64 protein-coding genes and 1 riboswitch (2 of these 65 running past the window's edge) are annotated in these 54,426 nt (G+C 71.2%); of the genes, 25 read left to right on the top strand and 39 right to left on the bottom strand.

What is annotated here, in order from left to right; all coding sequences use genetic code 11:
- The 3 genes from OG598_RS00570 to OG598_RS00560 form a co-directional block, all read right to left on the bottom strand.
- Nucleotides 1–123, bottom strand: partial view of a glycine--tRNA ligase gene (locus OG598_RS00570; protein WP_091409675.1) — the 5' portion only. 1,257 nt of this gene lie to the left of the window's left edge; only the first 123 of its 1,380 coding nucleotides appear in the window; it begins with the start codon at nt 121–123; its stop codon lies beyond the left edge, outside the window.
- A 114-nt stretch (nt 124–237) separates the two neighbouring features.
- The gene (locus OG598_RS00565) at nt 238–717 is read right to left on the bottom strand and encodes a hypothetical protein (protein ID WP_210786999.1); all 480 of its coding nucleotides are present in this window, start codon (nt 715–717) and stop codon (nt 238–240) included.
- A gap of 24 nt (nt 718–741) precedes the next feature.
- Nucleotides 742–1,083, bottom strand: a complete 342-nt coding sequence (locus OG598_RS00560; protein WP_091409682.1) for an antibiotic biosynthesis monooxygenase family protein — start codon at nt 1,081–1,083, stop codon at nt 742–744.
- 29 nt (nt 1,084–1,112) lie between these two features.
- Between OG598_RS00560 and OG598_RS00555 the strand changes: the two genes are divergently transcribed.
- The 8 genes from OG598_RS00555 (at nt 1,113) to OG598_RS00520 (ending at nt 5,744) form a co-directional block, all read left to right on the top strand.
- Nucleotides 1,113–1,370, top strand: coding sequence for a hypothetical protein (locus OG598_RS00555; RefSeq protein WP_328652568.1), 258 nt, complete (start codon nt 1,113–1,115; stop codon nt 1,368–1,370).
- 54 nt (nt 1,371–1,424) lie between these two features.
- The gene (locus OG598_RS00550; protein ID WP_328652567.1) at nt 1,425–2,366 is read left to right on the top strand and encodes a metal ABC transporter substrate-binding protein; all 942 of its coding nucleotides are present in this window, start codon (nt 1,425–1,427) and stop codon (nt 2,364–2,366) included.
- The gene (locus tag OG598_RS00545) at nt 2,363–3,124 is read left to right on the top strand and encodes a metal ABC transporter ATP-binding protein (protein ID WP_091409689.1); all 762 of its coding nucleotides are present in this window, start codon (nt 2,363–2,365) and stop codon (nt 3,122–3,124) included. Before OG598_RS00550 ends, OG598_RS00545 begins: the two co-directional genes overlap by 4 nt.
- Before the next feature lie 3 nt (nt 3,125–3,127).
- On the top strand, nt 3,128–3,994 hold the full coding sequence (locus OG598_RS00540) for a metal ABC transporter permease (protein ID WP_328652566.1): 867 nt from the start codon (nt 3,128–3,130) through the stop codon (nt 3,992–3,994).
- Between the two features lie 43 nt (nt 3,995–4,037).
- Nucleotides 4,038–4,337 carry an ArsR/SmtB family transcription factor gene (locus OG598_RS00535; RefSeq protein WP_030338189.1) on the top strand — a complete coding sequence of 100 codons (300 nt, stop codon included), beginning with the start codon at nt 4,038–4,040 and terminating at the stop codon, nt 4,335–4,337.
- Nucleotides 4,334–4,732, top strand: a complete 399-nt coding sequence (locus OG598_RS00530) for a Fur family transcriptional regulator (protein ID WP_091409697.1) — start codon at nt 4,334–4,336, stop codon at nt 4,730–4,732. The genes OG598_RS00535 and OG598_RS00530 overlap by 4 nt, the downstream gene beginning before the upstream one ends.
- Nucleotides 4,733–4,811: 79 nt before the next feature.
- Nucleotides 4,812–5,420: a hypothetical protein gene (locus OG598_RS00525; protein WP_328652565.1), complete on the top strand. Its 609-nt coding sequence runs from the start codon at nt 4,812–4,814 to the stop codon at nt 5,418–5,420.
- Between the two features lie 156 nt (nt 5,421–5,576).
- Nucleotides 5,577–5,744, top strand: a complete 168-nt coding sequence (locus tag OG598_RS00520) for a hypothetical protein (RefSeq protein ID WP_167493739.1) — start codon at nt 5,577–5,579, stop codon at nt 5,742–5,744.
- Between the two features lie 28 nt (nt 5,745–5,772).
- Here OG598_RS00520 and OG598_RS00515 read toward each other — a convergent pair whose 3' ends face one another.
- From OG598_RS00515 to OG598_RS00495, 5 genes are all read right to left on the bottom strand, one after another.
- A complete protein-coding gene (locus OG598_RS00515) occupies nt 5,773–7,761 on the bottom strand; it encodes an acyl-CoA dehydrogenase family protein (protein ID WP_442931441.1) in 1,989 nt (662 codons plus the stop codon).
- Between the two features lie 104 nt (nt 7,762–7,865).
- Nucleotides 7,866–8,369, bottom strand: a complete 504-nt coding sequence (locus OG598_RS00510; RefSeq protein ID WP_091409708.1) for a DUF6328 family protein — start codon at nt 8,367–8,369, stop codon at nt 7,866–7,868.
- A 140-nt stretch (nt 8,370–8,509) separates the two neighbouring features.
- Nucleotides 8,510–9,259 carry a sugar isomerase domain-containing protein gene (locus OG598_RS00505; RefSeq protein WP_112584644.1) on the bottom strand — a complete coding sequence of 250 codons (750 nt, stop codon included), beginning with the start codon at nt 9,257–9,259 and terminating at the stop codon, nt 8,510–8,512.
- Nucleotides 9,256–10,062 (bottom strand): aminoglycoside N(3)-acetyltransferase, encoded by an 807-nt coding sequence (locus OG598_RS00500; RefSeq protein ID WP_328652564.1) that lies wholly within the window; start codon nt 10,060–10,062, stop codon nt 9,256–9,258. The genes OG598_RS00505 and OG598_RS00500 overlap by 4 nt, the downstream gene beginning before the upstream one ends.
- A 29-nt stretch (nt 10,063–10,091) precedes the next feature.
- Nucleotides 10,092–10,922 carry an alpha/beta fold hydrolase gene (locus OG598_RS00495; RefSeq protein WP_328652563.1) on the bottom strand — a complete coding sequence of 277 codons (831 nt, stop codon included), beginning with the start codon at nt 10,920–10,922 and terminating at the stop codon, nt 10,092–10,094.
- A gap of 107 nt (nt 10,923–11,029) precedes the next feature.
- A riboswitch (TPP riboswitch) is annotated at nt 11,030–11,134 on the top strand.
- A gap of 74 nt (nt 11,135–11,208) precedes the next feature.
- On the opposite strand from OG598_RS00495, the gene OG598_RS00490 reads away from it, so the two are divergent.
- The 3 genes from OG598_RS00490 to OG598_RS00480 all read left to right on the top strand — a co-directional run bounded on the left by OG598_RS00490 (nt 11,209) and on the right by OG598_RS00480 (nt 14,147).
- The gene (locus tag OG598_RS00490) at nt 11,209–11,802 is read left to right on the top strand and encodes an ECF transporter S component (protein ID WP_266304688.1); all 594 of its coding nucleotides are present in this window, start codon (nt 11,209–11,211) and stop codon (nt 11,800–11,802) included.
- 117 nt (nt 11,803–11,919) lie between these two features.
- Nucleotides 11,920–13,350 (top strand): ABC transporter ATP-binding protein, encoded by a 1,431-nt coding sequence (locus OG598_RS00485; RefSeq protein WP_328652562.1) that lies wholly within the window; start codon nt 11,920–11,922, stop codon nt 13,348–13,350.
- The gene (locus OG598_RS00480; RefSeq protein WP_328652561.1) at nt 13,347–14,147 is read left to right on the top strand and encodes an energy-coupling factor transporter transmembrane component T family protein; all 801 of its coding nucleotides are present in this window, start codon (nt 13,347–13,349) and stop codon (nt 14,145–14,147) included. Before OG598_RS00485 ends, OG598_RS00480 begins: the two co-directional genes overlap by 4 nt.
- A gap of 342 nt (nt 14,148–14,489) precedes the next feature.
- Here the strand turns inward: OG598_RS00480 and OG598_RS00475 are convergent, their stop codons facing one another.
- Nucleotides 14,490–15,020 (bottom strand): hypothetical protein, encoded by a 531-nt coding sequence (locus OG598_RS00475; protein WP_328652560.1) that lies wholly within the window; start codon nt 15,018–15,020, stop codon nt 14,490–14,492.
- Nucleotides 15,021–15,310: 290 nt separating this feature from the next.
- On the opposite strand from OG598_RS00475, the gene OG598_RS00470 reads away from it, so the two are divergent.
- A complete protein-coding gene (locus tag OG598_RS00470; protein ID WP_196919265.1) occupies nt 15,311–15,607 on the top strand; it encodes a thiamine-binding protein in 297 nt (98 codons plus the stop codon).
- A gap of 189 nt (nt 15,608–15,796) precedes the next feature.
- On the top strand, nt 15,797–17,239 hold the full coding sequence (gene gndA, locus OG598_RS00465) for an NADP-dependent phosphogluconate dehydrogenase (RefSeq protein WP_328652559.1): 1,443 nt from the start codon (nt 15,797–15,799) through the stop codon (nt 17,237–17,239).
- A gap of 124 nt (nt 17,240–17,363) precedes the next feature.
- Here gndA and OG598_RS00460 read toward each other — a convergent pair whose 3' ends face one another.
- The 5 genes from OG598_RS00460 to recO all read right to left on the bottom strand — a co-directional run bounded on the left by OG598_RS00460 (nt 17,364) and on the right by recO (nt 20,598).
- Nucleotides 17,364–18,125 carry a pirin family protein gene (locus OG598_RS00460; RefSeq protein WP_328652558.1) on the bottom strand — a complete coding sequence of 254 codons (762 nt, stop codon included), beginning with the start codon at nt 18,123–18,125 and terminating at the stop codon, nt 17,364–17,366.
- Nucleotides 18,122–18,322: a thioredoxin reductase gene (locus tag OG598_RS00455; RefSeq protein WP_238670381.1), complete on the bottom strand. Its 201-nt coding sequence runs from the start codon at nt 18,320–18,322 to the stop codon at nt 18,122–18,124. The genes OG598_RS00460 and OG598_RS00455 overlap by 4 nt, the downstream gene beginning before the upstream one ends.
- 335 nt (nt 18,323–18,657) lie before the next feature.
- Entirely contained in the window at nt 18,658–18,843 is a 186-nt protein-coding gene (locus tag OG598_RS00450) for a hypothetical protein (RefSeq protein WP_030336441.1), read from the bottom strand.
- 71 nt (nt 18,844–18,914) lie between these two features.
- Nucleotides 18,915–19,727 carry an isoprenyl transferase gene (locus OG598_RS00445; RefSeq protein ID WP_091409745.1) on the bottom strand — a complete coding sequence of 271 codons (813 nt, stop codon included), beginning with the start codon at nt 19,725–19,727 and terminating at the stop codon, nt 18,915–18,917.
- Nucleotides 19,728–19,731: 4 nt separating this feature from the next.
- Nucleotides 19,732–20,598, bottom strand: coding sequence for a DNA repair protein RecO (gene recO / locus OG598_RS00440; protein ID WP_328652557.1), 867 nt, complete (start codon nt 20,596–20,598; stop codon nt 19,732–19,734).
- A 102-nt stretch (nt 20,599–20,700) separates the two neighbouring features.
- On the opposite strand from recO, the gene OG598_RS00435 reads away from it, so the two are divergent.
- Complete coding sequence (locus OG598_RS00435) at nt 20,701–21,510, top strand: DUF4097 family beta strand repeat-containing protein (RefSeq protein WP_328652556.1); 810 nt, start codon at nt 20,701–20,703, stop codon at nt 21,508–21,510.
- Here OG598_RS00435 and OG598_RS00430 read toward each other — a convergent pair.
- The 8 genes from OG598_RS00430 to OG598_RS00395 all read right to left on the bottom strand — a co-directional run bounded on the left by OG598_RS00430 (nt 21,497) and on the right by OG598_RS00395 (nt 28,918).
- Complete coding sequence (locus OG598_RS00430) at nt 21,497–22,651, bottom strand: acyltransferase family protein (protein ID WP_328652555.1); 1,155 nt, start codon at nt 22,649–22,651, stop codon at nt 21,497–21,499. The two genes, OG598_RS00435 and OG598_RS00430, sit on opposite strands and share 14 nt — an antisense overlap.
- Before the next feature lie 153 nt (nt 22,652–22,804).
- Complete coding sequence (era, locus tag OG598_RS00425) at nt 22,805–23,701, bottom strand: GTPase Era (RefSeq protein WP_442931483.1); 897 nt, start codon at nt 23,699–23,701, stop codon at nt 22,805–22,807.
- 5 nt (nt 23,702–23,706) lie between these two features.
- Complete coding sequence (locus OG598_RS00420; RefSeq protein WP_112588259.1) at nt 23,707–24,093, bottom strand: cytidine deaminase; 387 nt, start codon at nt 24,091–24,093, stop codon at nt 23,707–23,709.
- Complete coding sequence (locus OG598_RS00415) at nt 24,086–25,510, bottom strand: hemolysin family protein (protein WP_328655232.1); 1,425 nt, start codon at nt 25,508–25,510, stop codon at nt 24,086–24,088. Before OG598_RS00415 ends, OG598_RS00420 begins: the two co-directional genes overlap by 8 nt.
- Nucleotides 25,486–25,959, bottom strand: a complete 474-nt coding sequence (gene ybeY / locus OG598_RS00410) for an rRNA maturation RNase YbeY (RefSeq protein WP_030491788.1) — start codon at nt 25,957–25,959, stop codon at nt 25,486–25,488. The genes OG598_RS00415 and ybeY overlap by 25 nt, the downstream gene beginning before the upstream one ends.
- A 15-nt stretch (nt 25,960–25,974) precedes the next feature.
- Nucleotides 25,975–27,033 carry a PhoH family protein gene (locus OG598_RS00405; protein WP_328652553.1) on the bottom strand — a complete coding sequence of 353 codons (1,059 nt, stop codon included), beginning with the start codon at nt 27,031–27,033 and terminating at the stop codon, nt 25,975–25,977.
- A gap of 131 nt (nt 27,034–27,164) precedes the next feature.
- On the bottom strand, nt 27,165–28,532 hold the full coding sequence (locus OG598_RS00400; protein ID WP_328652552.1) for a serine hydrolase domain-containing protein: 1,368 nt from the start codon (nt 28,530–28,532) through the stop codon (nt 27,165–27,167).
- A 26-nt stretch (nt 28,533–28,558) separates the two neighbouring features.
- A complete protein-coding gene (locus OG598_RS00395) occupies nt 28,559–28,918 on the bottom strand; it encodes a histidine triad nucleotide-binding protein (RefSeq protein WP_088949690.1) in 360 nt (119 codons plus the stop codon).
- A gap of 98 nt (nt 28,919–29,016) precedes the next feature.
- Between OG598_RS00395 and OG598_RS00390 the strand changes: the two genes are divergently transcribed.
- On the top strand, nt 29,017–29,778 hold the full coding sequence (locus OG598_RS00390) for an SDR family NAD(P)-dependent oxidoreductase (RefSeq protein ID WP_328652551.1): 762 nt from the start codon (nt 29,017–29,019) through the stop codon (nt 29,776–29,778).
- Between the two features lie 42 nt (nt 29,779–29,820).
- On the opposite strand, the gene OG598_RS00385 is transcribed toward OG598_RS00390, so the two are convergent.
- Complete coding sequence (locus OG598_RS00385) at nt 29,821–30,492, bottom strand: hypothetical protein (protein WP_328652550.1); 672 nt, start codon at nt 30,490–30,492, stop codon at nt 29,821–29,823.
- 167 nt (nt 30,493–30,659) lie between these two features.
- On the opposite strand from OG598_RS00385, the gene ppk2 reads away from it, so the two are divergent.
- Nucleotides 30,660–31,571 carry a polyphosphate kinase 2 gene (gene ppk2, locus OG598_RS00380; RefSeq protein ID WP_328652549.1) on the top strand — a complete coding sequence of 304 codons (912 nt, stop codon included), beginning with the start codon at nt 30,660–30,662 and terminating at the stop codon, nt 31,569–31,571.
- A gap of 19 nt (nt 31,572–31,590) precedes the next feature.
- Here the strand turns inward: ppk2 and OG598_RS00375 are convergent, their stop codons facing one another.
- The 3 genes from OG598_RS00375 to hrcA all read right to left on the bottom strand — a co-directional run bounded on the left by OG598_RS00375 (nt 31,591) and on the right by hrcA (nt 34,570).
- A complete protein-coding gene (locus OG598_RS00375) occupies nt 31,591–32,325 on the bottom strand; it encodes a 16S rRNA (uracil(1498)-N(3))-methyltransferase (RefSeq protein ID WP_328652548.1) in 735 nt (244 codons plus the stop codon).
- A gap of 1 nt (nt 32,326) precedes the next feature.
- Complete coding sequence (gene dnaJ, locus OG598_RS00370) at nt 32,327–33,472, bottom strand: molecular chaperone DnaJ (RefSeq protein ID WP_181518639.1); 1,146 nt, start codon at nt 33,470–33,472, stop codon at nt 32,327–32,329.
- Between the two features lie 75 nt (nt 33,473–33,547).
- Nucleotides 33,548–34,570 carry a heat-inducible transcriptional repressor HrcA gene (gene hrcA / locus OG598_RS00365; RefSeq protein WP_091409786.1) on the bottom strand — a complete coding sequence of 341 codons (1,023 nt, stop codon included), beginning with the start codon at nt 34,568–34,570 and terminating at the stop codon, nt 33,548–33,550.
- A gap of 225 nt (nt 34,571–34,795) precedes the next feature.
- On the opposite strand from hrcA, the gene OG598_RS00360 reads away from it, so the two are divergent.
- The gene (locus tag OG598_RS00360; protein ID WP_328652547.1) at nt 34,796–35,440 is read left to right on the top strand and encodes a DUF4870 domain-containing protein; all 645 of its coding nucleotides are present in this window, start codon (nt 34,796–34,798) and stop codon (nt 35,438–35,440) included.
- Nucleotides 35,441–35,506: 66 nt separating this feature from the next.
- Here the strand turns inward: OG598_RS00360 and hemW are convergent, their stop codons facing one another.
- The gene (hemW, locus tag OG598_RS00355; protein WP_328655231.1) at nt 35,507–36,730 is read right to left on the bottom strand and encodes a radical SAM family heme chaperone HemW; all 1,224 of its coding nucleotides are present in this window, start codon (nt 36,728–36,730) and stop codon (nt 35,507–35,509) included.
- Between the two features lie 19 nt (nt 36,731–36,749).
- On the opposite strand from hemW, the gene OG598_RS00350 reads away from it, so the two are divergent.
- Nucleotides 36,750–37,538 carry an enoyl-CoA hydratase-related protein gene (locus tag OG598_RS00350; protein ID WP_328652546.1) on the top strand — a complete coding sequence of 263 codons (789 nt, stop codon included), beginning with the start codon at nt 36,750–36,752 and terminating at the stop codon, nt 37,536–37,538.
- Between the two features lie 48 nt (nt 37,539–37,586).
- On the opposite strand, the gene OG598_RS00345 is transcribed toward OG598_RS00350, so the two are convergent.
- The gene (locus tag OG598_RS00345) at nt 37,587–38,351 is read right to left on the bottom strand and encodes an SDR family NAD(P)-dependent oxidoreductase (protein WP_328652545.1); all 765 of its coding nucleotides are present in this window, start codon (nt 38,349–38,351) and stop codon (nt 37,587–37,589) included.
- A 383-nt stretch (nt 38,352–38,734) separates the two neighbouring features.
- Here OG598_RS00345 and OG598_RS00340 point away from each other — a divergent pair, with 383 nt between their 5' ends.
- The 3 genes from OG598_RS00340 (at nt 38,735) to OG598_RS00330 (ending at nt 42,038) form a co-directional block, all read left to right on the top strand.
- Nucleotides 38,735–39,535, top strand: coding sequence for a hypothetical protein (locus tag OG598_RS00340; RefSeq protein ID WP_442931482.1), 801 nt, complete (start codon nt 38,735–38,737; stop codon nt 39,533–39,535).
- Nucleotides 39,536–39,756: 221 nt separating this feature from the next.
- Nucleotides 39,757–40,659, top strand: coding sequence for a phytanoyl-CoA dioxygenase family protein (locus OG598_RS00335; RefSeq protein WP_091409805.1), 903 nt, complete (start codon nt 39,757–39,759; stop codon nt 40,657–40,659).
- Nucleotides 40,660–40,850: 191 nt separating this feature from the next.
- Complete coding sequence (locus tag OG598_RS00330; RefSeq protein ID WP_328652543.1) at nt 40,851–42,038, top strand: low temperature requirement protein A; 1,188 nt, start codon at nt 40,851–40,853, stop codon at nt 42,036–42,038.
- A 27-nt stretch (nt 42,039–42,065) separates the two neighbouring features.
- Here the strand turns inward: OG598_RS00330 and OG598_RS00325 are convergent, their stop codons facing one another.
- Complete coding sequence (locus tag OG598_RS00325) at nt 42,066–43,259, bottom strand: low temperature requirement protein A (RefSeq protein WP_328652542.1); 1,194 nt, start codon at nt 43,257–43,259, stop codon at nt 42,066–42,068.
- 182 nt (nt 43,260–43,441) lie between these two features.
- Complete coding sequence (locus tag OG598_RS00320; RefSeq protein WP_328652541.1) at nt 43,442–44,083, bottom strand: MOSC domain-containing protein; 642 nt, start codon at nt 44,081–44,083, stop codon at nt 43,442–43,444.
- A gap of 135 nt (nt 44,084–44,218) precedes the next feature.
- Between OG598_RS00320 and OG598_RS00315 the strand changes: the two genes are divergently transcribed.
- On the top strand, nt 44,219–44,698 hold the full coding sequence (locus tag OG598_RS00315) for a hypothetical protein (protein WP_328652540.1): 480 nt from the start codon (nt 44,219–44,221) through the stop codon (nt 44,696–44,698).
- On the top strand, nt 44,695–45,009 hold the full coding sequence (locus OG598_RS00310; RefSeq protein ID WP_328652539.1) for a winged helix-turn-helix domain-containing protein: 315 nt from the start codon (nt 44,695–44,697) through the stop codon (nt 45,007–45,009). The genes OG598_RS00315 and OG598_RS00310 overlap by 4 nt, the downstream gene beginning before the upstream one ends.
- Before the next feature lie 26 nt (nt 45,010–45,035).
- On the opposite strand, the gene OG598_RS00305 is transcribed toward OG598_RS00310, so the two are convergent.
- The 7 genes from OG598_RS00305 to OG598_RS00275 form a co-directional block, all read right to left on the bottom strand.
- Nucleotides 45,036–45,866: a carbohydrate ABC transporter permease gene (locus OG598_RS00305; protein ID WP_238678492.1), complete on the bottom strand. Its 831-nt coding sequence runs from the start codon at nt 45,864–45,866 to the stop codon at nt 45,036–45,038.
- Nucleotides 45,863–46,849, bottom strand: coding sequence for a carbohydrate ABC transporter permease (locus OG598_RS00300; RefSeq protein ID WP_328652538.1), 987 nt, complete (start codon nt 46,847–46,849; stop codon nt 45,863–45,865). Before OG598_RS00300 ends, OG598_RS00305 begins: the two co-directional genes overlap by 4 nt.
- Nucleotides 46,846–48,132, bottom strand: a complete 1,287-nt coding sequence (locus OG598_RS00295; protein WP_328652537.1) for a sugar ABC transporter substrate-binding protein — start codon at nt 48,130–48,132, stop codon at nt 46,846–46,848. The genes OG598_RS00300 and OG598_RS00295 overlap by 4 nt, the downstream gene beginning before the upstream one ends.
- A 251-nt stretch (nt 48,133–48,383) precedes the next feature.
- Nucleotides 48,384–48,668 carry a GlsB/YeaQ/YmgE family stress response membrane protein gene (locus tag OG598_RS00290; RefSeq protein WP_091410004.1) on the bottom strand — a complete coding sequence of 95 codons (285 nt, stop codon included), beginning with the start codon at nt 48,666–48,668 and terminating at the stop codon, nt 48,384–48,386.
- A 297-nt stretch (nt 48,669–48,965) separates the two neighbouring features.
- Entirely contained in the window at nt 48,966–49,250 is a 285-nt protein-coding gene (locus OG598_RS00285) for a GlsB/YeaQ/YmgE family stress response membrane protein (RefSeq protein ID WP_091409827.1), read from the bottom strand.
- Between the two features lie 378 nt (nt 49,251–49,628).
- Nucleotides 49,629–51,506 carry a translation elongation factor 4 gene (gene lepA / locus OG598_RS00280; protein ID WP_328652536.1) on the bottom strand — a complete coding sequence of 626 codons (1,878 nt, stop codon included), beginning with the start codon at nt 51,504–51,506 and terminating at the stop codon, nt 49,629–49,631.
- 116 nt (nt 51,507–51,622) lie between these two features.
- Entirely contained in the window at nt 51,623–52,159 is a 537-nt protein-coding gene (locus OG598_RS00275) for a DUF4240 domain-containing protein (protein ID WP_328652535.1), read from the bottom strand.
- A 61-nt stretch (nt 52,160–52,220) separates the two neighbouring features.
- Between OG598_RS00275 and OG598_RS00270 the strand changes: the two genes are divergently transcribed.
- On the top strand, nt 52,221–53,207 hold the full coding sequence (locus tag OG598_RS00270) for a phosphotransferase (protein WP_328652534.1): 987 nt from the start codon (nt 52,221–52,223) through the stop codon (nt 53,205–53,207).
- Between the two features lie 216 nt (nt 53,208–53,423).
- On the top strand, nt 53,424–53,690 hold the full coding sequence (rpsT, locus tag OG598_RS00265; protein WP_030491765.1) for a 30S ribosomal protein S20: 267 nt from the start codon (nt 53,424–53,426) through the stop codon (nt 53,688–53,690).
- 146 nt (nt 53,691–53,836) lie between these two features.
- Here the strand turns inward: rpsT and OG598_RS00260 are convergent, their stop codons facing one another.
- On the bottom strand, nt 53,837–54,259 hold the full coding sequence (locus OG598_RS00260; protein ID WP_328652533.1) for a hypothetical protein: 423 nt from the start codon (nt 54,257–54,259) through the stop codon (nt 53,837–53,839).
- A protein-coding gene (holA, locus tag OG598_RS00255; RefSeq protein ID WP_328655230.1) for a DNA polymerase III subunit delta crosses the window boundary here: on the bottom strand, nt 54,256–54,426 show its 3' portion. Its footprint extends 810 nt past the window's final position; 171 of the gene's 981 nt are visible here — the last part of the coding sequence; its start codon lies off the right edge, out of view — the gene reads right to left on this strand; its stop codon occupies nt 54,256–54,258. Before holA ends, OG598_RS00260 begins: the two co-directional genes overlap by 4 nt.

Genomic DNA, 54,426 nt, shown 5'->3' with positions numbered 1-54,426 from the left:
CTCCACGCCGAGCGGACCGTAGTCCCACGCCGATCGGGTGCCTCCGTAGATCTCACTGGAGGGGAAGACGAAGCCTCGGCGCTTGGCGAGGCTGACGACGGCATCGATACGGTCGGCTGGCATGTTTCCTCCTACGCCGGCTGGCGGTCGGCGGGGGCGAGATGTGGATGGAACGGTCGGTTCGGGACAACGGTACGACCACCGTCGCCCCGAGCCCAGCAGAATACCGGGGACGGGTCAGCTGACCTCGCAGACCTCCACGCCGCCGCTCTGCCCGTCCTGGCCGAGGCTGACCTGTTGCCGCTCCCGGTCGCCACCGTCGAGGGTCACGTCGACCGGCACGGTCAGGTAGGTGGTGTCCACCTCACCCACCCGGAACGCGGTCACCTGCGGTTCGGCGGCGGCGCGCCGCTCGAACTCCGGCCGGGACTCCCGCCGCTGCGCGTCGTCGCAGAGCTGGTCGTACGCCCGCCCGTAGTTCCGCTCGACCAGCGCCTGGTAGTAGTCGCCGGTGACGGTGCGGGCCTGTTCCCGGATCGCCTGGACTCCGCTGACGGCCAGGCCGACGACGGCGGTGCCACCCCCGCCGCAGCAGAGCACCACGGCGAGCGCGCCGACGCCTAGGCCGATCCAGAGCCGAGTCCGGCGGCCCTCGGTGGGTGGCGCGGCGAACGGCGGAGCCACCCCGGGACCGGGTGGCGGGGCGGGTGCGGTCATAGGAGCAGCGTAGTGTCCGGCGGCTCAGCGGTAAGGACCCGCAGCCCGATCACTCTCGGCGACGACCACGGCCCCGCCGGGGGCGGCGGTGGCCAGCGGCTCGTAGGCGGAGGGCTCGTCGACGGACTCGGCGAGCAGCGGCACGGCGCTGACCTTGACCTCGAAGGCGCCCAGCGCCCGCCGGTACGTGCCGACCGACTCCCACTCGGTGACCAGTGACCAGTGCCGGGGGTCGTCCAGCGCCCGGACCAGTTGGCCGCGCAGGTAACCGGGCCGGGCGGCCAGCGCGGTGAGGGCGGCGTGCGCCCGTTCGGTGAAGCCGTCGGCGGCATCGACGTCGACCACGAACCGGTTGGTCACCAGCACCGGGGGTTCCTCCTCGTAGAGTCTGTGGGATGCAGCGTACGCAGCGCCCTCTGCTCGCCCGGTTGGCCGGGGCGAACCCGACGTCGGTGTTCCTGCTCACCCTGGTGGTGGTGCTGGTGGCGTTCTTCACGCCCGGGGTGATCGGCGGGCTGCTCACGCTCGCGCTCGCCGGGGTCCTGGTCGCCCTGTTGGCGACGACCTGGGCGGTTCAGGCGCCGCAGACCCGACTGATCCGACTGGTGATGCTCACCCTGCTGGTGGCGGTGGGCCTCGCGAAGCTCCTCTGACATGCAATCATGCGTTTTTGACAATCATTATCGTTGCCACGGACAGTTGACGACATGACCAACCGCGCCACGTACCGTGTCCTGGCCGCCGCGACCGCCCTCCTCGCCCTGAGCGCCGGGGCCGGCTGCTCCACCGGCGGCGCCGGCGCCGACCCCCAGCGAGTCGACGTGGTTGCCGCGTTCTATCCCCTCCAGTTCCTGGCCGAACGGATCGGCGGCGACGCGGTCCGGGTCACCAACCTGGCCAAGCCCGGCGCCGAGCCGCACGACCTGGAACTCAACCCGAGCCAGGTCGGTGAGGTCAGCGACGCGGAACTGATCGTCTACCTCAAGGGGTTCCAGCCGGCGGTGGACGACGCCGTGGCCCAGAACGGCGGCGACCGGGCGTTCGACGTGACCAGCGTGCAGCCGCTGTTGGACGCGTCCGCCGGTGGGCACGACCACGAGGGCGAGGAGGGGCACGCCGAGGAGAGCGGCGGCAAGGACCCGCACGTCTGGCTCGACCCGACCCGGCTGGCCGGCATCGGCGACCAGCTCGCCCAGCGGCTCGGCAAGGCCGACCCGGACCACGCCGCCGACTACACCGCCCGCGCGGCCGCCCTGCGCGCCGACCTGACGACACTGGACGGCGAGTTCACGCACGGTCTGGCGACCTGCCAGCGGCGGGAGATCGTGACCAGCCACGCCGCGTTCGGCTACCTCGCCGACCGCTACCAGCTGGACCAGGTCGGCATCACCGGGCTGAGCCCGGACGTCGAGCCGTCGCCGCAGCGCCTCGCGCACGTGATCGAGGAGGCCAAGGAGCACCAGGCCACCACGATCTTCTTCGAGACCCTGGTCAGCCCGAAGGTGGCCGAGACCATCGCTGGTCAGGTCGGCGCGAAGACCGCAGTGCTCGACCCGATCGAAGGGCTCGCCGCCGGCAGCAACGGGGACTACCTTTCGGTGATGCGCACCAACCTGCGGACCCTGCAGACGGCCTTGAGCTGCTCGTGACCTCACCTGTCATCACCGTCGAGCACGGGGTGGTCGGCTACGACGGCCGCCCCGTGCTCCGGGACATCTCGCTCACCGTGACCGCCGGCGAGGTGGTCGCGATCCTCGGCGCCAACGGCTCGGGCAAGTCCACACTGATCCGCGCCGTGCTCGGGCTGGTGCCGATCAGCGCCGGCTCGGTCACCCTCTTCGACAGGCCGTTGCGCCGGTTCCGGCAGTGGGCACGCATCGGGTACGTCCCGCAACGCCTGGGCGCCGGCGGCGGCGTACCGGCGACGGTCCGGGAGGTGGTGGCCTCCGGCCGGCTGGCCCGTCGGGGGGTGCTGCGTCCGCCGGGTCGAGCCGACCGGTCCGCCGTCGACGCCGCGCTGGGCGCGGTCGGGCTCGCCGACCGGGCCGGTGACCCGGTGTCCACGCTCTCCGGGGGTCAGCAGCAGCGCACCCTGATCGCCCGCGCCCTGGCCGGCCAGCCGGAGCTGCTGGTCCTCGACGAGCCCACCGCCGGGGTGGACGCGGCCAGCCAGGAGGCGTTCGCCGGCGCGCTGCGCGACTTCGTCGGCGACGGCGGAACTGTGCTTCTCGTCGCCCACGAGCTGGGCCCGCTGCGACCGGTGATCAGCCGGGCCGTCGTCGTCCACGAGGGTCGCATCGCCCACGACGGCGCGGTGCCGGACCCGGCCGGCCACCACGCGGAGCCGGACCACGACCACGTGCACCCGCACTGCTACGACGAGCCCGCCGGGCTGTGGAGCAACTGACCCATGGAACTCTTCCAGTACCCCTACATGCAGCGCGCCCTGATCGGCGCGCTGGTGATCGGCCTGGCCGCGCCGGCGCTCGGCATCTACCTGGTGCAGCGCCGGCTGGCGCTGATCGGCGACGGTGTGGGACACGTGGCGCTGACCGGCGTCGGGGCGGGGCTGCTGCTCAACCGCTCGCCGGTGCTGGTCGCGGTGATCGCCGCCACCATCGGCGCGGTCGCCATCGAGATCGTCCGGGCCCGTGGGCGTACGTCCGGTGACCTGGCCTTGGCCCTGCTCTTCTACGGCGGCATCGCGGGCGGCGTACTCCTTGTTGGTCTCTCCGACGCGACCAGCGCGAACCTCAACGCCTACCTGTTCGGGTCGCTGACCACCATCTCGCCCGCCGACCTGACCACCATCGCGGTGCTCGGCGCGGCGATCCTGGTCACGATGATCGCGTTGCGGCCGGCGCTCTTCGCTGTCAGTCACGACGAGGAGTACGCCCGGGTCTCCGGCCTGCCGGTCCGCACGCTGAACCTGCTGATCGCGGTCGCCACCGCGGTCACCGTGACCATCGCCATGCGGGCCGTGGGCGTGCTGCTGATCAGCGCGTTGATGGTGGTGCCGGTCGCCACCGCCCAGCAGGTCACCAGGGGCTTCCGCAGCACGATGGCCGCCGCGATGGCGCTCGGGCTCTTCGCCGCCGGCACGGGTGTCTGGGTGGCGGCCACGGCGGACACCGCGCCGGGCGCCTCGGTGGTGCTGGTGGCGATCGCCTCGTTCCTGGTGGTGGCCGTGGCCGGCGCTGTCTGGCGGGTGGTGCGCCGCCGGACGACGCCGACCGCCGCACCGACACCGGAACCTCACGAGGTCGTGCTGAGCTGAGCCTGGTCAGCGCGACCTCGGTGGTATTGGTTACCGTTGCAGAATGACCAGCGCGACGGGCTACGACGGGTTCGACGGGGCCAGCGAGCTGCTCCGCGCCCTGTCCGCTCCCATTCGGCTGGCCATCGTCAGTGAGCTGGCCGGCGGTGAGCGGTGCGTGCACGAGTTGGTGGAGAAGCTCGGCGCGGCGCAACCACTGGTCTCCCAGCACCTGCGGGTGTTGCGCGGGGCCGGCGTGGTGCGCGGCTCCCGCCGAGGCCGGGAGATCGCCTACAGCCTGGTCGACGAGCACGTCGCGCACATCGTGGCGGACGCGGTCAGCCACGCCGGGGAGGGATCATGAGCGAGAGCAGCGCCGCGGTGCGCAACACCCGGCAGCGTTCGGCGGTGAGCGCGCTGCTGGGCGAGATGGAGGGCTTCCACAGCGCTCAGGACCTGCACGCGATGCTGCGGCAGCGAGGCGAGCGCGTCGGCCTGACCACCGTCTACCGCACCCTCCAAGGGCTCGCCGACGCCGGTGAGATCGACGTGATGCGTCCGCCGGGCGGCGAGCACCTCTACCGCCGGTGCAGCGAGGGGCACCACCACCACCTGGTCTGCCGGGTGTGCGGGCGTACGGTCGAGGTGGCCGGCCCGGCCGTGGAGAGCTGGGCCGATCGGGTCGCCGCGCAGCACGGCTACGCCGACGTCAGCCACACCCTGGAAATCTTCGGCACCTGCCCGACCTGCCCGCGCTGACCACCGGCACCCGGTCGATCGCGATCCGGGCTCATGTCACGGCTACACCGGGCGAGGTGTTCGTGGCACGCTGGCCGGCGTGAAAATCTATGCCGATCGGTTCCCGACCGCCGCCCGTCAGTTGCTCACCGACCTGCTCGTCGTCGCCTGGGTGTACGTGGCGATCCGCGGCGCGCTGTGGCTGCACGACCTGGTGCAGAAGCTCGCCGTGCCGGGGCAGAAGTTGGAGGGCGCCGGCAGCGGGCTCGCCGACAACCTCGCCGACGCGGGCGGCAAGGTTCGCCGGGTCCCGTTGGTCGGCGACGAGCTGACCGCACCCTTCCAGCGGGCCGCCGACGCGGCCCGGGGGCTCGCCGACGCCGGCCGCGACCAGCAGCACCTTGTCGACCAGCTCGCCCTGGCCCTCGCCATCGCGGTGCTGATCTTCCCGCTCGGCATCGTGCTGCTCGGCTGGCTGCCGCTGCGGGTCCGCTGGATGCGCCGGGCCGGATCGGCGACGAAGCTGGCCGCCGGGCCGGCCGGCCGGGACCTGCTCGCCCTGCGCGCGCTGGCCACCCAGCCACTGGGCAAACTCACCCGGATCGGTCCGGACGTCGCCGAGGCGTGGCGGCGCGGCGACGACGCGACAGTCGACGCCCTGGCCGCCTTGGAGCTGCGCCAACTCGGCCTACGCGGCCGGGGCCGCTGAGGTCGCTCCCCGTGGCGCCGATCTTGCAGTTTCGGTTGCCGACATGGGGGGAATGCCCGTTGTGTCGGGACAGCAAGTGCAAGATCGCGGAGCAGGCAGCGGTGAGCCCGGCCGGGCGCAGGCTCAGCTCGACGAGGGTGTCGTTAAGGTCGTCGGGTGTTCTACTTCCTCGTCGTCATCGCCGTCCTGCTGCTCGGCTACGCCGCAGTCCTGGTTTCCTTCCTCCGCCGGGGCAAGAAGATTCCACCCGCTGCGTACCTGGCCCTGGCCGGGCTCAACGGTCTGATCCTGGCGGGAGTGCTGGCCTGGGCGGTCTCCCGCTGACCGACACCGCCGGCCCGCGTGACGCGGTTTACGGCTTCGGCGGGATGCGGCGACGGACGTCCTCCGCGGTGGACGGGCCGGGCGACCAGCGGGCCACCCAGGGCAGCTCCTCGGACGGGGTGAGCACGCCCTCCTCCAGGCCCGCGTAGCGGCCGGCGAGGATGCGCTTGGCGGCGGCGGTGTCGACCGAGTCGGTGTTGTCCCAGAGTGCGGCGAACAGGGCGTCCACCCGCACCCGCGCCTGCCGGCAGAACAGGTCGGCCAGCTCGACGTTCTCCGGGCGGCTGTCCCGTTCGGCGGAGGCCCGGACGCAGACCGCGGACATCGCGAACAACTCGGCGCCGATGTCCACCACCCGACCGAGGAACGCCTGCTTACGCTCCATCTTTCCCTGCCAGCGCGACATCGCGTAGAACGTCGACCGGGCCAGCTTGCGCGACGAACGCTCGACCTGACGCAGGTGCGCGGCGAGCGGGCCGAACTCGGCGTACGCCGAGGGGCTCTGCCCCCGACCGACGGCGAGAGTGGGCAGCCACTTCGCGTAGAAGGCGCCCGCTCGCGCGCCGGCTCGGGCCTTGCGGCCCAGCCCCGCGTCCGGGTCGATGATGTCGCCGGCCACCGACAGGTGGGCGTCGACCGCCTCCCGCGCGATCAGCAGGTGCATGATCTCGGTGGAGCCCTCGAAGATCCGGTTGATCCGCAGGTCGCGCAGCATCTGCTCGACGGCGGCCGGGCGTTCGCCGCGGGCGGCCAGTGAGTCGGCCGTCTCGTAGCCGCGCCCGCCCCGGATCTGGATCAGCTCGTCGGCGATCTTCCAGGCCATCTCGCTGGCGTACAGCTTGACCAGCGCCGCCTCGATGCGGATGTCGTTGCGGTCGTCGTCGGCGAGCAGGCAGCAGAGGTCGAGCATTGTCTCCATGCCGTACGTGGTGGCGGCGATGAAGGAGAGCTTCTGCGCGACCGCCTCGTGCTCGCCCACCGGCCGTCCCCACTGGACCCGGTCGGCGGCCCACCCTCGGGCCACGTTCAACGCCCACTTGCCGGCGCCCACGCACATGGCCGGCAGTGAGAGCCGGCCGGTGTTCAGAGTGGTCAGGGCGATCTTGAGCCCCTTGCCCTCGCCACCGATGACGTTCTCGGCGGGGACGATCACGTCGTGGAACCGGGTCAGGCTGTTCTCCAGGCCGCGCAGGCCGATGAACTCGTTGCGCCGCTCGACGGTGATGCCGGGGCTGTCGCCGTCCACCACGAACGCGGTGATGCCGCCCCGACGTCCCTCCGTGGCCGGCACCCGGGCCATCACCACCAGCAGGGTGGCCACGATGCCGTTGGTGGCCCAGAGCTTCACCCCGTTGAGCCGGTAACCGGTGCCGTCCTCGGTCGGCTCGGCGATGGTGGCCAGCCGGGCCGGGTCGGAGCCGACGTCCGGCTCGGTGAGCAGGAACGCGGACACCTCGCCGGCGGCGAGCCGGGGCAGGAAGCGTTGCTTCTGCTCGGCGGTGCCGAACATCTTCAGTGGCTGCGGCACCCCGATCGACTGGTGCGCCGAGAGCAGAGCGCCGATGGCCGGGCTGACCGAACCGGCCAGCATGAGCGCCCGGCAGTAGTGCAGGTTGCTCAGCCCGAGCCCGCCGTACTTCCGGTCGATCTTCATGCCGAACGCGCCGAGGTCGGCCAGGCCGTGGAACACCGAGTCGGGTATCGACGCATCCCGCTCGATGGCCTCACCATCCACCTCGGAGGCGAGGAAGGCGCGGAACCGACCAAGGAACTCATCCGCGCGAGCCACGTCGTCCGGATCGGATCGGGGCCACGGGTCGATCAGGTCGAGCCGGAACCTGCCGAGGAACAGCTCCTTGCCGAAGCTGGGCCGGTCCCAGGTGGATTCGCGGGCGGCCTCGGCGACCTGCCGGGCCTCCTTCTCGGTGACCTGCCCGGCTTCCGCGGGCAGCGGCGCGGCGGCACCGGCGGAGTCGGGGCCGTCCGGTGCCGGTCGGCCATCCTGCGTCGTGGTCACGGCTGCCCCCTCGAAGCTCGGTGCGGCTGCGTCGACGTGCGCGACTACCGCCACGCTACCCCCGGTTGTTACCCAGGGGTAGCGCTGCGTGAAGATCGGCGCGGTCAGCGACCGTTGATGGTGTCCGGGTCGTCGTCATCGTCGTCGATGTCGTCCTCACCCCAGTTGCGTCGGGCGAACGGCAGGGCCACCCAGAACGTGAGGAACCAGATTCCGGCCAGGGCGCTGAGCACGAACGCGATCGGCCGGTCCAGCACGAAGTCGGTGATCAGCAGCACCGCGCTGACCATCGCGATCAGCATGAAGGCGAGCCCGCCGGTGGCCATCCGGTGCGCGAAGCGGACCAGCTCCGGTTTGCGCCCCTGCCGGAACAGCGCCCGGTGGAACGCCACCGGCGAGATGATCAGCGCGGTGGCGGCGGCCGCCGCGAGCAACGCCACGATGTAGACGTCGCGCTGGAACTCCGTGGTCTCGGTGAACCCGTTACTGAACGGCAGGGTGAGCAGGAAGGCGAAGAGGATCTGCACGCCGGTCTGGGCGACCCGCAACTCCTGCAGCAGGTCGGCGAAGTTGCGCTGCCAGCGCTGCTTCTCGGTCTCCTTGGACACGCGCTACCTCCGGTGAGACGCTACTGCCGGCGGTCCCGGCCGCCGGCAGCAACGCCAATGCCCCACCCGGCCGAGCGCGAAACTGGTTCACGACATCTGCCGTTCATCTCGGCGACGCACGTCGGCCGCCCAGCACCGGGTCAGGACCCGCGGCGGATCCGGCCCGCGTACCGCGCTTCCAGCTCGTTGTTGTGCGCGTCGCCGTCCGGGATGTTCGCCGACAGGTAGACCGGGGGCCGCTCCCCCGCCGCCAGCAACCGCGCCACCACCTCCACTGTCACCTGCTGCGCCAGCAGCGCTGCGGTGATCGAGGAGACCGCGCCGACCGCGCCACCGCCGGGCAGGGGCAGCGTCGCGTCGCCGTACGGCGCGCCGTTGTCGAGCACCACGTCGGCGAGGTCGCTCAGCTTGCGCCCGGACGGGTGTCGGGAGGTCATCCGGCCGGAGTGCTGCGCCGAGGTGATCGCCACCAGCCCGTGGCCGTGCTCCTTCACCAGCGTGGCGAACTCCACCATCGCGCCGTTGACACCGGAGTTCGAGGCGAGCACGAAGACGTCGGTGGGACGCACCGGGGCCAGCTCGTAGAGGCGGTGCGCGACGGCCGGGTCCCGTTCCAGCAGCGGGCCGAGCCGGTCGGCCGGTTCGCCACCGAGCAGCACCAGGTCGCGTAGCGCGATCCGGTTGGTCGGCACCAGACCGCCCGCCCGTCCGGCGATCTCCATGGCGAGGGCCTCCGAGTGCCCGGTGCCGAACGCGTGCACCACGCCGTCGGCTCGGACGGCCTCGGCGATCAGGTCGGCAGCCCGACCCACCGCCTCCCGCTGACTGGCGGCCACCCGGCCGATCGTCTCGGTCACCACGGCCAGGTAGTCCTCGGCACTCACCGTCATACGTCCTCCGTCGTTCGATTACGGGCCAGCCAGCGAACCGCGAAGTCGACAGCCGCCCGCTGGCGCATCAACCTGCCGGTCCCGGTGCCGACCGGTGCGGTGCGTACCGCCCCGGTCGCCTCCAGGTCCCCGCCCAACGCGGCGAAGTCGTCCGCGTCGAGTCGTACGTCCTGCCACCACACCCACTCCCGACCACCGTCGGCGGTACGCACCGCGGCACCGATCCGCTCCCGGGGCGAGCCGGGGCGGCGGTACTCGGCCAGGTGCAGCGAGGTGCTCACCGAGTGGTCCACGCCGAGCAGCAACACGTCGGCGTCGAGGTCGTAGAGGCGGGCCAGCGGTGAGCCCTCGCCGAGCATGTCCGCCAGGGTGTGCCCGGCCACCACCTGCTCGGCGGCCGGGCCGAGCGCGGCGAACGACACGTGCGGATGGGAGCTGCGCAGCGCGCCGGGCCAGCCGCGGACCGTCTCGGCGAGCGCACCCATGAACCGGCTCGGGGTGACCGCCGGGTCGAAGCCCGGCATCTCCGAGCGGATCAGCGGCCACCAGTCCGCCGGCACGGGCGGGTTGCGCCACTGCGCGGGGTCGCTGTTGTCGGGCGTGTGGGTGGGCACGACGATCGTGCCGTCCGGGCCGAGCGCGTCGCGCAGGGCGAGCACCACCGCGTGCGGGCCGCCGCTGACGAAGCCCAGCGGACGCAGCGAGGCGTGCACCAGCAGCGTCGCGCCGGGGCGTACGCCCAGCACGCGCAGCTGCGCGGCGATCGAGCGACGGCTGCCCGGCCCGCCGGCGTCCGTCGTCACGATGGCTCTCCCTCGCGGACCCGCACGACTCAGGCCGTCCCGCCGGCCCGGGCCAGGATCGCCTCGGCGAGCGGGGCCGGCGCCGCGTCCGGGATCCAGTGACTCACAGCGGGCAACTGCACGAAGCGGTAGTCGCCGGTGACGTTCTGCGCGCATGCCTCGGCGGCGGTCCGGCCGATGGCGACGTCCCGGTCACTCCAGACGTACGTGGTGGGCACCGCGACCGGGCCGACACCGGCCAGGTCGGCGCGGGACATCGCCCGGTACCAGTTCAGCGCGGCCGTGAGCGCCCCCGGCTCACGCATCGGGTCGGCGTACCGGTTCACCCGGGACGCGTCGCCCACCCCGCCGAGCAGCTTGCGCAGCGCTGTGGCGTGCCATGCCAGCAGCACCTTCTCCGCCTTGTCGGGCTTGCGGAACAGCGCGATGTACGACGAGCGGGCCTTCTGTTGGGCGTCGGTGCTCAGGGCGTGCGCCATGGCCGCCGGATGCGGTACGGACACCGCTGTCAGCGTGTGGACCCGGTCGGGGTGCCGGGCGGCAACCGCCCAGGCCACGATCGCGCCCCAGTCGTGGCCGACCAGGTGTACGGCGTGCAGCCCGAGCGCGTCGAGCACCGCCACCACGTCGGTGACGAGTTCGGGGATCCGGTAGTCGGCCACCTCCGTGGGCCGGGCGCCGGGTGAGTAACCGCGCTGGTCCAGCGCGTACGTGCGCAGCCCACCCGCGTGCAGCGCCGGCACCACGTCGTCCCACTCGCCGCTGTGCTGTGGGAAACCGTGCAGCAGCAGGACGGGTACGCCGTCCGTCGGACCGCCGACGGTCACCTCGAACGTGAAGCCTCGCGCGTCAACCCGCATGATCGGAAGCGTACCCAGCCGGCGGTCGGCCGGTCGCTCCCGCAGGTCAGGCGGATGCCCTGCTGGGCCCGCGACGCTGGTCGGTGTTAGCGTCAGCGAGACAACTTCATATCCGACAGGGGAGCGCACAGCGCTGAGAGTGCGGGCACGCCCGCAGACCCTCGAACCTGATCTGGGTAATGCCAGCGCAGGGAGTTCGGTCGACCTCCAGCCGCGCCGCAGTCCGGTGCCACCGGACGCGGCGTGCGTCTTCTCCTGGTTCGCACTCACGAACTGGGAGCAACACATGAATTCCACCACCGACACCCACCGTTGGCGCACCATCGACATCGTGGTCGCCTCGGTGATCGCTGTCGCCTTCGGCGTCATCTTCTGGGCCTGGGGCCTGGTCTGGAGCGCCACCGAGGGCGCGTTCGCCTTCTTCCCGCCGGCGCAGACGCTGCTCTACGGCGTCTGGCTGATGCCGGCGGTGATCGGTGGGCTGGTCATCCGCAAGCCCGGCGCCGCGCTCTACTGCGAGACAGTGGCCGCGGTCCTGTCCGCGCTGCTGGGCAGCCAGTGGGCCGGCACGGTGATCCCGCAGGGCATCGTGCAGGGCATCGGCGCCGAGCTGGCCTTCGCCGCCTTCCGGTACCGGTCGTTCCGGCTGCCGACAGCTGTGTTCGCGGGCGCGCTGACCGGCCTCAGCGCCGCGTTGTTCGACTTCTTCGTCTGGAACGTCGACTACGCGCTGACCGACTACCGCATCCCGTACGCGCTGCTCACCATCGTCAGCGCCACAGTGATCGCCGGCCTGGGCGGCTGGCTGCTGACGAACGCCCTGGCCAACACCGGCGTCCTGGACCGCTTTCCCGCAGGCCGAAACCGAGCACTGATCTAACCCCCTGGTCGATGATGTTGATCAAGAGGTTTGCGTCAGCGGAAGGCGATTTCCTGACGCAAACCTCTTGATCAACCGCGGATGGGCGGGGCGGGCGGCCGGGAGGGGGTGGGTTCGGTGGGCGGGGTACTGCTGCGGGGGTTCGGGTGGCGGCACGCTGGGCGGCGCGCCTGGGCCGTTCGCGGGGTTGATCTGCGGATCGAGGCTGGGGAGCGGGTTTTGCTTCTTGGCCCCTCCGGGGCCGGCAAGAGCACGATGCTCAGCGCATTGGCCGGGCTGCTCCCCGAGGACTCCGGCGAGCAGGAGGGCACCGTCGAGATCGACGGGCTCGACCCACGCAAGGGACGGGAACGGGTCGGCATCGTCTTCCAGGACCCGGAGACCCAACTGGTGATGGCGCGCTGCGGCGACGACGTCGCGTTCGGGCTGGAGAACCGGGGAGTGCCGGCCGACGAGATCTGGCCCCGGGTGGACGAGGCGCTGCACCGGGTCGGCTTCCCGTACTCCCGGGACCGCCACACCGCTGCGCTCTCCGGCGGCGAGCAGCAACGCCTCGCCCTGGCCGGCGCCCTGGCCCTGCGCCCCGCCCTGCTGCTGCTCGACGAGCCGACCGCCAACCTCGACCCGGCCGGGGCCGAGCTGGTCCGACACGCGGTGGCCGGCGCGCTGGACGCCGACACCACGCTGATCCTGGTCGAACACCGGGTCGCCGAGGCACTGCCGCTCGTCGACCGGGTGGTCGTCCTGGAACCGGGTGGCGGCGTCCGCGCGGACGGCACACCAGAGGCGGTCTTTGCCGCCCACGGCGCCGCCCTGGCCGCCGAGGGGGTCTGGGTGCCCGGTCACCCCATCGCGCCCCGGCCGGCCACCGCCGGCCCCGGGGAGCTGTTGCTCACCGCCGACCGGCTCGGCCTGCCGCCCCGGCTGGGCTCCACCGACCTGGCGGTACGCGCCGGTGAAGCACTCGCCGTACGCGGACCGAACGGTGCCGGCAAGTCCACCCTGGCGTTGCTGCTCGGCGGTCTGCTCCGGCCGGGCAGCGGACGAGTCACCGCGTCCACCGAGTTGGCCGGCGCGGACCACCGCACTCCCCCGCACCGGTGGCGGGCGCCTGCGCTGGCCCGACGCATCGGGTCGGTCTTCCAGGATCCGGAGCACCAGTTCGTCACCAGCACCGTCTTCGACGAGCTGGCGCTAGGCCCACGCCGCACCGGTCAACCCGAGGCGGCCGTCAAGGAGACAGTGGCCGGGCTGCTGGACAGGCTGCGACTGGCCCGGCTCGCCGCCGCCAACCCGTACACCCTCTCCGGTGGCGAGGCACGGCGGCTGAGCGTGGCGACCGCCCTGGCCACCGCGCCACGCCTGCTGATCTGCGACGAACCCACCTTCGGCCAGGATCGGCGGACCTGGCGGGAGCTGGTCGACCTCTTCGCCGACCTGCGCGACGCCGGGCACGGCGTGGTCACCGTCACCCACGACGCGGACTTCGTCGCCGCGCTCGCCGACCGCACCGTCACCCTGCACCGTGCACCGGACGATCCCCGATGATCAGCATCGAGCCGGTCGCCGCGCCGGACGCGCCGTTGGCCCGCCGCAACCCGGTGGCGAAGGTCGCCGCCGCACTGGTTTTCTCGTTCACCCTGCTGGCGACCCTGGACCCGGTGGCCCCGGCGATCGCCATCGCCCTCGAACTGGCCGTCCTGCCACTGTTCGGCATCCGCTACCGGGTGCTGGCCCGACGGGCCTGGCCGCTGCTGCTCAGTGCCGCCGGCATCCTGGTCACCCTGGTGCTGTTCGCCGCCGACCGGTCCGGACGGGTCCTGCTGGACGCGGGACCGGTGCTGGTGACCACCGGCGTCCTGCTCACCGCGCTCGGCCTGGTGCTGCGGGTGTTCGCGGTGGCCCTGCCCGGTGTGATCGTCTTCGCGACCACCGACCCCACCGACCTGGCCGACGCGTTGATCCAGAACGCGAAGGCACCGGCCCGGTTCGCCATCGGGGCGCTGGCCGCGTTCCGGCTGGTGCCCCTGCTCGGTCAGGAGTGGCAAATGATCAGCATGGCTCGACGCGCGCGGGGCGTCGACGCGGGACGCAATCCGGTGGCGAAGCTGCGGCTCTTCGCCTCCACCGCGTTCGCGCTGCTGGTGGGGGCGATCCGCCGGGGCACCCGGCTGGCGGTGGCGATGGACGCGCGTGGCTTCGACGCCGGCACACCCCGTACCGTCGCCCGCCAGCAGCACTTCACCCGCGCCGACGTCCTCCTCATCGCCGGGGCAGTCGTACTCGCCGCAGCCGCTCTGACCACGAGCGTCGTCCTGGGCACCTTCCGCCCCCTGATCAGCTGAGTCCGCCCCGCGTCCCGCCCGCCGCCCGCAGCCCGCTGCCCGCTGCTCGCCGCCCACCGCAAGATCCGCACAACATCAGGGATGTAGTGGCCTCGCTGGCGAAGGAGACCACTACATCCCTGATGTTGCTGTCACCACCCAGCGCCCCCACCCCGCCCCGCCCCGCCCCGTCCCGCCGCGCGCTGCCCCGCCGATCTTGCGGTTTCTGTCGTTGATTCATCCCGGTATGCCCGTGATGCGAGGACAATAAGTGCAAGATCGGCGGGGCGAGTGGGGCTGGACCGTGCAGCGCGAGGCCGGGTGGGGCGGGGCGGCATGTTGGTGAGGCGGGGGGTGGCTCGGTCAGCTGCGGCGGAAAGCGTAGCGGCGGGCCTGGCCAGCCTGCTGGCTGCGGCCGCCGCCGGAGCGGTTGCCGCCGCCCTGCGGTGGCCCGGCCGACGGCGCCTTCGGTCGGCCGGTCGGCTTCGGTAGATCGCCCACGGAAGGCGCGTCGACAACTGCCGGCACATCGACCGGCGCCGGCATTGCCACCTCGTCCGGCAGCGCCAACTCGTCCGGGGCGGCCGCAGGCAGCGCCGGCTCCACCAGTGCCGCCGGCAGCGCCGAACCGCCCCGCAGCGCCGGCTCGGCCCGCAGCGCCGGCTCGGCCCGCAGCGCCGGCTCGGCCCGCAGCGCCGGCTCGGCCCGCAGCGCCGGCTCCACAAGTGCCGCCGGGAGCGTCGGCTCGACAAGCAGCGCCGGCAGGCCCGGTTCGACAGCGAGGTCGAGGGCCGGGAGGGTGGTGGGGAGCGGGCCGTGGCCGGCAGCCGGGTCGACGCCGAGCGGCGTCGCTCTCGGGGTACGGGTCTTCTTCGGGTTACGCCTGGCAGGCATCCGGGCCTCCTTCAATGCCGACCGGCACGGCCGGTCCCGCGCTGCGGCGGTCGGTCGGATCGGCTGGTGACCGCCGTTGCGCGACGGTCGAGCGGGGAAGGGACTGCTCACCGGGGCCAGGCAGGGCCATCGCCGCCGAACGGCGGGGAGGGGATGCGGAACGCCCGGGAGCGCACGGACCGCGACGCGGGATGGCGGGCCGGCTCGGAAGTGGGGCGTCAGTTACGCATGTTCGTACCGTAGCCACCGCCGGACCGACACGCATCCGTTTTTACTGGCACGATCGGCACATGCTGATCGCGTTCTCGATCACCCCGCTCGGCGGTGACGACTCCGTGGGTGACCTGGTCGCCGAGGCGGTGCGGGTGGTCCGTGCGTCCGGCCTGCCCAACCGGACCGACGCCATGTTCACCACCGTCGAGGGCGAGTGGGACGAGGTGATGGCGGTGGTGAAGCAGGCGGTCGACGTGGTCGCCGCGCGGGCGCCGCGGGTGAGTGTGGTGCTCAAGGCCGACGTCCGGCCCGGGGTCACCGACGCGCTGACCGGGAAGATCGCCCGAATCGAAGCCCGTCTCGCCGAAGGCTGACGCGCGCGGCGCGGGATGACGACACGTTTCCCTGCGCGGGGCTCACCGACCATCGCGGAGGGCCCGAGCCGCCAGGGGCAACGTCCACATTACGTGCAGTAACGGGACGTCGATCACTGGTCCGTATCGGCTCACATCACGGTAAGTTTCCAAGCGCTGATAGTGGTGTGACGAGAGGTGGCGGCACGAATGGCTGATCAGGCGAGGGCACAAATCGGTGTGACCGGGCTGGCGGTGATGGGTCGCAACGTGGCCCGCAACCTGGCCCGCAACGGCTTCACTGTGGCAGTGCACAACCGCTCGCCGGAGCGCACCCGCAGCCTGGTCGCCGAGCACGGCGACGAGGGCACGTTCCTGCCAGGTGAGACGATGGCCGATTTCGTGGCGTCACTGGAACGACCCCGCGCGGTCATCGTCATGGTGAAGGCCGGTGCGCCCACCGACGCGGTGATCGACGAGTTGGTGCCGCTGCTCGACGAGGGCGACATCATCGTCGACTGTGGCAACGCCCACTTCGCCGACACCCGTCGCCGTGAGGAGGCGCTGCGGGCGCAGGGGTTGCACTTCAGCGGCACCGGCGTCTCCGGCGGCGAGGAGGGCGCGCTGCTCGGGCCAAGCATCATGCCGGGCGGCTCCGCCGAGTCGTACGCGAAGCTCGGGCCGATGTTCGAGAAGATCGCCGCCCAGGTGGACGGCGTGCCGTGCTGCACGCACGTCGGGCCGGACGGCGCCGGGCACTTCGTCAAGATGGTGCACAACGGCATCGAGTACGCCGACATGCAGCTCATCGCCGAGGCGTACGACCTGCTCCGGGCCGGCCTGGACGCGACGCCGGCCGAGATCGCGGAGATCTTCCGAGAGTGGAACAACGGCGAGCTGGAGTCGTTCCTCATCGAGATCACCGCCGACGTGCTCGCGCACACCGACGCGGCGACCGGCCGGTCGTTCGTGGACATCGTGCAGGACCGGGCCGAGCAGAAGGGCACCGGCCGGTGGACCGTGCAGAGTGCCCTGGACCTGGGCATCCCGATCACCGGGATCGCCGAGGCGACCTTCGCCCGTTCGCTCTCCGGGCACGTCGACCAGCGTGAGGCGGCCCGCCGGGCGTTCCCCGACGCGGGTGACAAGTGGCAGGTCACCGACCGGGACACGTTCGTCGAGGACGTCCGCCGGGCGCTGCTCGCTTCCAAGATCGTCGCGTACGCGCAGGGCTTCGACCACATCCGCGCGGGCAGCCAGGAATACAACTGGGACATCGACCTTGGCGGCACCGCGACGATCTGGCGGGGAGGCTGCATCATCCGGGCCCGCTTCCTCAACCGGATCCGTGAGGCGTACGACGAGCAGCCCGACCTGCCGACGCTGCTGGTGGCGCCGTACTTCGCCGAGGCGGTCAGCGCTGGCGTGCCGAGCTGGCGGCGAGTGGTGACCGATGCGACCCGGGCCGGTGTGCCGACGCCCGCGTTCTCGTCGTCGCTGGCGTACTTCGACGCGTTGCGCGCGGAGCGGCTGCCCGCCGCGCTGATCCAGGGTCTGCGGGACAACTTCGGCGCGCACACCTACCAGCGGGTGGACCGCGAGGGCTCGTTCCACACCACCTGGGCCGCCGACCGCACCGAGTCGCCGGCGTAGCCGGGGTGGCGCCCTGCGCGCCACCGTGATCGTGCTCGACCCTTGATGTAGTGGTCTCCCCCGGCGGGGAGGCCACTACATCCATGTTCGGGCGAGATCATGGGGTAGGCCGCGCGGGTGACGGTCAGGCGACCGTGGCGTGCATCTCCCAGACGAGGATCTCGGCCGGTTCGTCGGCGGTCACCCGCCGGCCACCGGTCATGGTGAGCCGGGCGGCGTCGCCACTGCCGAGCGGACCGCTGCCCTCCAGGGTCACCGTGCCGTTGGGCACGTAGACGTGCACGTAGGGCGCGTCCGGGATGGTGACCTCGTCGCCGGGGGCGAGACGGGCGGCGTGCAGTGTCGCGTACCGATTGCGGATCCGGATCGCGGACGCGCCGTCGTAGCGGTCCATCCCGGAGGCGATCGGCACCAGGCCCCCGCGGAGCAGCTCGTCCTCGATTTCCAACTGCTCGTAGCCGGGGTCGACACCCTGCTCGTCGGGGAGCACCCACATCTGCACGAAGTGCACCGGGTCGGTGTGCGGCTCCTGGTTGTTGAGCCGCCAGGCGTCGTTCTTCTCCGAGTGCAGGATCCCGGTGCCGGCGCTCATCCGCTGAGCCAGACCTGGGTAGATCACCCCGGAGTGCCCGGTGGAGTCCTGGTGCACCAGGGAACCACGCAGCACCCAGGTCACGATCTCCATGTCCTGGTGCGGGTGGGTCTCGAAGCCGGCCCCCGGTCGGACCACGTCGTCGTTGTTGACCAGCAACAGGCCGTGGTGGGTGTTGGCCGGGTCGTAGTGCCGGGAGAACGAGAAGGAGTGCTTGGAGTCCAGCCAGGAGATCCGGGTGGCGAAGCGATCATCGGCGCGACGGATGTCGACAGCGGGCGCAGGCGCGGTCACCAGGCACGCTGCCCGGCGTCGGGGGTCGACGGCGCCCAGGTCAGGGCCGGCTCGCCGGTGGCCAGTTCGGCGATCTCACCGGTGCGCAGCTGCGGTGTGTGGCCGAACTCGGCGCAGTGCTGCTCGGCGATCTCGGCACAGATCTCGGCCACCTGCTCGCACATCGGGTCGCCCAGGTCGGCGGCGTTCAACGCCATGATCATCTTAAAGCGGAGATCGCGCATCTGCCCCCCAACCGCCGTCGTCCCACCACCTCCGGACCCTACCCGCCGCCCTTGCGCAGGACCCCGAAACGAGCGCATCACCCCCACCCGCCCACCGGCCGCGCGCCCGCCCCCGGGCTGCGTCGATCATGGAGTTGTGGTGGTGAACATAAGTCACAAAGGAGCCTAACCCGGCCACCACAACTCCATGATCGACGAGCGGGGCGGGGCGGGGCGGGGCGGGCAGGGCAGGGCAGGGCGGGGGCGGGGGTGCAGCGGCGCCCCCCGCACGAGGGGTGCGGGGGGCGCCGGGGACAGTTGAGGGTCGGTCAGAAGAAGCGGCGGCGCTTGGCTTTCTGCGGACGGATCAGGTCCGCACCCTTGGTCAGCAACCGCGTCGCCCCGGAGGGACCACGCCGGGCCTCCAGGGTGTGGCTGAGCCGGCGGGCACCGGCCGCGGCCAGCGGCACCGCGATCGCCATCACCGCCCACTGGGCAATGCGCTTCTGGATCATGTGGGTTCACCTCCGTCAGTGGCTTCTGACGTCTCTGATACCCAGAGTGACGTGCGGGTAAGCGCGTCGGCTCAGATAACCGGGGCGACCGGGTTGGGCAACGCGCCGCCGAAGCGCCGGTCCCGCTGGGCGTACAACTCGCACGCGTACCAGAGGTGGCGGCGGTCGAAGTCGGGCCAGAGCGTGTCCAGGAAGACCAACTCGGCGTACGCGGTCTGCCAGAGCAGGAAGTTGGAGATCCGCTCCTCCCCGGAGGGGCGCAGGAACAGGTCCACCTCCGGGATCTCCGGGTGGTAGAGGTACTTCGCCACGGTCTTCTCGGTGACCTTCGCCGGATCCAGCCGGCCGGCCGCCACGTCCCGCGCGATCGCGGCGGCGGCGTCACCGATCTCGGCCTGCCCGCCGTAGTTGACGCAGAACTGCAGGGTCAGCGTCGAGTTGTCGCGGGACATCTCCTCGGCGGTCTGCAATTCGGAGATGACGCTCTTCCACAGGCGACCGGGCCGGCCCGACCACACCACCCGTACGCCCAGGTCGACCAGCTGGTCACGGCGGCGACGGATCACGTCCCGGTTGAACCCCATCAGGAACCGGACCTCGTCGGGCGAGCGCCGCCAGTTCTCGGTGGAGAACGCGTACGCCGACAGGTACGGGATGCCCATCTCGATGGCGCCCTCGATGGTGTCGAAGAGGCTGTGCTCCCCCGCCTCGTGCCCCTTGGTGCGGGGCAGCCCGCGGTCCTTGGCCCAGCGGCCGTTGCCGTCCATCACCACCGCCACGTGCTTCGGCACCGCCTCGGTGGGCAGCGCCGGGGGGCGGGCCCCGGACGGGTGTGGCACCGGCGGCGTCGGCTCGCGCCGGCCCGCCTTCTTCGATCGGATCACTCGGTCACTCCCTGTTCGCGCCGTCCGCCCCGGCCTCGACGTCACCGCGTGGCCGGAGCACCACGGCCCCGGTGCCCTCCGGCGGCGGGGCCGTGCCGGCCGCCGAGGAACCCCGGTCGACCAGCGGCAGCGAGCGTAGCGCGCGCTCCAGGTGCCACTGCAGGTGAGCCGCGACCAGCCCACTGCACTCCCGACGTACGGCGGTGTCGGTGGCGTCGGCGATCACCCAGTCGCCGGAGGTCAGCGCGGACATCAGATCGATGGTGGCGGGTGCGGGATGAGCCGCCCCGGGTGGCCGACAATCCGGACAGACCGCGCCGCCGGCCGGAACCGAGAACGCCCGGTGCCGCCCGGGCGTGCCGCAGACCGCGCAGGCGATCAGCGCCGGCGCCCACCCGGCCAGGGACATCCCGCGCAGCAGGTACGCGTCGAGCACCAGGGTGGTGGCGTGCTCGCCCCGTGACAACGCCTTCAGCGCGCCGATGGTGAGCTGGAACAGCCGCAGCGACGGCTCCCGTTCCACCGGGGTCAGCCGCTCGGCGGTCTCGGCGATCGCGCTGGCCGCCGTGTAGCGCGGATAGTCGCCCAGGAACCGTTTGCCGTACAACTCGATGCCCTCGACCTGGCTCACGGTGTGCAGAGAACTGCCGTGGTTGCCCTTCGGGTCACCGGCGAGCTGGAGGTCGACGTGGCCGAACGGCTCCAGCCGGGCACCGAACTTGCTGGTGGTGCGGCGGATCCCTCGAGCCACCGCGCGCAGCCGGCCGTGCCGGCGAGTGAGCAGGGTGATGATCCGGTCGGACTCGCCGAGCTTCTGCACACGCAGCACCACCGCGTCGTCGCGGTAGAGCTGTCGGCGATACCCGGCCATCGGGCCATTCTCCCTCGGGGTGTGAAATCAGGGTTGGTTCGGGGTGCAAGCGCGGATGAACCCCGATGCGGCCGCCTCGTGCCCGGCCGTAGCGTGCTGGTCATGGCACTGCACCTGACCACCACCCCCCGCCGTCGTCGCGTCGCCGCTCCCGTCGCGCTAGGGCTCGCCACCACCCTCATCGTGCTCGCCGGGTGCGACAACCTGTCGTTCCGTCGACTCGACTACGACAACACCGAGGCGGTCCGGATCACCACGGTCCGGGTCTCCGGGGGCTCGGGCGACGTGGTGGTCCGCGGCACCGGCCCGGCGTCCGAGGTGCGGATCAAGCGAGTGGTTCGCTACCAGGGCGGTGAACCGGACAACACCCGCTACGAGATCAAGGGCAGCGAGCTGGTGCTGAACACCGACTGTGGCTCGCGGTGCAGCATCTCCTACGAGGTGACGGTGCCGGAGGGTGTGGCGGTGCAGGGCGAGACCAGCTCCGGCAACGTCGAGCTGAGCCGGGTCGGCACCGTGGAGCTACAGGTGAGCTCCGGCGACGTGCGGATCTCCGGTGCGTCGGGCGCGGTCGGGGTGGAGGCCCGTTCCGGCAACATCGAGGTGAGTGAGGCCGCCGCGGCGGTACGGCTGCGCGCCTCGTCCGGAGACATCAGCGCACGTCGGCTGGGCGGCACTGTCGACGCCGAGGCCAGCTCGGGCAATGTCAACGTGGAGCTGGACAAGCCCGCCTCGGCCCGGGTCCACGCCTCCAGTGGTGACGTCACGCTTGTGGTGCCGCAGGGCAGCTACCGGGTCCGGTCCAGCGCCGACTCCGGCGACAAGACCGTCACCGTCACCGACAACCCGGCGGCGTCCCTGGTGCTCGACGGTTCGGCCGACAGCGGCAACCTCACGATCAGCGAGCGTTGATCTCGACGTTGGCCGTCTCCCCTGCCGTCCGCTGCGCCGGCACCACCGCCCGTCCGACTGTCGCCCCGGCACGGCCCGCGGCGTCGGCACCCGGCCGGACCGCCGCGTCGGCACCCGGCCGGACCGCCGCGTCGGCGGACTGAGCCGGGCCGCCGGGGATCAGCTCCGGACGGCGGCGGGCGGCGACGTCCTCGACCCAACCGACGGCCAGGGTGACCAGCCCGACCAGGGCGAAGACCAGCAGCACCCGGACGGCCAGGCCCACCGGGTCCTGGTGGGACCAGCCCACCACGTCGACCAGCGGAGTGAGCGCCACCACGAACGGCATGTGCCAGAGGTAGACGGTGAGCGCCCGCCGGTTGAGCACCGTCACCGCCCGGTCGGCCAGTCGGCTCCGGCTCAGCCAGGCCACCCCGGCCGGCGCCCGGCCCAGCACGATCAGGACGAACGCGGCCGACCAGAGGGCGTTGCCCAGGGGATTGTCGTTGAGGTCGTACCCGCGGGGACCGGGATGCGCGACGATCCAGGCGCCGCCGCCCACGGCGAGGGCGAGCGCCACCGGGTACAGCAGCCGGCCGGAGAGTCGGCGCAGCATCCCGGCGTGGTGGGCGAAGCCGAGCAGCCACGCGCCGAAGTAGAGCCCGAACTCGCGCAGCACCGGCGGCGCCGGGTAGATCCCCACCTCGATCGTCACCAGCAGGAGGTACGGGGCGAGCAGGGTCATCAGCGGGGCACGCCGGAACAGCCAGAACGCGATCGGCGAGGCGAGTACGAACCAGAGGTAGTCGCGCAGGTACCAGATGATGCTCAGCGCCAGCGCGCCCCAGTGATTGGCCGGCGGGTCGGCGATCGGGAACAGCCACAGCAGCACCCGAGGGCTCACCGACAACCCGCTGAACAGCATGGCCGGCACGAAGACCACAGCGAGCACCCACAGCGACGGCAGCAGTCGACGCAGCCGACGCCCGACCGCCGCCGGTCCGACCCGGGTCAGCGACGCGGCCATCAGCGAGCCCGCCAGCGCGAACATCACCGACATGGCGGGGAAGACGAGGGTGAGGGTCGCCCATCCGGTGACGTGGTAGACCACCACTCGAACGATGGCCAGGGCACGGAGGACGTCGAGGTACCTGTTGCGCATCAGCCTGCATCTCGGTCGGGGACGCGGGGCACAACTTTCCTACCCTGCGTGGCGCCCGCACCAAACGACAGCTACCTCAACCGGGCGTGAACATCCCCGGCTGCCCGACCGAAGGCGATAGCGCCGCCGGTCGGGCACCGCCGACGAGGTGGGTCAGAAGCCCAGCTTGCGCAGTTGCCTCGGGTCGCGCTGCCAATCCTTCGCGACCCGCACGTGCAGGTCGAGGTAGACCCGACCGCCGAGCAGCTCCTCGATCTGCTTACGGGCGTTGGTGCCGACCTCCTTGAGCCGGCTCGCCTTGTGCCCCAGCACGATGGCCTTCTGGCTGGGCCGCTCCACGTACAGGTCGGCGTAGATCTTCATGACCTGACCCTCGGGGATCATCTCCTCCACCACCACGGCGATGGAGTGCGGCAGCTCGTCGCGGACCCCCTCCAGGGCGGCCTCCCGGATCAGCTCGGCGACCATCACCTGCTCGGGATCGTCGGTGAGCATGTCGTCCGGGTAGAGCTGCGGCGACGGCGGCAGGTACTTGGTCATCACGTCGACGAGGGTGTCCACCTGGTGCCCGGACACCGCGCTCACCGGCACGATCTCGGCGAACTCCCCCATCTTGCTGACCGCCAGCAGCTGCTCCGCCAGGCGACGCTTGTCCACCAGGTCGGTCTTCGTGACCACGGCCAGCACTGTCGCCTTCAACTCGGCCAGCTCGCCGGTGATGAACCGGTCACCGCGCCCGACCGGCTCGTCGGCGGGGATGCACAGGCCGATCACGTCGACCTCGGTCCAGGTGGACCGGACCAGGTCGTTGAGACGTTCGCCGAGCAGCGTACGGGGGCGGTGCAGGCCCGGCGTGTCGACGAGGACCAGCTGCGACTCCGGTCGGTGCAGCACCGCCCGGATGACGTGCCGGGTGGTCTGCGGCTTGTTCGAGGTGATGGCGATCTTGGTGCCGATGATGGCGTTGGTCAGCGTCGACTTGCCGGCGTTGGGGCGACCGACGAAGCAGCCGAACCCGGCCCGGTACGGACGCGCCTCCGGATCCTGCACCGGGCTCACTGGGTCACCGTGCCGAGGACCGTGCCGTCCGGAGCGGCCACGTGGACCGGTGCGTCCGCCGCGAGGTCCCGTACCGCCGCGTGCCCGGCACCATCCAGCGTCGACGCCTCGGTCACCACCACCGCCGCCTCCAGCCGACTCGCCCCTGCCGCCACTGCCGAAGCCACCGCCAACTGCAACGCGGTGAGCGTCAGCGACGGCAGCGCGACACTGGCCGCCGCGTACGTCCGGCCGTCCTGGTCGCGGACCGCGGCGCCCTCGACGGCGCCGACCCGCGCGCGGGCCCCCCGGGCCAGGACGACGAGCTTGCCGTCCTCGGCGCTCAGCGCGCCCGACGCGGTGGGGGTGGGCCGGGCGACAGGCGCGGCGGGTGTGTCAGGCATCGGCGGGTTGCCTCTCGTCGTCTCGATAGTTGCCAGTGTCGTCCCCGGGGTCGGCGTGCTCGCCGCGCCCCGCGTTGTCCTGCTCATCGCCCGGCTCCACCCGACTGACCAGGACGGTGTCGATCCGGTTGCGCCGGCCGGTGGTGCCCTCGGCGACCAGGCGGAGACCGGCTACCTCGGCCTCGGCACCCGGGATCGGCACCCGCCCCAGCGACTGGGCGAGCAGACCGCCGACCGTCTCCACCTCGTCGGTGGGCAGGTCGGTGTCGAACATCTCGCCGAGGTTCTCCACCGGCAGGCGAGCGGTCACCCGCACCGAGGAGTCCGCCAGACGTTCGACGGGCGGGCGCTCGACATCGTACTCGTCGGTGATCTCGCCGACGATCTCCTCGAGGATGTCCTCGATGGTGACCAGACCGCCGGTGCCGCCGTACTCGTCGACCACGATGACCAGGTGGTTGCGGGCCGCCTGCATCTCGGACAGCAGGTCGTCGACCGGCTTGGACTCCGGTACGAAGGTCGCCGGGCGCATCAGCTCGGCCACCGGCAACTGCTCGGCCCTCGGGTCCCCGCCACGGGAGCGCCGGATCAGGTCCTTGAGGTAGAGCACCCCCAGCACGTCGTCGACGCTCTCGCCGATCACCGGGATGCGGGAGAAACCGGAGCGCAGGAAGAGCGCCAGCGCCTGTTCGAGCGTCTTGCCCTCCTCGATCCACACCATCTCGGTGCGCGGCACCATCACCTCACGGGCGATGGTGTCGCCGAGCGCGAAGACGGAGTGGATCATCTGGCGTTCGCCGTGCTCGACGACGCCGCGCTGCTCGGCCAGGTCGACCAGCTCCCGCAGCTCCACCTGGGTGGCGAACGGACCTTCCCGGAAGCCGCGCCCCGGGGTGACCGCGTTGCCGATCAGGATCAACAGCGACGCGAGCGGGTTGAGCGCCCGGCCCAGCCAACGGACCAGGGGCGCCACCGCACGACCCACGGCGTAGGCGTGCTGCCGGCCGATGGTGCGCGGGGCGACGCCCACCACCACGAAGCTGACCACCGTCATCGCGCCGGCGGTCACCAGCGCGGCCCGCCAGCCGGCGCCGAAGCTGTCCACCGCGACGAGCGCCACCAGTGTGGTGGCGGTCAGCTCGGCGAGCAGCCGCAACAGCAGGAGCAGGTTGAGGTGCCGGACGACGTCGCCGGCCACGACCTGGAGGGTGCGGGCGCCGCGCACGCCGTCGCGGGCCAGCTCGGCGGCTCGGGCCGGTGAGACCGCGGCGAGGGCCGCCTCGGTCATCGCGATCAGGCCGGCCAGCACCACCAGACCGGCCGCGAAGACGATCAGCTGAAAGTCGGGAAGGCCGGCGGTGGCGCCGGCCGCGAGTAACGGAGGAGTGGACATCACTGGGTGCGGGTCGACCGCCAGCTCGCCAGCAGCCGAGCCTGGAGTGCGAACATCTCCCGCTCCTCCTCCGGCTCGGCGTGGTCGTAGCCGAGCAGGTGCAGCACACCGTGCACGGTGAGCAGGTGCAGCTCGTCGGCCGGCGCGTGCCCGGCGGTCGCGGCCTGCTTGGCCGCCACCTCCGGGCAGAGCACGATGTCGCCGAGCAGTGCGGGCTCGCCGCCGGCCGGTGCGGACTCACCCGGGCCGTGGTCGACGCTGCCCTCGTCCATGGGGAAGGCGAGCACGTCGGTCGGGCCGTCGCCACCCATCCAGCGGTGGTTCAGCTCGGTCATGTAGTCGATGTCGACCAGCAGCACTGACAGCTCGGCGAGGGGGTTGACCCCCATCTCGTCGAGGGCGTGCCGGGCGACGGCGAGCACGGCGTCGGTGTCGACGTCGACACCGGACTCGTTGGCGATCTCGATGGACAACTGCTTTCCTCTGCTTTAGCGGCGGCGGGCGGCCCGGCCGCCCTGGGCGGGTCGCCCAGGCACGGCGTGAACGCCCTGCGCCTGCTGGTTCTCCCGCTCGGCGTCCCAGCGGGCGTACGCGTCGACGATCTCCCCGACCAGCTGGTGGCGGACCACGTCGGAGCTGGACAACTGGGAGAAGTGCACGTCATCGACGTTTTCCAGGATCTCCCGAACCACCCGCAGGCCGCTGCTCGTCCCGCCGGGAAGGTCCACCTGGGTGATGTCACCGGTCACGACGATCTTGGAGTTGAAGCCGAGTCGGGTGAGGAACATCTTCATCTGCTCGGGCGTCGTGTTCTGCGCCTCGTCCAGGATGATGAACGCGTCGTTGAGCGTCCGACCCCGCATGTAGGCGAGGGGGGCGACCTCGATCGTGCCGGCGGCCATCAGCTTCGGGATGGTCTCCGGGTCGAGCATGTCGTGCAGCGCGTCGTAGAGCGGGCGCAGGTACGGATCGATCTTCTCGTTGAGCGTGCCGGGCAGGAAGCCCAGTCGCTCGCCCGCCTCGACCGCCGGCCGGGTGAGGATGATCCGGTTGACCTGCTTGGCCTGCAACGCCTGGACGGCCTTCGCCATCGCCAGGTAGGTCTTTCCGGTGCCGGCCGGGCCGATGCCGAAGACGATGGTGTGGGTGTCGATCGCGTCGACGTACTTCTTCTGCCCGAGCGTCTTGGGGCGGATGGTGCGCCCGCGCCGGGAGAGGATGTTGAGTGTCAGGACCTCGGCGGGCCGCTCGGCGCTGCCCTGCTCGAGCATGCCGACGGTACGCCGGACGGCGTCAGTGGTCAGGGTCTCGCCTTTCTCGATGAGTTCGAGGAGCTCGCTGAAGACCCGCTCGGCGAGGGCGTTGTCCGCGGGCTCACCGGTGATGGTGATCTCGTTGCCGCGGACGTGCACGTCACTGGTGACCGAGCGTTCGACGAGTCTGAGGATCTCGTCGCCTGCGCCGAGCAGATTGACCATGATCTTCGGGTCGGGCACTGTGATCCTGGTCTGCACCCGGGGCGGGCCGGGAGGTGGGGTGCCGGTCATAGGTTGGGCCGAAGGGCCCTGCGCCACCTGCTCTCGATCTCGGCGCCGGCCTCCTGGCCTGGCGTGCGGACGTTACACCCATCGTATCGGTTCAACGCGGGCCGCATCGCGCCCATTTCCGCTGGCCGCGATCAACTCCCGGCCCGGAAGTCGTACCGGTCGAAGGTCTCCTGGTGGCGGGTGAACCGGTACGTCGCCCAGTGCATCCGGACCACCGCGCCGGCCTCGTCCCGGGTCAGCCGCAGCAGCTCACCGACCTCCCGACCGGAGACCACCCGGAACACGTCCGGCTGGTCCGGCAGCGGGGTGAAGATCGCCGGCGGACGTCCGGTCGGGTCACCGACCCCGCGCGCCCGCAGGGTCCCGTCGTGCCAGGAGAAGACGTACTCGGAGCCCTCGCCCCACCAGCGACCGAGCGCACCCCGCAGGGCCGCCGGCGCGGGTGCGCCGGGCCGCCAGGGCTCGATCTCGGCCGGATCGTGCTCGACCGCCGCGGCGAGCAGCCGGTGCGACAGGTCGAACAGTTCGCTCGCCGTGCCGGACGAGCCGAGCACCGCGGCGCCCATCGCCCCGGGCGTGCCGTCACCGCCGCGGCGGCCGTACGCCCCGGCGAGGAACCCGGGCATCGCCCCGTCGTGCCCCACGTGCATCACCCGTTCCCCCTGCGGGATCAGGATCAGCCCGAGCCCGAAGCCCGCACCCCAGAGCGTCTCGTCGGTGGTGGTCAGCGGCCAGCGCATCTCGTCCAGGGTGGCCGGGGCGAGGACCGCGCCGGCTGGGTCCAGCGCCGCCGGGTCGGCCAGGAACGCCGCCCAGCGGGCCATGTCGGTGGCGGTGCTCCAGAGCTGGGCGGCCGGGCCGACCGCGCCGAAGTCGGTAGGCGGTTCCGGGTGCGCCTCGTCGGAGTACGCGTCGACCAGGAACCCGGTGGCCGCCGTCGGCCGTGGGGTCACTGTGGTGTCGGTCAGCCCCAGCGGCGTCAGGATCCGCTCGGTGAGCGCCTGCGCCCAGCTGCCGCCCCGGAGCCGGGCGACGAGCTGGCCGAGTACTGCCACGCCGAGGTTGGAGTAGTGGAACCGCCGGCCGGTCGGCAGCACCCGCTCGGCCCGGTCCAGTTCGGCGACCAGCTGGTCGTCGTCCGGTGCGCGCAGGCTGTCCCACACATCGCCGAACGGCTCGCGTTGCAGGCCACCGGTGTGCGACAGCAACCGGCGTACGGTCAGCTCGCCGTGCGCCGGGAGGTCCAGGTGCCGGCCCACCGGGTCGTCCAGGTCCAGCAGCCCGTCGTCGCGGCACTGTAGGACCAGCACCGCGGTGAACGTCTTGGTGATCGAGCCGATCCGGAACTGGGTGCCCGCGCCCAGAGGGCTGTCGGTGCCGGTCTCGCCGACGGTGCAGCTCCAGAGCGGTCGGTCGGCGCGGTGCAGCGCCGCGGACACCGCCGGCACCCGGGCTTCGGCCTGCACCCGCCGGACCAACCGGTCCAGGTGCTCATGCACCCCGGAGCCAGGCGCCGCACCTGGGGTCACGTCAGGTCCCGGGCGAGCATTGGGCCGAGCGGCGCACCACCGAGCAGGTGCGCGTGCACGTGGAAGACCTCCTGCCCGCCGTACGCGCCGGTGTTGAACATCAGCCGGAAGCCGTCGCCGAGCAGCCCCTCGTCCTCGGCCACGGCGGCGGACGTCGCCAGCACGTCGGCGGCCAACGCCGGGTCTCCCTGGGCGAGCGTGGCGACGTCGGCGTAGTGCTCCTTCGGAATGACCAGGACGTGCACCGGCGCCTTCGGGTCGATGTCGCGGAAGGCGAGCGTGGTATCGGTCTCCCGGACCACCGTGGCCGGGATCTCCCCGGCGACGATGCGGCAGAACAGGCAGTCGGATCCCATCGGGGCAGTGTAAGGACTATCGGGTCGGGGGCGCTCCGGCGCAGCATGCGCCGCCGGCCCGTTCGCAGGGAAGACACGGCTGAGGCAGGATGGCCGGCATGACGGATCGGGCGGTACTCGTGACCGGGGCCTCGCGCGGGATCGGCCGCGCCGTGGCGAAGGCGTTCGCGGCCGGCGGCGACCGGGTGGCCATCCACCACCGCGACTCCGCCGACGCGGCCGAGGAACTGCGCGCGCAGCTGCCGGGCACGGGGCACGTGGTGGTCCGCGCCGACCTCACCGATCCGGACTCGGTCCGGGTCATGGTCGACCGGGCCGCCGAACTGCTCGGCGGGCTGGACGTGCTTGTCAACAACGCCGGGACGTACGGCGACCGCGACGACCCGCACCCGATCTTCGGCGCCTCGTACGAGGAGTGGCAGAAGCGCTGGCGGCAGGTGCTGGAGACCAACCTCACCGGCGCCGGTAACGCCACCTGGTGCGCCGCCCAGCACATGCGCGAACGCGGAGGGCGGATCGTCAACGTCTCGTCCCGGGGCGCGTTCCGCGGCGAGCCGGAGCAGCCGGCGTACGGCGCCAGCAAGGCGGGGCTGAACGCGCTGGGCCAGTCCCTCGCCGTGGCGCTCGCGCCGTACGGCATCACCGTCGCCACCGTCGCGCCGGGCTTCGTGGCGACCGACATGACCACCGAGCACCTGCGCGGCGAGCGGGGCGCGGCCATCCGGGCGCAGAGCCCGTTCGACAGGGTGGGCCAACCGGAGGAGATCGCCGCCGCCGTGCACTGGCTGGCCTCGCCGCAGGCCGAGTGGGCCTCCGGCACGATCGTCGACCTCAACGGCGCCTCCTACCTGCGTAGCTGACCCGACAAGGCGAAGCGGGTGACAGTGACGTGGTAGGCGCGCCTACCGGTAGATGAGGAAGGCCAAGAAGACCGCCACAGCAACAACTGCGGCGATCGAGGCTGCAAACCGGAACCTTGATTTGTTTCGACGGGCCATCGCCCGCAGCGTCATCTCCTTTTCCAGCCTCGCTCTCGCCGCTGCACGTTGCTGTTCACGACCAGTAATTTGGCTCCAGCGGTCATCGCTTTGCACCCGAGTCGGTGGCTCACGGTTGAGTTTGCTCCAGCGCAAACCAGAAGCGTCGGTGAAATAGATTCCGATGGCCAGATCGCCGGTCTTGGCGATCCCCGCGACGTCAACCCCTGGCACCGCCAGATAGGAGAAGCTCCCCGCGACCTCTTCCATCAGGACGTGGAGAGCGGACGGATAGGTGCCTATCAACCGCTCCCTCCAGAGGAGTATGACCCGAAGGTCATAGAACGGCACGCCACTGTAATTTGCAATCGTAAAGCTTCGCACCTCATCAAGACCCCGAGGCAGGTCGTTCAACACCGGAACGATCAGCCGCGCCTGAGCGGCCTCGTTGTCGCGTTGTTCCTCTCGCCGCACCTGGATCTCATGGCGGAACAGAAGCCAGGTGGCCATTGCGGCAAGACCCGACAGCAGCAGGCCGACGACACTTCCCCACGCCTGCATCCAGTCGGTGATCTTCGGAGCCTCGGCAGCGAGCACCGCGCCAGGGTACGCGTGACCGTCCACGAGGATCGATCGCTTGTCAGCCACTGGACCGCCCTCGCCGCGGCGTTCGCACGGTCGCGGCGGGCTTTCCTGGTGACCACCGGCGGATCACCCGGCCGGGGAGGTGGTTGGCGGTTCGCGGGAGGGTAAGTCCCACCGACATGGCCGACTCCGCGCTGCTGGACCTCACCGCCGACTACCGGGTGGCCGATGGCCACGACGACGACCCTGTCCTGCTCCGCCCCGACGGCACCCCCGTCGAGACCTGGCGTGAGGACTACCCGTACGACGAGCGGCTGGACCGCGAGGAGTACGACCACGACAAGCGGCTGCTCCAGATCGAGCTGCTGAAACTCCAGGACTGGATCAAGGAGTCCGGCGAACGTTTGGTGATCCTCTTCGAGGGCCGGGACGCGGCCGGCAAGGGTGGCACCATCAAACGCTTCATGGAACACCTCAACCCGCGTGGCGCGTCGGTGGTGGCGCTCGCCAAGCCGGACGAGCGGGAAGCCGCCCAGTGGTACTTCCAGCGGTGGCTGGCGCACCTGCCGGCGGCCGGTGAGATCGTGCTGTTCGACCGTTCCTGGTACAACCGGGCCGGCGTGGAGCGGGTGATGGGCTTCTGTAGCCGCAAGGAGTACCTGGAGTTCCTGCGGCAGGCGCCGGAGCTGGAACGGATGCTGGTGCGCTCGGGCATCCGGCTGGTCAAGTTCTGGTTCTCCGTCTCCCAGAACGAGCAGCGCACCCGGTTCGCGATCCGCCAGGTCGACCCGGTCCGGCAGTGGAAGCTGTCCCCGATGGACATCGCCTCACTCGACCGGTGGGACGAGTACACCGAGGCCAAGGAGGCGATGTTCTTCTGGACCGACACGGCCGACGCGCCGTGGACGGTGGTGAAGAGCAACGACAAGAAGCGGGCCCGCCTGGAGGCGATACGGCACGTGCTGCACCGCTTCGACTACACCGGCAAGGACCCCGAGGTGGTCGGCACACCGGACCCGCAGATCATCGGGCCGGCCGGGCTGGACCTGGGGCCGGAGGAAGAGGTGGTGCCGGTGTTTCCCCGGCCCTGAAACGCGCCAGGGCCCACTGTCACCAGCGGCCGAGGCGGGCGGCGAGCACGCTGAGGGCCGCCACCCCGGCGGTGGAGGTACGCAGGACCGCCGGCCCGAGGCGTACGGGTCGCCCGCCGGCCTCGGCGAAGGCGGTCAGCTCGGCCGGGGCGATGCCACCCTCCGGGCCGATCACCAGCACGATCTCGCCGGTGGAGGGCAGCTCGGCGGTGGTGAGCCGGTCCTCGGCCTCCTCGTGCAGCACGAAACCGGCGGCGGCACCGGCGATCCGACGGGCCACAGTGGCTGTGGACTCGTCCGGCGCGCCCGCCACCACCGGCAGCCACGGCCGGCGGGCCTGCTTGGCCGCCTCCCGGGCGGTAACCACCCACTTCTCCCGGGCGCGTACGCCCCGGTCGCCGCGCCACTGGGTCACCGAGCGCGAGGCCGCCCAGGGCACGATCTCGTCCACCCCTACCTCGGTCATCGCCTGCACGGCCAGCTCACCCCGGTCGCCCTTGGCGATGCCCTGCACTGTCACCAACCGGGGTACGGGCGCGTCCGCGTACCCCCGGGAGGTGATGGTGACCTCCAGGCTGCCCCGGCCGACGGCCGTGACCACGGCGGCGGCCGTGCCACCCCGGCCGTCGGCGAGCAGCAGCTCCTCGCCGACGCGCAACCGCTGCACAGTGGCGGCGTGGTGCCCCTCCGGGCCGTCCAGGGTCAGCGCGTCACCGGTGGGCAGCGCCTCGACCAGGAACAGCGGTGCGGACACCTCAGGCGTGCCCGTTGAACGCGTCGCGCATCCGGGAGAAGAAGCCGCCCTGCTTGGACAGCTCGGCGACCTCCTCACCACGGGTCTTGGCGAAGTCGCGCAGCATCTTCTCCTGGTCCGGGTCGAGCTTGGTCGGCGTCCGCACGTCCAGGTGGACGTAGAGGTCGCCTCGGCCGGTGCCGCGCAGGTGCGGCACGCCCCGGGCGCGCAGTCGCAGCGTGCTGGCCGGCTGGGTGCCGGCCTTGACGTCGACGGTCTCCTCGCTGTCCAGCGTCTTGATGGTCAGCCGGGTGCCCAGCGCCGCCGCCGTCATCGGCACCGTGACCCGGCAGTGCAGGTCGTCGCCCTTGCGGGAGTACACGTCGTGCGGGCGCTCGTGGATCTCCACGTAGAGGTCGCCGGCGGTGCCGCCGCCGGGGCCCACCTCGCCCTGCTGGGCCAGCCGGATCCGCATGCCGTCCTCGACGCCGGCCGGGATCTTGACGGTCAGCGAACGGCGGGTCCGCACCCGGCCGTCGCCGGCGCAGGTGGGGCAGGGGTGCGGGATGGTGGTGCCGTAGCCCTGGCACACGGTGCACGGCCGGGCGGAGACCACCTGGCCGAGGAAGGTGCGCTGCACCGACTGCACCTCGCCCCGACCGCCGCACGCCTCACAGGTCGCCAGGTGCGTGCCGGCGGCCGTGCCGGCGCCGGAGCAGGTGGTGCAGAGCACAGCGGTGTCGACGGTGATCGGGGCCTCGACGCCGAAGGCCGTCTCGTGCAGGTCGAGTTCGAGCCGCAGGATCGCGTCGGCGCCCGGGCGGGTACGCGGCCGTGGGCCACGGGCGCCACCTCCGGCACCGCCGAAGAACGCGTCCATGATGTCCTGGAAACCGACGAACGGGCCGGCGCCTCCGGGGCCACCCGGGCCGCCGGCACCGCCACCACCAGGGGCGAGCGGGTCGCCACCCAGGTCGACGATCTGCCGCTTCCGGTCGTCCGAGAGGACCTCGTACGCGGCGTTGATGTCCTTGAACTTCTCCTGAGCCTCCGGGTCCGGATTGACGTCCGGGTGGAACTGGCGCGCCAACTTGCGGTAGGCACGCTTGATCTCGTCATCGGAGGCTTCCCGGCTCACACCGAGAATGCCGTAGTAGTCCCTGGCCACTGCGTTCCGTGTCCTCATGTTCGTCTCGCGTTGCGCCGGTCGGCGGCCGCAGCCGGCCGCATCGGCCCTGACCAATCAGTTCTGGGCCAGCAACTCGCCCACGTAGCGTGCCACGGCGCGCACCGTGGCGATGTTGCCGGGGTAGTCCATCCGGGTGGGCCCCAGCACCCCCAGGCCGCCCACGATGGTGGTGCCCGGGCCGTACCCGGTGCTGACCACCGAGGCGGCGCGCAGGTTGTCGAACTCGTTCTCGTCGCCGATCAGCACCCGGGTCGTGCTCGGCTCGGTCTCACCGATGAGCTTGAGCAGCACGACCTCCTCCTCCAGGGCTTCGAGGATCGGCCGCAGGGAGCCCTGGAAGTCGAGCAGGCCGCCCCGGGTGAGGTTCGCGGTGCCGGCGAGCGCGATCCGCTCCTCGTGCCGCTCGACGAGCGTCTCCAGCAGGACGGTGGCGAGCGTGGTCATCGTCGGACGCAGGCCGGTCGGCGCTTCCTCGACCAGCGCCTGCACCAGCGGTGGCGTCTCGGACAGCCGGGCGTTGGCGAGCTTCTCGTTGATCAGTCGGCGCAGGTCGGTGACGTCGTCGGCGGGCACCGGCCCGGGCAGCTCCACGAGTCGCTGCTCCACCCGCCCGGTGTCGGCGATCATGACGAGCATCAGCCGGGTGGTGGAGATCGGCACCAGCTCCAGGTGACGCACCGAGGAACGGGCCAGGCTCGGGTACTGCACGACGGCGACCTGCCGGGTCAACTGGGCGAGCAGCCGCACAGTGCGGTGCACCACGTCGTCGAGGTCGACAGCGCCGACCAGGAAGCGCTCGATGGCCCGGCGCTCGGCCGGGCTGAGCGGCTTGACCCGGGACAACCGGTCGACGAAGAGGCGGTAGCCGCGGTCGGTGGGCACCCGGCCGGCACTGGTGTGCGGCTGCCGGATGTAGCCCTCCTCCTCCAGCACGGCCATGTCGTTGCGGACAGTGGCCGGGGAGACCCCGAGCTGGTGCCGCTCGACCAGCGCCTTGCTGCCGACCGGCTCCTGGGTGGAGACGTAGTCTTCGACGATGGCGCGGAGCACTGCGAGTTTCCGGTCGTCGAGACCCATCCTCCGCACCTCCTGTCGCACGTCGGCCGCCGGCGCTCTGGGCCGGCCGGGCCGTCCTGGCACTCGACTGTAACGAGTGCCAGTCTACGTCGGCAGGCCCGCCGACGCGATGATCAACGGCCACCCGTCGGTGCGGCCCACGCCACCCTGCTGGGCCGATCGGCCCACACTGCCGGGCGGTGTCGCTCTGGTGCGGCGTTGCCACCGGCACCTACCGTGACATCCATGACTGAACCTCCTCGCCCTCCCGGGTCGGGCGACCCCGGCAACTACCCGCCGGAGCCCACCTCCCCAGGCCCGTTCCCGTCGGCCGAGCCGCCCACCGCACCACTGTCCGGGGCGCCCGGGCCGGCCGGCTATCCCCCGCCCGGTGGCTATCCGCCGCCCACCGGTGACCAACCGCCGTCAGGCGGCTACCCTCCGGCAGGCGGCTACCCTCCGGCAGGCGGCTACCCCCCGCCAGGGGGCTACCCCTCGCCCGGCGGCTACCCGGCCGGTGGGGCCTACGGCGGCCCCGGTGGCGGCTACGCCAACAACGAGGACAAGACCTGGGCGCTGGTCGCGCACTTCGGCGGGGCCCTCGGCGCGCTGGTCAGCTTCGGTCCGCTGGGCTTCGTCGCCCCGCTGATCGCCTACCTGGCCCGCGGCCAGCAGTCGCCGACCGTCCGGGCGCACGCCCTCGCCGCCCTGAACTTCCAGATCCTCTGGTCGATCATCGCGTTCGTGCTGCTCTTCGTGAGCTGGTGCCTGCTCTTCCTGCCCAGCATCGCCGTCGTGGTGATCCAGATCCTGTTCGGGATCATCGCCGGCATGAAGGCCAACGAGGGCACCCCGTACCGCTACCCGATGACTGCCAACTTCATCAAGTGAACCGGGCCGGCCGCTCCCCCGGCCGGTCCGGATCACCGCTGTCCCGGTCGGGGGGCGGTGGGCCACTCAGGGCAGCAGGTCGCGGACGACAGCGTCGGCGAGCAGCCGCCCGCGCAGTGTGAGCACCGCCCGGCCGGCGGCGTAGTCGTCGGCGGCCAGTAGACCGCCGGCCAGCGCGCGCTCGGCGCCGGCCCGACCGGTGGCGTCGAGCACCGCCAGCGGGAGGCCGCTGGCCAGCCGCAGCCGGAGCATCACGTCCTCCATGTGCGCCTCGTCGACGGTGAGCACCTCCCGGGCCAGGCCCGGAGACGCGCCGGCGGCCAACCGCTGGGCGTACGCCGAGGGGTGCTTCACGTTCCACCAGCGGACCCCGCCGACGTGGCTGTGCGCTCCCGGCCCCAGCCCCCACCAGTCCGCGCCGGTCCAGTAGAGCAGGTTGTGCCGGCAGCGGGCCTCCTCGGTGCGGGCCCAGTTGGAGACCTCGTACCAGGAGAGCCCGGCCGCGTCGAGCGCGGCCTCCGCGGCCAGGTAGCGGTCCGCGGCCACGTCGTCACTGGGGTACGCCAGTTCGCCGCGCCGCATCCGGGCGGCGAGCCGGGTGCCGTCCTCGACGATCAGGGCGTACGCGCTGACGTGGTCCACTCCGGCGGCGACGACCTGCTCCAGCGAGGCGGCGAAGTCCTCGGCCCGCTCCCCCGGGGTGCCGTAGATCAGGTCCAGGTTGACGTGCTCGAACCCGGCGTCGCGCGCCTCCAGGGCGGCGGCGGTGGCCCGTCCGGCGCTGTGTTTGCGGTCCAGGATCGCCAGCACCCCCGGGGAGGCGGACTGCATGCCCAGCGAGATCCGGGTGTAGCCGGCGGCCCGCAGCAGCTTCAACGATTCCGGGGTGACCGACTCGGGGTTGGCCTCGGTGGTCACCTCGGCGTCGGCGGCCAGCCCCCAGGTGCGGTCGATGCCGTCGAGGATGCGGGCCAGGTCGTCGGCGGGGAGCAGGGTGGGAGTGCCGCCGCCGACGAAGACGGTGTCGACCCGGGGCGGCGGGGTGTCGCCGAGCACCCGGGCGGCGAGCGTCAGCTCGGCCAGCACCGTGTCCGCGTACCCCTCGCGGCTGGCGCCGCCGCCCAGTTCGGCGGCGGTGTAGGTGTTGAAGTCGCAGTATCCGCAGCGGCTGGCGCAGAACGGCACGTGCACGTACACGCCGAAGCCGCGCGCGCCGACCGCAGCGGTGGCGGTGGCGGGCAACGATCCGTCGACGGGGACGGTCTCACCATCTGGAAGGACGCCGGGCATGGCCACTAGTGTGCCCGGCATGACCTCTCCCGACGTCCTCGTGCGGGTCGCCACGGCCCGTGGGGTGACCACCCTCACCCTGGACAGCCCGCACAACCGCAACGCGCTCTCCACCGGTCTGATGACCCAACTGCTGGCCGGGCTGGCGGACGCGGTCGCCGACGAGGCGGTCCGAGTGATAGTGCTCGACCACACCGGCCCGGTCTTCTGCTCGGGCGCGGACCTGAAGGAGACCGCCGCGGCGTACGCCAGCGGGACGGTTCCGGCCGGGATGCTGGGTGACGTGCTCGCGGCGCTCTGGGAGTGCCCGAAGCCGGTGCTGGCCCGGGTCGGCGGGCCGGCGCGGGCCGGTGGGCTGGGTCTGATCGCCGCCGCCGACCTGGCGGTCTGCGCCGACGAGGCGACGTTCGCGTTCACCGAGGTGCGCATCGGGGTGATCCCGGCGGTGATCTCGGCTACCGTGCTGCCCCGGCTGCACCCGCGCGCCGCCGCCGAGCTGTATCTGACCGGCGACACCTTCGATGGTCGCCGCGCCGCCGAGATCGGCCTGGTAACGGCCTCGGTCCCGGCGGACGGGTTGAACGACGCGGTACGGGGCTACTGCGACTCGCTGGTGCGCGGCGCGCCCGGGGCGCTGGCCGGCGCGAAGGAGTTGCTGCGCCGACCGGGCACCGCCGAGTTGCGCGCCGACCTGGCCCGACTCTCCGCCGTCTCGACCGGCTTCTTCCTCTCCGACGAGGGGCGTGAGGGGGTCACCGCGTTCCGGGAAAAACGACCGGCGCGCTGGGTGCCCGCTCTCGACGACTGATGATCGGGGCGCCGCCGTCGTTCGGCGGCGCCCCCGTTTCCTGCCGGCTCACCAGGCGGTCGCGCCGCCATCGACCGGGTAGTTCGCCCCGGTGATGTACGACGCCCGGTCGGACGCGAGGAAGACCACCAGCTCGACGACCTCCTCGGGGCGCGCGAAGCGCTTGAGGAGCGTCTTGGCGGTGATGGCGTCGCGCGCCTCCTGGTTGTCACCGAGGTCGCGTTCGCTGGCCGGGGTGAGGGTGGGCCCTGGGCTGACCGCCACCGCGCGGATCCCGTGGGGCGCCCCTTCGAGCGCGAGCTGTCGCGTCATGCCGATGATGCCGGCGTTCGCGGCGGTGTGACCGACCATCGGCGGGACGTGGCCGCCGATCAGCCCGGCCATGGAGGCGGCGCTGATGATGACACCGCCACCGCGCCGGACCAGGTGCGGCCAGGCGAACTTCGACACGAAGTACGGAATGTCGAGTTCTCCGGTGATGGTGTAGCGCCAGTCCTCCACGGAGAAGTCGGGCATCGGGCCGAAGCGGAGCGCCGCAGCGTTGTTGTAGACCACGTCGAGCCCGCCGTAGGCGGCTGCGGCGTCGTCGACGAGCTTGCGTACCTGCTCGGGGTCGGTGAGGTCGACCGGCGCGATGCCGGTCATCTCGCCGCCGGCGCGGCGGACGAGTTCGACGGTCTCGTCGTTACCGGCGACCTGGAGGTCGGCCCCGACGACCTTGGCGCCCTCGCGGGCGAAGGTCAGCGCCGCGACGCGGCCCAGCCCACCGCCGGTGCCGGTGATCAGCACGACCTTGCCATCGAGCGTTCCCATGAAACTCCTCCTCGTTCGGTGACCAACGCGTCCGGCTATGCGGCGGTAGGTCGGATTGACATGTCAACTGGGTTAAGTCCTTGACCGATCAATCGCTTCCCGACATCGCTTACCCGGTGACGCGCACGACAGCCCTGCGCCGGGGCGAGCGACGGAACGACGTGGCAGGTGAGATCGCGACCGGAGCGGGAACGTCGCCAACCGGCACGCGACAGCGGAGCCGACCCCGAACCGGTCGGAGTCGACCAGGTCGGGCCCGAACCGCTCGGACGACCCGGAGGGGGCCTGCGGGGACGTACGCTTGTCAGACTGTCGATCTGGGGGTGTGGGTGCGAACTCGGGCAACCGTGGCGGGTGGAGTGGTGCTCATCCTCATCGCCGTGATCGCGATCTGGCTCGTCGTACGGCAGGTCGGCGACAATCTGACGTTGCCACTGATGGCACGCAAGTGCACGGTGCAGGCCGACGGACGAGTCGCGCTGGACGCCGACCAGATGGCCAACGCGGCGACCATCGCGGCGATCGGCGCGAAGCGCGGAATGCCCGAGCGAGCCGTCGTGGTCGCGCTCGCCACCGCGTACCAGGAGTCCGGACTACGCAACCTCGCCGACGGCGACCGCGACTCGCTCGGCCTGTTCCAGCAGCGGCCGAGCCAGGGCTGGGGCACTCCGGCGCAGATCCGCGACCCGCGCTACGCGGCCAACCGGTTCTACGCGGCCCTCAAGAAGGTGCGTGGCTGGGAAGAGATGCGGGTGACCGACGCCGCCCAGCGGGTGCAGCGCTCGGCGTTCCCCGAGGCGTACCAGAAGTGGGCCGACGACTCCGAGGTGCTCAGCAGGGCCCTGCTCGGCGACGCCAGCGGCGCGGTCACCTGCTCGGTCGGGCGCACCCCGGCGATGCACGGCGCTGCGGCGGCCGCGCAACTGACCCGCAACCTGGTGCTTGACTGGGGGCTGAAGGGCACCGACCCGACCGACCCGACCGGGTTGGCGGTGACTCCGGGCGACCAGCGCGACGGCTGGCGGTACGCGCACTGGCTGGTCTCGCACGCCCAGGACCACGGCGTGAAGCGGGTCCGCTTCGGCGATCTGGAGTGGACCGCCCGCGACGGCTCGTGGGGTCGGGTGGACGGCCGACAGAACCCCGCCGGCCAGGTGGTCGCCGAGGTGTTCAACGAGGGTTGACCGACCCGGATCTCTTAACCGGCAGTCACCGCACAATCGGGCAATGCCCACCGAATCGCACTATTGATCACCCAGATCTCACTCTGTGCGTTTCTCTCGCTGCGTGGGGTCCCGCCGTGGCCCAATCCCGCACCACACCCTCCCCGATGCCTGGGCCGCCGCGTTACGATCGGCGGCCTGTGCCAGAAAAGGTTTCACCTCATGGGGAGGGGTACGACGCGGTGTTCGATTACGGCGACCGGACCGGTTACGAACCGATCAGCGACACTGACCGCAAGGAGTTCCACGAGCAGGGCTTCCTCCTGCTGCGCAACGTCCTGACGGAGGACCACCGGGCGGCGCTGGAGGCGGCGGTCGACCGCGTCTACGCGGAGGAGCAGGCCAAGGGCACCACCAAGAAGGACGGCACCCTGCACCTGCTGGGCTTCCTGGAGCGCGACGAGCTCTTCGGCGAGCTGCTGACCCACCCGATCGCCTTCCCGTACATGTGGGGGCTGGCCGGCTGGAACATCTACACCCACCACAACCACCTGGACGTCACCCCGCCGGCCGCCGAGCCGGAGAAGCCGTACTGGGGTTGGCACCAGGACGGGTACCGGCAGAACTCCGACCCGGAGACGATGGACCCGAACCTGCCTCGGCCGATGTTCTCGCTGAAGGTCGCGTACGTGCTGTCGGACCTCTCCGAGACCGGCCGCGGCGCCACCAAGGTCATCCCGGGCAGCCACCTGAAGAACTCGCTGCCCCGGCCGGCGGACCTCACGGTGCAGAACCCCGACCCGGAGGGCACGGTGGAGATCACCGCCAACCCGGGCGACGCCTTCATCTTCGACCGCCGGCAGTGGCACTCGCGGTCGACGAACCTGTCGACCATCACCCGCAAGATGCTCTTCGTCGGCTACACCTACCGTTGGATTCGTCCGCTGGACGAGCTGCACCCCGACGTGAACGGCGAGTGGTACCGCAACCGCACCCCAGTGCAGCGCCAGCTGATCGGTGAGGGCACCCACACCGCCAACTACTGGGGCATCAACTGGGACGGGTACGTCGACGACGAGATCCCGCTCCGCAAGGAACTCAAGGAGCGCGGTCTGCTCGACCGCAACATCCCCTGGCTCCGCTGATCCACTGCTCGTAGGACGGCCCCCTGCCGACGCTCAGCGTTGGCGGGGGGCCGTTCCTCGTCTGCGGCCCCGACCGTTCGGGCCGAGCCCGTTCCGGCCACCGGAGCCCGCACTCTCGGTAGCGTGGCGGGTGCGCAGGTCGGGGCGCGGCGCCCCCGCCCAGGGCGTGGGGTGGCACAGGAGGCAGCGCAGTGACGTCCGCTCCGCTCCCCCGGATCCTCCGCCGCCGCGGCGAGCCGGAATACCCGACCTTCCTGGAACTCTTCTTCGACCTCGTCTACATCTTCATGTTCTCCCGGCTCGCCGCCAGCCTGGCCGAGGACCTCACACTTCGGGGCGCGGCGCAGACCGCCGTCCTGCTGCTGGCCGCCTGGTGGGTCTGGGTGCTGACCGCCTGGCTCACCGACCTGTTCAACCCCCGACTGCCGATCATCCAGGCGACCGCCCTGCTGGTCATGCTCGGCACCCTGCTGATGGCGATCGCGACGCCGTTCGCCTTCGGTCGGTACGGATGGCTCTTCGTCGCGGCCTACTTCGGCATCCACCTGGTCCGCGATGCCGTCCTGATCCCCGGCACCCGGGTGAACCGTCCGATCCAGGCCAGGAGCATCCGGGTGTTCTTCTGGTTCGGCGTCACAGTGACGCCCTGGGTGGCCGGGGTGTTCGTGGACGGGACGGCCCGACTGGCGCTCTGGTCGCTCGCGGTGGCGGTCGACCTCGGCTCGGCCCGGGTCGGTTGGCCGACGCCGAGACTGGGGCGTACCGAGCTCGCCAGCCAGATCTTCACCGGGGTCCACCTCTCCGAGCGCCATCGGGCGATCTTCATCGTCGCGCTCGGCGAGTTGATCCTGAGCACCGGCACGGGGCTGGCCGGCAGCGAATTCACGGCCGGGGCGCTGGCCACCAGCGCTGTCGCGTTCCTCAGCGCGGTCCTGGTGTTCCAGCTCTACTTCCAGCGGGTCCAGCGGATCCTGGCACCACCGAGCGTCACAATGGTGGAAAGGGTCCGCTCCGGCACCTCCACCTCGTACAGCCATCTGGTCATGGTGGCCGGGGTGGTGTTGGTCTCGACCAGCACCTCGGTAATCGTCGACCGGCCGTTCGGCCGCGCCCCGGCCGAGCTGATGGTCGCCACCCTCGGCGGACCGGTCCTGTTCCTGCTCGGCAGCGTCCTGTTCGATGCCGTGGTGACCGGCCGGACCCTCTGGTCCCGGGTGCTGGCGATCGTGGTGTTGTGTGCCCTGATAGCACCCGCCACCATCATGCTTCCGCCCCTGGCCGCCCTGATGCTGGCGAACCTGGTCCTACTGATCACCCTTGTCGGCGAAGGGCTGGCCGCGCGCAGTCGCCCGGTCGGCGCGGCCGCGCCCGTCGGGTGAACTACCGTCCGCGACCGCAGTGCGGAGTCACCGCAGCATCGGCGGCGCCGGCGCACGCGCGTGTCGCCGGGTGCTCGCCAGGTTCGCCACGGCGATCAGGAGCAGCACCGTCATGGCGAGCAGGGCGACCAGCACCGGCGGCAACAGGGGCGTGGCCGGCGCCACGCCCGCCAGCAGCACCAGACCTGCCAATCGGGACCGCGAGATTCGCCCGAACACCGTGAAGTCGAGGACGCCCCGGCCGACCAGGTACAACGCGGGTCCGCCGAGGATCACCGCGGCCCACGAGGGCGGGGTCTCGCCCAGCGGGCGGCTCACCACGAGCCGGCTGGTGACCGCCGCGCCGATGATTCCGGCCACCATGATCAGATGGGTGACCGCTGCGGACTGGGTGAGCAGCGCCGGGTTGGACGACCGGGAGATCGCGTCGGTCAGCAGCTCACCGGCGCGGTAGATGTAGATCCGCCACATCAACACGATGGTGGTGAACACCACGAGTAGAGCCGAGGCTCGCTCCAGCGTGTACTCGCTCATGCTGAAGGTCGTTCCGGTCACGAAGATCGAGACACCGAGCGCGACGATGACGAACTGCCGGTAACGCTCGGCCACCCGCGCGCCGACCAGCCGCCAGTCGCGCGGTCGTGAGCGGCCGATCCCGGGTACCGGCCAGCCCAACGCCGCCGCGCCATACTCGACGACGGTAGCGAGCACCCAGATCGCCAACTGCCCCGAACCGCCGACGAGCGCCCCACCGATCCAGGCGATACCGGCGACGGCCTCCCAGATCAGGATCCGGATGCTGCGACGCGGCGGCCTCCTGAGCGAGACAACCAGGATGTAGTAGGCCGCGGTACTGAGGTGGATGACCACGTATGTGGTGGCGAAGAGCAGCCGGCGATCGCCGTACGCATCGGCCGCGAGCGCGGCCAACAGCAGGCTGGCCGCCGCCACCCAGATGAACTGCCCCTGCCCGGCCGGGCGGGTCAGGTCGACGCTGTCCGCCGTCCACACTGTCAGCGCCCAGATCATCGTGAACCCGAGCAGCAGCACCAGCGTCTTGGCGACACCCGTCCAGGTCAGGTCGTCGGCCAGCACCGTCGCCAAGGTGACCAGCGCGAAGACGTAGACGAGGTCGAAGAAGAGCTCCAGGAACGCCGGACGCTCCAGGCCCGGATCGGGGGGCGACGCCGCCGCGGCACCGCCGTCCGTCGTCATCGACATCGCGCTCCACCCGGTCCCCGCCGCACGCCCTCCGTGGGGACGATACGGGCAAGTCCGGCGCTGGGCCCGTCATCGGGGTTCTTCCGGGTCGGATCCGCCGAGCCCGCCGGCGCTCGTCGCGGCGTCGCGGCGGATGCCGTCGGCGCTCGTCGCGGCGTCGCGGCGGACGCCGTCGCGGCCGGTCAGCCCCGGGCGGCGAGGCGTCGGCGGGCCTTCTCCCGGATCGACGCCGGCAGGTCCTCGGCGTCGAGCAGCCGAGGTAGCAGCTCCGGCTCCAGGCTGTTCGCCCGGAACACCTCGCCGATGGTGACTCCGTGCGCCGGCCGGTCCACCACCTCGACCGGGTCGCCCGCGCCGACCTCCCCCTCACGCAGCACCCGCAGGTAGGCCCCGGGCGATGCCCGGACGGTGAACCGCTTGATCAGATCCGGTACGCCCCAGAACCCGGCGAAGGTGGTGCAGGGGGTGCGCGGCTTGGTGACCTGGAGCAGGGCGGAGCCGACCTGCCACTGTTCGCCGATCACCGCACCCGTCACGTCGACCGCGTAGGTGGTCAGGTTCTCGCCGAAGCCGCCGGGCGGTATGGCGCGGCCCAGTTCGGCCACCCACCAGGCGGCGTCCTCCTCCGCGTAGGCGTAGACCGCCTGGTCAGGGCCACCGTGATGGGCCCGCTCGCCGATGAAGTCGCCCGCCAGGCCGCCGGTGAGCAGAGACACCGGGCCGTCGACCGGCCGTTTGTCGATGCCGCTGCGACCGCTCGCGTCGCCGGCCCAGCCAGCCTCGGTCACGATGCCGAGGTTCACCGCTGCCACCCTGCCCGTCATGACCGCCAGCCTAACGGCGCCTCGCCGTCCGGAGGGGTCACCGCGCACCCGAAGAGGAAAGTACTTTCCAACTGGGCAACTACATGCTCTACTTGCCTAGCAGGAAAGTACTCGCCCAACCCTCAAGGAGCAGCCATGACCGAGCCTGGCATCACTCCCGCGTCAGCCGCCGACGCGCTCGCCGAGATCCACGCCCGCCGCGACCAGGTGGTCACCGCCACGCTCATTCCCCACTGGTACTGGCCTGCGCTGGGAGGGCTCATAGTCGCCTTCACCGCCGCCGTGGAGACCCACCGGCCGTGGGCGGTCGCGGTCGGTTCGGCGGCGTACGCGATCGGTCTGGCCGCCGTCGTGGGCCGAGTCGTGGTGCGGCACCGGGCCCAGGTCCGCGCCAGCCTCATCGGCGTACACGGCGCGATCACCATCGCCGGTTACGTGCTCGTCCTGGTCGCACTCAGCCTCGGCACCGGCTTCGCCGCCGAGGCAGCCGGCCTGGCCTGGCCCGCGACGATCGGCGCGATCACCACCGCCGGCGCGATGACAGCCACCGGGCTGCCGCTGATGCGCTACCTTCGCCGGGTGATGATCACTCGACCGCTTGGCGGCGGCAGGTGAGCACTTCCCGATTCGACGAGCTGATCCACGCGCCGACCCGGCTGTCCCTGGTGAGCCTGCTCGCGGCCACCGAGTGGGCGGAGTTCCGCTACCTGCGCGAGCAGCTCGGGCTCTCCGACTCGGCGCTGTCCAAGCAGCTCACCACGTTGGAGCAGGTCGGGTACGTGGAGATTCGCAAGAGCTTCGTGGGCAAGCGCCCGCGTACCTCGGTGACCCTGAGCAGCGCCGGTCGGGCGGCGTTCGACGGGCACGTGGCGGCGTTGCAGGAGATCGTCGCCCGGTCAGGGTTCACCGTCCTGCCCGGCGGATGACCACACCAGCCCCGGCGGCCGGCGGGTCAGCCCTTGACGGCGCCGGCCACCAGGCCGGAGACCATCCGCCGTTGCACCAGCAGGAAGAAGATGATGACCGGCAGGGTGAACAGGGTGGACGCGGCCATCACCGGCCCCCAGTTGGTGTCGTCCCGGCCGAAGAAGAAGGTCATCGCCACCGGCAGCGTGTAGCTGCCCTGGTCGTTGATGAACGTCAACGCGAAGATCAGCTCGTTCCAGGCGGTGATGAAGGAGAAGATGCTGGTTGCCACCAGGCCGGGCGCGACCAGCGGGAAGAGCACCCGGCGGAAGATCTGGGCCCGGCTGGCCCCGTCGATCGCCGCCGCCTCCTCCAACTCCTTCGGCACCGCCGCGACGAAGCCGCGCAGCATCCACACGGCGAACGGCAGCGAGAAACCGAGGTACGTGAGGATCAGGCTGGGCAGGGTGTTGTAGAGCCCGAGCCGCTGGATCATCAGGAACAGCGGGATGACCAACGCCTCCAGCGGGATCATCTGCACCACCAGCAGCATGATCAGGAAGCTCGTCCGCAGCTTGAAGCGGAACCGGGCCACAGCGGTCGCGGCGAGCAACGCCACGAGACCGCTGAGCACCACTGTGGAGACGGCCACCAGCGCGCTGTTGAGGAAGAAGTCGAGGAAGCTGACGCCGGGGATCAGGTTGCCGGTCAGGATCTCCCGGTAGTGCGCCAACGTCGGATGGGTCGGGACCGGCTGCGGGGTGGCCGAGAAGATCTCGTTGCTCGGCTTCAGCGAGGTGGAGATCATCCAGTAGACCGGGAACGCCGCGAAGAGCGCGACCAGCAGACCGGCGCCATTGAGGGCGATTTTCTTCACGACTCGTCCTCCTGCCTGAGCACCATCCGTACGTAGAAGCCGGTGACCACGAGCAGGATCAGCGTGAGGATCACCGCGATGGCCGCGCCGAGCCCGTACTTGGGCGGCGGGGAGAAGGCTTCGGCGTACGAGTAGATGGCGAGCATGAACGTCGGCCGGTCCTGGGTGCCGCCGGCCAGCACGAACTGCTGGGTGAAGACCTTGAAGTCCCAGATCGTGGAGAGCACGATCAGGATCCCGAAGACCGGGCGCAGCAACGGGAAGGTGATCTTCCAGAAGACCCGCCACGGGCTGGCGCCATCCACCCGGGCCGCCTCGTGCAGCTCACTCGGCACACTCTTGAGACCGGCCAGCACACTCACCGCGATGAACGGGAACGAGTGCCAGACCACCACCAGGGTGAGGATGGAGAAGAAGAGCAGCGGTGAGTTGAACCAGCCGTAGCCGGTCCAGTCGCTGCGCCCGAACAGGCTGTTCGAGAGACCGTCCGGCAACGCGTTGAACAGCCACGTGACCAGGCCGCTCGTGTCGTCGAAGATCCACTTCCAGACGATGGTGCCGGTCAGCGCCGGCGTGGCCCAGGCGAGCATCACGCAGCTGGCCACGAACGTCGCCATCTTGCGACCGAGCCGGTTGAGCAGCAGCCCCACCAGGGTGCCGAGCACCATGGTGAGCAGCACGTTGGCCGCGGCGAACAGAACCGTGTTGCGCAGCACGGTCAGGAAGAACGGGTCGGAGAGGATGTCGACGTAGTTGCCGAACCCCACCCACGGCCACTCCCGATCGCCGCGCAGTTGCCGGACGCTGTTCAGCCGGTAGAAGGACATCACCACCACCTGGCCGAGCGGCCAGAGCAGCAGCACCCCGATGATCAGCAGGGCGGGCAGGAGCAGCAGGTAGGGCAGGCGGTCCACCCGGCGACGCCGCCGCGCGGGGGTCTCCCGCGCGGCGACCGTCTCCGGGTTTTTTGTCTGTGAGCTCACTTGCTGTTCAAAATGCTTTCCATCTCACCGGCCGCGTCGGCGGTAGCCTTCTCGACCGTCTTCTGACCCTTCATGACCGAGCTGTTCATCGCCTGGGTCACCGTCTTCGTCCGGCTGACCTCCACCCACTTCGGGGTGAGCGGCGTGAGCTTGGTGTTCTGCATTGTGGTGGCGAACGACGCCATCACCTTGTCGTTCGCGTACGCGCCACCGGAGACCAGGTCCTGGTAGACGGGGAAGAAGCCGAGGCTGCTGGCGAAGCTCTGCGCGTTCTTCTTGTTGAGCAGCACGGTCAGGTAGTCCCAGGCCAGGTCCTGCCGCTCGCTGTCCTTCCAGATCGCCACGTCCGAGCCACCCGCGAAACCGGGTGCCGCCTTGCCGTCCGGGCCGGGGATCGGGAACGTACCCCAGACCTTCTCGATCTCGGGGTTGTCCTTCTTGATGGCGCCCTGCTGCCAGCTACCGGCGAAGGCCATCGCGGCCTTGCCGGTGGCGAACTGGGTACGCGCGTCGATCTCGTTCCAACCCGCCGCCGCCGGCGGGGCGACCTTGTGCACTGTCACCAGGTCGGTCCAGAACTTGACGGCCCGCTGCGCCTCGGGCGTGGTGTAGCCGGACTTCCAGGTGCCGCCCTGGTTGCTGGCGATCTCGCCGCCCGCGCCCCAGAGGAACGAGTAGAAGGGCAGTTCGGAGTTGCCGGGCAGCGCGATGCCGTAGGTGCCCTTCTTCTTCGCCTGCACCGCCTTGGCCACGGTGACCAGCTCTTCCCAGGTCTTCGGGGGCTGCACACCGGCCTCGGCGAACCAGTCGGTGCGGTAGTAGATGGCGCGCACGCCCGCGTACCAGGGCACGCCGTACTGCTTGCCGTCGAGCTGAGCGTTGCGCACGAGGTCGGGCAGCAGATCCTTGCCGTCGGCCCAGCCGCCCATCCGACCACTCACGTCGGCGAGCGCCTCCTGGGCGGCCCAACCCTGAGTCTCGGTGTTGCCCAGCTCGGTGATGTCCGGTCCCTCACCGCCGGCGAGCGCCGCCTGGAACTTCTTGGGCGCCTCCAGCCAGGGGATGTACTGCACGACAACGTCGGTGTCGGGGTGCTTCTGGCGGAACTCGGCCTCGACCCCGTCGAGGAAGGAGTTCTGCGCGTCGCCGCCCTCGCCCATCATCCAGACCGTGAGCTTGCTGTCGTCGGCCGCGTCGTCGCCGGAGCCTCCACAGCCGGTCAGCACCATCGCGGCCGAGGCCACCATGGCGGTGACCGGGGCCAGCCGCTTCCACCTGTTCACGCCACTTCTCCCCTCGCGCCGCTTGGAACTAACCTTCTCCGCCGCACCCTAGTACGGAGAATTCCTTTACGACAGTGGGCGGGACTGGCCGAAGCGTGGCGACCGTACCGCAGCGGCCCGACGACCGGCACTCCAACATCCGGCCAAAGTCGGGCCTTTCAGCACGAAAGAGCGCCCGGCTCTCGGCCGGGCGCTCTTTCCAGTCGTGCTGTCCTAGCAGTGGTGCTGTGTCGCCAGATGATGCCGGGTCGTTATCGGGTGACGCTGCGGCGGCGACCCACACCGGCCACCAGCGCGACAGCGATCGCGGCCACCACGACCTGCACCAGCAGCTCGGCCCAGTCGATACCGCTCGTCTCGGTCGCGATGCCGATGGCCCGCGCCAGGACGGTGCCCAGCAGCGCGGCGCCGACACCGATCAGCAGGTGCAGCCAGATCGGCATGTTCTGCCGGCCCGGGACGACCAGGCGGCCGAGCGCGCCGACGATGAGACCAACAACGATCGCAGTGATGATGCCCCACACGGTGAGCTCCACGGCCACCCTCCTTCAAAGAATGTCTGACACACGGTGCGTGTGCTTCCTGTCGTGACCGTTAATTGCCCTACCCACCCAAAATCCAAACCGACTTCGGTCACCAAACGATCACGACTTGGCCGACAAGAGCACGTTCCACCGCAGGCCCACCCGGGGGCACGGGCACGATCCGACCCGCCGGACGTCGAGCAAGGACCGGCGACGACCCTCGCGGCGGGCAGAACGCCGATGGGCGCCCGGCCTGTCGGCCGAGCGCCCATCGGAGGTGTCGCGGTGGTACGAGTTGGTGCTGTGGTGTTACCGGGTCACGCGGCGGCGGCCACCCACACCGGCCACCAGCGCGACAGCGATCGCGGCCACCACGACCTGCACCAGCAGCTCGCCCCAGTCGATACCGCTCGTCTCGGTCGCGATGCCGATGGCCCGCGCCAGGACGGTGCCCAGAAGGGCCGCGCCGATACCGATCAGCATGTGCAGCCAGATCGGCATGTTCTGCCGGCCCGGGACGACCAGACGGCCGAGCGCGCCGACGATGAGACCAACAACGATCGCAGTGATGATGCCCCACACGGTGAACTCCACGGTCGCCCTCCTTCAAAGAATGTCTGACACACGAGTTGTGTGCTTCCTGTCGTGACGGCTAAGTGCCCGACCCACCGAAAGCCCAAACCGACTCACCTCAATCGACAACGCCAGTCGTCGATGTTTCGGAGGTGCGTCGGTTGACGCGTGAGTACGTCCACACAGGTAGGAGCCCATCTCGTCGACCCGTCGGCCCCACCACAGCGACAGAAAAGTTTTCCGCACCCGGCGGTCACACTCCCCGCGCCGGCCCGCTCAGCCGGCAGTCTCGGCGGCCCGACGGACCTGACGGGGCAGGGCGGGCGAGGCACGCGGGGCGCCCGGAAACGCGACGCGCCCGGGTGCGGATGACACCCGGGCGCGTACGGCGGCGCGAAACTACTTCTTGCCGGTGGCCTTGCCGTCGCCGGAGTCGGAGGAGAGGGCGGCGATGAAGGCCTCCTGCGGCACCTCGACCCGGCCGACCATCTTCATCCGCTTCTTGCCTTCCTTCTGCTTCTCCAGCAGCTTGCGCTTACGGCTGATGTCGCCGCCGTAGCACTTGGCGAGCACGTCCTTGCGGATCGCCCGGATGGTCTCCCGGGCGATGACCCGGCTGCCGATGGCCGCCTGGATCGGTACCTCGAACTGCTGGCGCGGGATCAGGGTGCGCAACTTGGCGGCGATGGTGACGCCGTAGTTGTACGCCTTGTCCTTGTGCACGATGGCGCTGAACGCGTCCACCGGCTCGCCGTGCAGCAGGATGTCCACCTTCACCAGGTCGGACGCCTGCTCGCCGGAGGGCTCGTAGTCGAGTGAGGCGTAGCCCTTGGTACGGCTCTTCAACTGGTCGAAGAAGTCGTAGATGATCTCCGCGAGGGGCAGCGTGTAGCGCAGCTCCACCCGGTCGGCGGAGAGGTAGTCCATGCCGAGCAGGGTGCCGCGCCGACCCTGGCAGAGCTCCATGACGGCGCCCACGTAGTCGTTGGGCGTCAGCACCGTGGCCCGGACCACCGGCTCGTACACCTCGGCGATCTTGCCGGTGGGGTACTCGCTCGGGTTGGTGACGACGATCTCCTCGCCGTCGTCGGTGATCGCCCGGTAGACGACGTTGGGCGCGGTGGAGATCAGGTCGAGGTTGTACTCGCGCTCCAGCCGCTCCCGGATGATCTCCAGGTGGAGCAGGCCGAGGAAGCCGCAGCGGAAGCCGAAGCCCAGCGCGCCGGAGGTCTCCGGCTCGTAGTCCAGGGCGGCGTCGTTGAGCTTGAGCTTGTCCAACGCCTCGCGCAGGTTGGGGTAGTCGGACCCGTCGATCGGATAGAGACCCGAGTAGACCATCGGCTTCGGGTCCTTGTAACCACCCAACGCCTCGGCCGCCGGCCGACTGTTGATGGTGACAGTGTCACCGACCCGGGACTGCCGGACGTCCTTCACACCGGTGATCAGGTAGCCGACCTCGCCGACGCCGAGCGCCTCGGCCTTGACCATCTCGGGTGAGATGACACCGATCTCCAGCAGCTCGTGCACCGCACCGGTGGACATCATCTTGATCCGGTCGCGGGCGCTGATCCGGCCGTCGATGACCCGGACGTACGTGACGACGCCGCGGTAGACGTCGTACACCGAATCGAAGATCATCGCCCGGGCGGGCGCCACGGCGTCACCGACCGGTGGGATGAACTGCCGGACGATCTCGTCGAGCAGGTACGGAACGCCCTCGCCGGTCTTGCCGGAGACCCGGATGCAGTCGGCGGGGTCACCGCCGATCAGGTGGGCCAGTTCCTCGGCGTACTTCTCCGGCTGCGCGGCCGGCAGGTCGATCTTGTTGAGCACCGGGATGATGCGCAGGTCGTTTTCCAGGGCCAGGTAGAGGTTGGCCAGGGTCTGCGCCTCGATGCCCTGCGCGGCGTCGACCAGCAGCACGGCGCCCTCGCAGGCGGCCAGCGACCGGGACACCTCGTACGTGAAGTCCACGTGCCCCGGGGTGTCGATCATGTTGAGCACCGCGTGCTCGCCAGCCCGCTCACCCTCACGGATGGTCCACGGCATGCGAACGGCCTGGCTCTTGATCGTGATGCCGCGCTCGCGCTCGATGTCCATCCGGTCCAGGTACTGGGCGCGCATCTGCCGGGGGTCGACCACACCGGTGAGCTGCAACATCCGGTCGGCCAGGGTCGACTTCCCGTGGTCGATGTGGGCGATGATGCCGAAGTTCCGGATGCGACCGGGGTCGGTGGAACCAGGGGCGTTCGCGCCGGGATCGAGCTTCGGTGGCACAGCGGTCCGTTCTGGTCGGCTGACGTGAACAGGCCGGCGCGCCGCCGACCCCCTCTATGTTCCCACGCCGCCGGGGTGCGCCCGCTGCGCGGGCGATGGATCGGCCCGAGGACCCCTCACTCCATCGGCGGCTCGACGAAGAGCGCGGCCAGCCGGGGCAGCCGGCGACGCGCCTCGTCCTCGTCGTCGAAGTCCCAGAAGTCGTTGAGGTCCGGCGTCCGCACCGGGTCACGGTCCGCCGGCAGCTCGGTCGCGGTGGCCTTGCGGTACGCGTCCCACGGCACCGAGAGCATCTGCTCGGCGGAGAACTCCTCGCCGCTGAGCGAGGCCGCCCGCACCTGGGGCAACTCGGCCAGCGAGTCCGGTTCGGCGACCGCACGGGCGAAGACGGCCCGACCCTGGGCCATCAGCCAGCCCCGGAAGTGTTCGAAGCCCTCGGCCGAGGCACCACCGTTGATCAGGTACGCCGCACCCCACAGATCCGCCTTGTGCGAGGCGGCCAGCACCCGCGTCTGGTGCCGCGCGTACCCGATGATGTCCTCCGGGTCGCGCTCGGCGAGTAGCGCCACGGCCCGTGCGGCGACCGGCCCGGGCTCACCCCCGCCGCCGGCCCGCGCCTCGTCGATCAGCTGCCAGAAGTCCTCGGTCCTCATGGCTTGGCAGTCTGGCAGTGTCGCCGTGCGTCGCGCACGTACCCCGGGGCAGCATGGTGGGATGTCCCCTTCCCTGCTGCCGCCGGTGCCCTACCACGCGAGTGCCCTGCGCCCGTCGTGGCCGGCGTTACCGGCGGCGCTGCGGGCCGCGGTCGCCGAACGGCTCGGCGCGCCGGTGGTCACGGCCCGGGTCGCGGGCGCGGGCTTCACCCGCGGCTTCGCCGCCGTGCTCGACACCGCCGACGGTGGCCGGGCCTTCGTCAAGGCCGCACCCGCCGCCGAGCAACCGCATCTGGTCGACTGGTACGCCCGAGAGGCCGCGATCCTCGACCGGCTACCGGCCGACCTGCCCGCGCCCCGCCCCCGGTGGACCCTCTCCGCAGCCGGCTGGTTCGTGTTGTGCACCGACGCCGTCGACGGGCACACCCCACACCTGCCCTGGGTGCCCGCCGAGTTGGACGCCACCCTCGCCGGGTACGCGCGAATCGCCACCGCCCTGGCCGACCCGCCGGCCGAGCTGACCGCGCTCGGCCTGCCGCACCTGGCCGACCTTGCCCGGTCGGACATCCTGTGGTGGGAGGAGGTCGCCGCCGGTCGGGAGCCGACCCCACCACTGCCCGCGCCGCTGCTGAACCGGCTGCCCGAGCTGGTGGAGTTGGAATCCCTCCTCCCCCGGTACGCCGCCGGCGCGACCGGCCTGATCCACGGCGACCTGCGGGTCGACAACGTGCTGATCGGCCCGGACGGCCGAGCCTGGTTCTGCGACTGGACCTGGGTCTGCTCCGGGCCGGCCTGGTTCGACCTGGCCGGCCTGCTGCTCACCGCGTACGCCAGCGGGCTGGACGCGGACCGGCTCTTCGCCGCGCACCCGGCCACCGCCGGCGCGCCAGCGGACGCGCTGGACGCGACACTGGCCGCGTTGGCCGGCTACTACCTCACCGGCGCTGCGGCGGCACCGCCGACGGCCTCGCCGCACCTGCCCGCCCACCAGCGGTGGAGCGGCGAGCAGTCGCTCCACTGGCTGGCCCGCCGCCAGGGCTGGCGGTGACGCGGGCTGGCCTGCCGTCCGGACTGGCGGTGAGTCGCCAGCGTGGTCGAGGGCGTAACCTGGTCCCCGACGGGCCGGGTCCGTCCGCGCGAAGGCCGAGCCGTTTTGGCTCGTCCCGGGCGACCTGGTAACCTGGCTCTTCGCGCAGCGATGACGCACGTTCGTCATCACGCGCAATAAGCTGACCAACCCGAGCTATCAAGACGAGGCTGTCGCGTGGCGAACATCAAGTCCCAGATCAAGCGCAACCGGCAGAACGAGAAGGCCCGGCTGCGCAACAAGTCGGTCAAGTCGTCGCTGAAGACCGCCGTCCGGAAGTTCCACGAGGCTGCCGAGGCCGGTGACGTCGAGAAGGCGACCGCGCTCATGCTGGACGCCTCGCGCAAGCTGGACAAGGCCGTCAGCAAGGGCGTGATCCACTCCAACCAGGCCGCGAACCGCAAGTCCGCGATCGCGAAGCGCGTGGTGTCGCTCTCCGCCTGACGACTTCACCGTCAGACTGATTCGGAAAACCCCGGGCCCCAGGCCCGGGGTTTCCGTGTGTCCAGAGGCCGGCCGTTCCGTGCGCGATGCCGGCCGCGTCTTCTCCGGCCGGCCGTCCCTGTGCGTGGGCTCTGACGGGTCGGCGCTCAGTCTGACGGGTTGGCCCGCCGGGGCGGTGGCACCGGGTCGGCGGTGATCACGACGCCGGGAACGCTGTGCGAGACCCATTCCACCCGGGCTCGGCCGACCACCGGTTCGATCTGCCGGCGAAACCGGTCCCGTTCCTGCTCGGGCACGAGCGCGGCGGAGCGGACCACGATCGCGGCCACCATGTCGTTGAGCTTCACCATGGCGGCCACCACTACCGGCAGCACCAGCACCGCCCACCAGCTGACCAACTCGGCGAGGGCGAGCAGCACCGCCAGGGCGATGGCACCCTCGAAGAAGAGGAAGCACAGCACGCCGCCGGGGTTGACGAACCGCAGGCCGAGGAGCCGGGCGTAGAGCGGCCGGTAGCGCTCCTCGTCCACGGGAATGGTGGCCCACGCTGGGCGGTTCGCCCCCGTCACCTGACGCTGCCCTGCCGGGCCGCCGCGACCGAGAAGACCGCACGCTCCAGGGCGTACGCCCGGTCGTCGGAGCCGCCCTTGACGGCCGCGTTGCACTCGGCGGCGACCTGCATGGCCCGGACCAGGCCCTCCGGCGTCCAGCCCCGCCCCTGCCGCTGCGCCCGCTC

The organism is Micromonospora sp. NBC_00330 (assembly GCF_036136635.1).
GTDB lineage: Bacteria > Actinomycetota > Actinomycetes > Mycobacteriales > Micromonosporaceae > Micromonospora > Micromonospora salmantinae.
Note: the sequence above shows the minus strand (reverse complement) of the source record. Positions and strands in the feature narration are given on the sequence as shown.

What these genes read in the sequence shown, in the direction of transcription:
- OG598_RS00535 (WP_030338189.1), top strand. Translation starts at nt 4,038, where the DNA reads ATGACCAGCGCGACGGGCTACGACGGGTTCGACGGGGCCAGCGAGCTG.
- OG598_RS00275 (WP_328652535.1), bottom strand. Translation starts at nt 52,159, where the DNA reads ATGAGGACCGAGGACTTCTGGCAGCTGATCGACGAGGCGCGGGCCGGC.
- OG598_RS00505 (WP_112584644.1), bottom strand. Translation starts at nt 9,259, where the DNA reads ATGACGGTGAGTGCCGAGGACTACCTGGCCGTGGTGACCGAGACGATC.
- OG598_RS00360 (WP_328652547.1), top strand. Translation starts at nt 34,796, where the DNA reads ATGACTGAACCTCCTCGCCCTCCCGGGTCGGGCGACCCCGGCAACTAC.
- OG598_RS00455 (WP_238670381.1), bottom strand. Translation starts at nt 18,322, where the DNA reads ATGGCGTTGAACGCCGCCGACCTGGGCGACCCGATGTGCGAGCAGGTG.
- gndA (WP_328652559.1), top strand. Translation starts at nt 15,797, where the DNA reads ATGGCTGATCAGGCGAGGGCACAAATCGGTGTGACCGGGCTGGCGGTG.
- OG598_RS00350 (WP_328652546.1), top strand. Translation starts at nt 36,750, where the DNA reads ATGACCTCTCCCGACGTCCTCGTGCGGGTCGCCACGGCCCGTGGGGTG.
- OG598_RS00475 (WP_328652560.1), bottom strand. Translation starts at nt 15,020, where the DNA reads ATGCCTGCCAGGCGTAACCCGAAGAAGACCCGTACCCCGAGAGCGACG.
- OG598_RS00435 (WP_328652556.1), top strand. Translation starts at nt 20,701, where the DNA reads ATGGCACTGCACCTGACCACCACCCCCCGCCGTCGTCGCGTCGCCGCT.
- OG598_RS00270 (WP_328652534.1), top strand. Translation starts at nt 52,221, where the DNA reads ATGTCCCCTTCCCTGCTGCCGCCGGTGCCCTACCACGCGAGTGCCCTG.
- hrcA (WP_091409786.1), bottom strand. Translation starts at nt 34,570, where the DNA reads ATGGGTCTCGACGACCGGAAACTCGCAGTGCTCCGCGCCATCGTCGAA.
- OG598_RS00345 (WP_328652545.1), bottom strand. Translation starts at nt 38,351, where the DNA reads ATGGGAACGCTCGATGGCAAGGTCGTGCTGATCACCGGCACCGGCGGT.
- ppk2 (WP_328652549.1), top strand. Translation starts at nt 30,660, where the DNA reads ATGGCCGACTCCGCGCTGCTGGACCTCACCGCCGACTACCGGGTGGCC.
- OG598_RS00555 (WP_328652568.1), top strand. Translation starts at nt 1,113, where the DNA reads ATGCAGCGTACGCAGCGCCCTCTGCTCGCCCGGTTGGCCGGGGCGAAC.
- OG598_RS00470 (WP_196919265.1), top strand. Translation starts at nt 15,311, where the DNA reads ATGCTGATCGCGTTCTCGATCACCCCGCTCGGCGGTGACGACTCCGTG.
- OG598_RS00390 (WP_328652551.1), top strand. Translation starts at nt 29,017, where the DNA reads ATGACGGATCGGGCGGTACTCGTGACCGGGGCCTCGCGCGGGATCGGC.
- OG598_RS00395 (WP_088949690.1), bottom strand. Translation starts at nt 28,918, where the DNA reads ATGGGATCCGACTGCCTGTTCTGCCGCATCGTCGCCGGGGAGATCCCG.
- OG598_RS00450 (WP_030336441.1), bottom strand. Translation starts at nt 18,843, where the DNA reads ATGATCCAGAAGCGCATTGCCCAGTGGGCGGTGATGGCGATCGCGGTG.
- OG598_RS00320 (WP_328652541.1), bottom strand. Translation starts at nt 44,083, where the DNA reads ATGACGGGCAGGGTGGCAGCGGTGAACCTCGGCATCGTGACCGAGGCT.
- OG598_RS00530 (WP_091409697.1), top strand. Translation starts at nt 4,334, where the DNA reads ATGAGCGAGAGCAGCGCCGCGGTGCGCAACACCCGGCAGCGTTCGGCG.
- OG598_RS00420 (WP_112588259.1), bottom strand. Translation starts at nt 24,093, where the DNA reads ATGCCTGACACACCCGCCGCGCCTGTCGCCCGGCCCACCCCCACCGCG.
- OG598_RS00325 (WP_328652542.1), bottom strand. Translation starts at nt 43,259, where the DNA reads ATGTCGATGACGACGGACGGCGGTGCCGCGGCGGCGTCGCCCCCCGAT.
- OG598_RS00490 (WP_266304688.1), top strand. Translation starts at nt 11,209, where the DNA reads ATGAATTCCACCACCGACACCCACCGTTGGCGCACCATCGACATCGTG.
- OG598_RS00430 (WP_328652555.1), bottom strand. Translation starts at nt 22,651, where the DNA reads ATGCGCAACAGGTACCTCGACGTCCTCCGTGCCCTGGCCATCGTTCGA.
- OG598_RS00495 (WP_328652563.1), bottom strand. Translation starts at nt 10,922, where the DNA reads ATGCGGGTTGACGCGCGAGGCTTCACGTTCGAGGTGACCGTCGGCGGT.
- recO (WP_328652557.1), bottom strand. Translation starts at nt 20,598, where the DNA reads ATGGCCGGGTATCGCCGACAGCTCTACCGCGACGACGCGGTGGTGCTG.
- OG598_RS00565 (WP_210786999.1), bottom strand. Translation starts at nt 717, where the DNA reads ATGACCGCACCCGCCCCGCCACCCGGTCCCGGGGTGGCTCCGCCGTTC.
- hemW (WP_328655231.1), bottom strand. Translation starts at nt 36,730, where the DNA reads ATGCCCGGCGTCCTTCCAGATGGTGAGACCGTCCCCGTCGACGGATCG.
- OG598_RS00405 (WP_328652553.1), bottom strand. Translation starts at nt 27,033, where the DNA reads ATGACCGGCACCCCACCTCCCGGCCCGCCCCGGGTGCAGACCAGGATC.
- OG598_RS00540 (WP_328652566.1), top strand. Translation starts at nt 3,128, where the DNA reads ATGGAACTCTTCCAGTACCCCTACATGCAGCGCGCCCTGATCGGCGCG.
- OG598_RS00480 (WP_328652561.1), top strand. Translation starts at nt 13,347, where the DNA reads ATGATCAGCATCGAGCCGGTCGCCGCGCCGGACGCGCCGTTGGCCCGC.
- OG598_RS00315 (WP_328652540.1), top strand. Translation starts at nt 44,219, where the DNA reads ATGACCGAGCCTGGCATCACTCCCGCGTCAGCCGCCGACGCGCTCGCC.
- OG598_RS00550 (WP_328652567.1), top strand. Translation starts at nt 1,425, where the DNA reads ATGACCAACCGCGCCACGTACCGTGTCCTGGCCGCCGCGACCGCCCTC.